This is a genomic window from Pantoea sp. B65 (assembly GCF_047308185.1).
Classification (GTDB): Bacteria; Pseudomonadota; Gammaproteobacteria; order Enterobacterales; family Enterobacteriaceae; genus Erwinia.
On sequence record NZ_JAHXPU010000036.1, the window covers coordinates 251,069 to 308,739 of the forward strand.

A 57,671-nucleotide genomic window follows, 5' to 3' on the forward strand; every position below is an offset into this window, starting at 1 on the left:
CCGCCGTGCTGACCCGCCAGTAGAAAGAACCAGGCCAGGGTATTCAGCTTGTCGCCATTGATGCTGGCGCTGTTGGTAAAGCCGCCGAAAATCTTATTGACCCATTTGCCCTCAAACCAGGGTTTTGACGAAGCATCTGCAAATTTTTTGAACTGCCAGCTGGGTCCCCCCATATAAGTTGGCGAACCGAACAGAATAACATCTGCTGCGTCGAGTTTTTCCCATGCGTCCGCAGTAATATTTCCTTCGGCGTCGATAGCCAGCAACGTGGCACACGCGCCTTCAGCCACTGCGGCTGCCATCCGCGCCGTATGCCCGCAACCAGAGTGATAAACGACGACGGAGTTAATCATTAACAGGGGGTGAGTCATGATAATGGCCTTCAGATAAGATTATGCGGGATACGCGGTATGAAAACAGTCTATTAACTATTAGCATGGGTATAAATAACCGAAAAAATAACGCACTGTTACCCGGAAAGTGAACAATGAAAAACCTGGAGTCGCTGATTATTTTCGCGCGCGTGGCAGAAATGAAGAGCTTTACCCGGGCAGCAGAAAGCCTGGGCATTAAGAAAGGACGCGCCTCAATGGTGGTGCGTGAGCTGGAAAATGACGTAGGCGCTACCCTGTTACACCGGACCACGCGGACCGTGCAACTGACGGAAGATGGCCGGAGTTTTTATGCACGAGCACGCGATCTGTTGTCAGAAGCCGAGGAACTGCAGTCAATGTTCTCTCATAGCGGTATGTCACTGCGGGGACGTTTACGTGTTGATATGCCGGCGGTTCTGGCACAGAGCGTAGTGGTTCCCGCACTGCCGCAGCTGCTGGAAGCACACCCGGAACTCGAACTCGAGCTTTCAAGTACTGACCGCCGTGTCGATCTGGTTCTTGAAGGATTTGATTGCGTGGTTCGTCTGGGACCCATTGTTGATGAGACTCTGATTGCCCGCCCGCTGGGGAAACTACGCATGATCAATGCGGCAAGTCCAGGCTATCTGGAGCGCTTCGGTGTGCCGCAGACGATCGATGATCTGGTTAACCAGGGGCACAGGATGGTTCATTACACGCAGAATTTTGGTTCGAAAGCGGATGGGTGGCAATATCCAACAGACGATGGCTACAAGTCGCTGATGTTACCCGGCACGATGAGCTTCAATAGCGTACCGGCCTGTCATGAGGCAGGACTGGCCGGTTTGGGATTAATTCAGGGAGGTTATTCCGCACTGATACCTCATATCAAACGCGGAACGCTGGTTGAAGTCCTGCCCAATCTGCGACCCGAGCCGCTAACTGCCTCTTTTGTCGTTGCGCACCGGCGCAATTTTTCGCAACGCGTGAGAGCTTTTATGAACTGGACCGAAGAAGTTTTAAAACCTTATTTTGACTAATTTCGCTGTGCATTGCTGGTACGGACAAGGTGGCGCAGTAAGAATTGTTCCAACACCGGGGCACCCTCCTGGCCATCTGTCGGTTGTAGTTGATGCCGGCGACACCGGATGTTGATTGCCGGCGATGCTACCAGCAAAGCTATAGGCTGGAAGATCGAATGTAAGCCTGTCTGGCCTGACAGGCGAAGAAGCAAGCTGCGATGTTGAACCCAAAGCAGGCAAGCCGATCGATTGCGGGCAGGTAAAGTAATACGATGCTTCCACTCGGATTATGCATCAATAATGCACCAGCCCGCCGTCTACAGCATACTGGCTTCCGGTCACGTAAGACGCATCATCTGACAGCAGGAAAAGTGCGACGGCGGCAGCCTCATCAGCTGTGCCGGCTCGCCTGAGCGGCACCTGGTTTAGCACAAAATCTTCAAACTGTTGCCGCGACGCCTCGGGCATAAAGTGTCTGAAATTAGTCTCGATTGGTCCTGGTACCAGCGTGTTGGCGCGAATGTTGCGCGTAGCAAGTGAGGCGGCCCAGCTTTTTACCATGGCGACAACGGCGCCTTTGGTTGCAGCATACAGACTCGTCATTGCCGCGCCTTCATAGACCGAAGACGATGCGGTGACCAGCACTGATGCGCCGGGGTTTAAAGTTGTGGAAAGTGAGGCAAGCTGGAGCATCGGCCCGCGGACATTGGCGTTCATCATGCGGTTAAACGCGTCGGCCGTAACGGATTCCGGCTCGCCAACTTCTGCATAACCGGCATTCAACCACAACCCGTCGAGGGTCCCCCAGTGGCTGACCGCTGTTGCGAGCGCATTAATATCCGCCTCACTTGCTGAATCACTTTTCAGGATCAATGCGCTGCGCGGCAACAGCTTGCGGGCTTGTGCCAGACGTTCCTCACTGAGCCCCGTGATGGCAACCTGCCCTCCCTCTTGTACAATGCGCCGCGCACCTGCCAGTCCTATGCCGCTGGTGCCACCGGTTATCAGTACACGTTTGCCATGAAATCTGCTCATGATTACTCCCTCTGCGCCCTTAAAATCGCCATTTACCTTACGAGAGATATACACAGTCGACATCTTTTTCATTACGCAATGGTGACAGTAATGGCTGACCTGCCACCAGGATTGGATACCATCGGCAGTCCATATATCGCCGTCATGAATTTTCCGGTCGGTTTAAAAGTCCGCTCTGACACGAAGCTGCCCATAGAACGCCTGACAGCTGCGAGCGAAAAGCGGGAGTACCGCTGTCCAGATACTGATGCAGCACGCTTATCGTATCTGTACGTTCCACTGTGTATTTTCAGAAAAAATGAGAGCGATTAACTACTGCCCCCCCGGACGATCACACACCGGAATCAGTCAGGGTCGCCCTAACCTGAGGCAGGCTCTGCGGATAATTTTGCTGAATAAACTCAATCATTTTTTCCCGTACGTGGCAGCGTAAATCCCAGGCCGTAGGGGAATTCTGTGCAGTCATCAATAATCTGACAGTCATGGTTTTGTCATTAGCATCGGTAACCTGCAGCACCTGCGTCTGTTGATCCCAGAGTTTTGTTTCACTGAGTACTTTTTCAAAATGCTTACGGAGAGGATCTAATGGCATGGAATAATCAAGGTAAAGAAAAACCGAACCTAATATTTGTGCGTTATTACGCGTCCAGTTCTGGAAGGCATTTTCTGTAAAGTATGTAATGGGCAGCACCAGTCGGCGTAGGTCCCAGATACGCACCACAACATAAGTCAGGTTTATCTCCTCAATCCAGCCCCATTCATTTTCAACCACCACCGCGTCATCAATTTTTATAGGTTGCGTAAAGGCTATCTGAATTCCGGCAAACAGGTTAACAAGCGATTTCTGAAGGGCAAAGCCAATTATTATTCCGGCAACCCCGGCACCGGCGAGGATTGTCGTGCCGAACTTCCGAACCCCAGGAATACTGAGTAGAATCAGAGAAATACAGAACAATACCAGTAGTACGATAGCGACTTTTTTTACATATATTATCTGAGTGCGAATTTTACGGGCGCGAAGATTATTCGAAAGGTTAATGTCATAGCGTATAAAAAGCATATCCTGCGCAACATTAGTCAATCGAATTAAAATGGAACAAAATGATAATATAATAAACACATTAACAATTGATGTTATCAGATCAAGGAAGCCTGATTGAATATTTATATAATTAACCCCTACATTTATTAACAGTAAGGGAATGAAAAGAAACATTGACCCACGAAGATGCTTTTCAAGTGATTTGAATAGCTTTCTGTCACGACTCTGCCAGTAGCGGATGAACCTGAGAAGTATAAATCGGGCCAAAAAACCCAGTGCGAATGAGAGAGTGACGAGCAATACAGCAGGTACCCATGATGGAGCACCAGATAACTCACCGAATATCATTGGCATTCTTTTCCCTTATATTCAGCCAACAACCCTTTAGTTGTCAGATCAGTAATAAAAATTCAGTAACCGCTGTCTTCCCGGTTATCTGCGGATCAAATAGTGAACGCATATAAGCTTATCAAAATTTGGTCACCTGACTTTCTTAACACAAAAAAACCTCGAAAAGAAACCGATTTTTATTGAGGACATAAACGCAATTCACTGAAATTTATGATGACGTTTAGTTTACTCAGAATAATTTGTCGCCACCTGGTGCATTCTGCAGCATACCTGCAGATGTCGCAGCCACCTTACGCACCGCAGCGCGTGGCCCGCTACGCACCGGGCGTCGCAAATCATGAAGCATTCATAAATCAGACAACGCTAAGTACAAACCGCCACAACCGGTTAAATAAACGAATAATTCAGGAAATTTAATCCCAATTGAACACGATAAATCGCCTGGCCATCAGCCAGGTAGCAGTACGGAATGTTAACCGCTCATTATCAGGGGGATTAAAACCGGGATCCCCTGCCCGCCTGGCCATGCGGCGCTCCTTGCTTGCAGCCAAAATGATATTTTCCGGTTGAGTCGCGGTCTTATGCCGCCGTTGATATTGATACCGGAGTTTTCCCTTTTGTACGCAGATTATGCTGCCCCGATATCACTACCGCGATGCCACCATTGTTAATCTTAATGGAATTATTATATCAAATTTGCCCTCTTTATCCTTCTGATAGAAACACTAATATAGGTATCGCATCCAGCAGCACCGAGAGTGCCCCAACAACATATCAGGAGAAACAATGAACACATTAAACAAAACAGCTCTGGTTACCGGTGCATCCCGGGGTATTGGCCGCGCGATTGCTGAACGTCTGGCAAAAGATGGTTTTAACGTTATCGTTAACTATGCAGGCAATGCCGCCAGCGCAGCAGAAACCGTGCAGGCGATTAGCGCACAGGGCGGGAACGCCGTTGCTATTCAGGCCGATGTGGCCAGCGCAGCCGATGTAAGCCGTCTGTTTGCTGAAGCAAAAGCCATCAACGGCCAACTCGATGTGGTCGTACACAGCGCCGGTATTATGCCGATGGCGAAAATTACCCCCGCGGGTCTGGCCGATTTCGATAAAGTGATCCACACCAACCTACGTGGGGCCTTCCTGGTTCTGGCGAATGCGGCGGAGTCCATCTGTGATGGCGGTCGTATTATCGCCCTTTCCACCAGCGTTATTGCGAAATCCTTCCCCGCCTATGGCCCGTATATCGCCTCTAAAGCCGGTGTCGAAGGCCTGGTGCATGTTCTGGCGAATGAACTGCGCGGACGTAACATCACGGTAAATGCCGTGGCGCCGGGGCCAACAGGTACCGATCTGTTCTTTAACGGCAAGAGCGAAGAACAAATTAATAGCATCGCAAAACTGGCGCCGCTGGAGCGTATCGGGACCCCGGACGAAATCGCCGCCGTTGTCGCTACGCTGGCAGGCCCTGACGGTAGCTGGGTGAACTCCCAGATTATTCGCGTTAACGGTGGCTTTGCTTAATTTCCCTCGCCAGGGGATAGCCGGCCGGTAACCGTTCCTGCAATTTACCGGTCTGAATGACTTATTAACGCCGCGCAGTTCGCTATAGGGTTGTTATAGATTAGAGGCGGTTACGATAACGGTCAAAAGTAAAAAGTTTAATGGCAACGAGGTTATTCAGTTTTATTTGCCGGGAGACCGCATCCGCGAGATTATTATCGCACCCTAAACAAATCTTACCGCGCGCTGTCTGATGAGATTGGTCAGCTGTTCACCGGGCAGCAATAAGTGCTCAGCTGGCGCCTCAATCGTTTTATCGCCGGCTGTTTCCACTGAGCTACATTATCCCCCAGATATGGCTGCCGGTACTGTCTGTGCGATAGTACGTCTTTTCACTCACCGTCCCACCAGTGATGAACAACCCGTGACAGCGAGATTCCCTGCATGTCCGGAAACTGTATGGCGCCGTTAACAATCCCGGCACTGGCTGAAGCCAGCAGTAACAAGAAAGTTAATCCTCAACTTTCAGCCTGATAGTATTTAGCTTATTCTGATAATTCACGCAAACCTGTTAAGAAACATCAGCAGTGATCAAAATCACGATACAATTAAATGGTAAATTGCTTAACTGATGAAGACGAATATCCCGGGCAAGTGGCACAATTGCGGTTCAGGTAACGGAACTAAACCTAAAAAGACACGATTCTCTAATCTGCCTTTTCTGAACGTCATCAGATTTCCTTCTTCATGCCCGAAAAATTCTGGCGCAAGCATAAGGATCTAAAATGATTGGTAAAGTAGCCGTTATCGGTGCGGGTGTGATGGGTACTGGCATCAGTCAGGTATTAGCAGAACATCAGATTGATGTCATTCTGGTAGATCTTGCACCAGCGATCCTGGAAGATGCCCTGGCAGCCATTCGGCAAAATCTGCGGCTGAGCATGCTTATGGGCAAAACCAGCAAGGAGCTGGATCTCAGTGCGCTGCTTGCCCATATTTCAGTCACAACCTCACTTAAAGAAATTAAACACGCTGATTTTGTTATAGAAAACATTACAGAAAAATGGATCGCCAAGGCAGAGATCTACCCTGAGATGGATAGTATCTGCCAGCCGGATTGTATTTTCGCTGCCAATACTTCGGCAATTTCGATTACCCGCCTGGCCGGGTTAACCCGGCGGGCAGATAAAGTGCTGGGTATGCATTTTATGAACCCTGTGCCGCAAAAAGCGATGGTGGAAACCGTGCGGGGACGTTATACCAGCAATCTAACCCTTGAGCGCGCAGAAGCATTGCTGGCCCGGATCAACAAACACCATATTATAGTGAATGATACGCCGGGTTTTGTCGCCAACCGTATTTCACATTTATTTATTAATGAGGCTATCTGGGTGGTACAAGAAAAAACGGGTAGCGCCGAACAAGTCGACGCCATTTTTCAGCATTGCTATAACCATGAGACTGGCCCGTTGGCGACGGCTGATTTAATCGGGCTGGATACAGTGTTGCTGACACTGGAAGAGTTATATCAAAGTTTAGCAAATGACAAATTCCGGCCAGCACCGCTTTTACAACAAATGGTTGCCTCCGGCCTGTATGGCAGAAAGTCCGGGCAGGGTTTCTATAAATATTAGTGCAAAATAATTAAGAAATGCATGTTTTGTTTTGCACTGAGACTCAGGTGGACAGAACTGACGCTATCACCAATACTGATTAGGCAGAATCAACCTCCCGCCCGCATCGCACAGATAAAGGAGATTGCTATGGCTATTGACGCCTGGTTTCCGCTGGCTATTTACTATGAAGATCTTCCGGAACATGAGCGATATAAAGCAGCACATATTGAACGAATTCGGCAATTGCAGGCAGGTTCCGGCGAAAAACGCACCGCAGAAACATCCAGCTGGACCGGGGATGTGCATAAAGTCGATCAGCTGCATAATGACCCCGTTTTTGCCTGGTTAACGCAGCAGATTGAACGCCATGCGCTACTTTATCTAAAAGCATTAGGTCATGATTTGGACAAAATTGATCTGTATATACAGCGCTCATGGCCGGTTATCGCGCATAAAGGTCAGTGGGTTTCACGCCATGCTCATCATAATGCTAATTTAAGCGCAGTTTATTATATCTCGATCCCGAAGCAGGGCGACGCCGGGCAAACTCGCTTTTTTAATGATAAAAAGAGTAACGCGTTGTCTGACGGTATTGATTCAAATATGACGTCAGGCTATCGGGAATACAATGCATTTAATTATACCCACGTGGATTATTTTCCTATTGAAGGACGTCTGCTGCTGTTCCCGGCCAAACAACCTCACGATGTGGTTGCCAATCAGACAGATGAAGAACGAATCTCCATCTCTTATGACATCATTATTACCGCCAGACAACATGCCGGCCAGGCTACCCCGGAGTTTTTAATGCCGTCTCCGGAAAACTGGAAAAAATTTGATCATCACATTACCTGAATGGACGCAATGACGACGTTGCAGGTTCGCAGTGTTTGTCCCCTGAACCTGTTGAGCGCCAGCGCCCCGGCACCGGCGTTCAAGCCGCCAGTAAGCATTATCGGTCACACTCCCCTGGCTTATCCATTTTCCGGGGAATATCCTAACTGCCGGATAATGGCGGAGAGTTCGGCGATATTAGGGTATTGGTAAAATGTCACCACGGGAATATCGATATCCAGCCGTTTTTTTATCATGTTGGTGATTTGCACAATAATAAACGAGTCTACATTCAACTGGAATAAGTTGTCATTGATGCCAATGTTATCCACCCCTAACCGCTCTTGCATGATGTCGCACAATATCTGTTGTAAGGCGTCTTCCGCCGGAGCGTATGGCGTATCAAGCTCGGGGCGGGGGAAGCCAGAACGGGTTTGTTCGCACAGACTGCTCAGGGTGACCCACTGGCTGATCCTCGCATCAAGATCGGCCGTGGAATGTACCAGCAAATCCGTTTCGTTTTGCGCCAGTGCCCACTCAAATGCGGTAATCCCCTGCGCAGGCGACATCGCGAACTTATCCTGCGTAATGGTCACACTCGCTCGCTGCTCCTGAGTTCGATCCGTTTGCCAGCCATCCCAGTTGACGCTCAGCCAGCGGCAATCAGAGGTGAGGTTTTGTACAAAGCGATCCATGTATAGATTGGCAGCAATATAGGCTGCGTGTCCCAATCCGCCCAACACGCTGGAAATCGACGACATGCACAAACAAAAATCCGATCCCTTGCCTTCCAGCAATGCTGCAAGTACCTGAACCCCTTTTATTTTGGCGGCAAAAAACGCCTCACAGTCCGCCGGCGTCAAACTCGCGATCGGCTTCAACCAACTCTGACCAACCAGACCGGCACAGTGTATAACGCCATTAACCGTACCGAGCCGCTCTTCGGCCAAAGCCAGCCCCTTTGCCATCGCCGGGTAGTCTGCTATGTCTGCGCAAATAACCTCAATATGCGCCCCGGATGCTTGCAGCGTTTGCAGCCATTGTTGTTTCTCACGTCCGCTCGCCGTGTTTTCATCCATACTCCGGGTACTCAGGATCACTTTGGCCCGATAGCGGTTTATCAGGTGAACGGCCAGTAAGCGACCAATACCGCCAAAACCGCCGGTAATCAGGTAGACGCCTTGTTTGCGTATCGCTGTTGCAGCCGTCAGATCTGGATTGACGGTTAACCGTTCGTAACCTTGCCCCCAAACCTCGTTGCCACGCAATGCCACCGCCGCTGGGCGCTGATTTTTTGCTAACAGCAAGCAGCATAGCTGCTGGATTAGCCGTGCTCGCGCGCTCTGTTGGCCAGGGATCACGACATCAATGCTGCGGCACTGAATGTGCGGGTGCTCTTGTGGGATCACCAGGCAGGCTGCCAGTAATGCCCCCTTCGCCTCATTTGCGCACTGCCCGTCGACAATCTGATGCAAATCATTGCTAATAACGTTCAGTGTTATCTGCCGAAGGCCGCTGGTGTCTGCCAACGCACGGGCAATATGCAACAGGCTGTAAAAACCAGCGGATATCGCGGCTTCGGTATCAACCTCATCGATAGCGCCTGCAGGTTTGTCCAGACTAAAAAAATGATACAGGTCCAGCGACTCACTTAACTGTCCCTGCAGAGAAGAAAGTAAATCGAGGTAATCCTGCAGACACGCAGGATTAATAGTAAAACTGTTCTCACTTAACCGGCAAAAACCCGTTGATTTAGCTATGGTAATCGGCGTATATCCCCACGAGGAAAGTACGCTACACGCTTCGCTGCCGATACCGTTATCATCGATAAACAGCAGAATACAATCCAGCGCACGCCGCTCAGCGGCATTCGCTGCGTCAGGAGGTAGCGGCTGCCACCGCTGGCGATAAAACCATTGCGACAGTTCTGGCGTTTTATGGATCCCGGCAGTGACACTCTTCGCCGCCATTTCGGGTAACAGAGCATGTTCAGGCGGGAGAAAGTGTTTTTCAAATACCTGCCCCGGCAGCGGAATACGTTTTCCCGTCCCTGAATCTAATACCTGCCAGCTATCAATGCCTCCATGCAACCACAGCTTGCCAAGACTGGTTAGAAAATAGCCATAACTATCAGCGGGTTCATACTTATTCGCCACCAGATTGATGGCAACCAGCCGGGCGGCTGCCGGCCCTTTCGAACGCAGGAATACACTCAAATCGTGCCCCGGGCCAAGCTCAAGCGCCACCCCATGCGCCTGTTCGAGCATACAATCCAACCCCTGGCTGAACTTCACTGTTTGCGTAAGATGCCGGCACCAGAAGTCCGGATCTGTCGCCTGTTCCGCCGTAACCCGCTCACCGGTCACATTGGAAATATAGGGTATCTGCGGCGCATGAAAGCGGACTTTGGCCAACGCCGACCTGAACGCGGGCAATATCTTTTGTAGCAGGGGCGAGTGCGCCAGGTGATGGATATCCAGTGGAAAGCAAAAGCAGCGTTTTGTTTTAAGTACGCTTTCCAGTTTTAGCACCTCCGGTTCAAGACCGCTGACGATCACACCTGATGGATTCTCAATAGCAATAGCCAGAGAACCGGTCAACAGCGGGATAAGCTGCTCCTTTTCCAGCGTGGTGCTGATCATTTTTCCTGCCGGCATGGCTTGCATCAGTTGCCCACGGATAACGATCAGATCCAGTGCATCCTGGTAACTGAATACGCCGGCAATACAGGCCGCCGCGTATTCGCCAAAACTGTAGCCAATCAGCAATGAAGGCCGGATGGCTCTGCTGATCAACAGCCGGGCAAGTGCATACTCAAAGATAAACAGCAATGGCTGGCTCAATGCCGTATTGGTCAACTCCGCAATATCATGATGTGGCGGATAAAGCACGCCGGAGATATCCTCGCCGGTTACCGTTTGGTAATAGCCAAAGCAGTCATCCATCACCCGGCGGAATACCGGTTCGCGGTCGTACAGTCCCCGGCCCATATTGATATATTGCGCACTCTGGCCCGGCAGTAAAAAAACCATATCCTGTGGACGCTGCCGGTTATGGCCGACCAGCACCTTCCCTGCCCCGGCCGGGTTAAACGCCTGAATCGCTTCCACTACAGACTGACACACCACCGTGCTGCGATGCGCAAAATGCGGACGACCAACCTGCAGCGTATAAGCCACATCGGCCAGGTTTACCGTCGGGTTTTGTAGCAGATATTCAGCTAAACTGGCACTGCTGGCTGCCAGCGCCGCAGATGATTTTGCCGACAAAGGCAGTAGCCAGGGGCCGGGTTGATCCCTTCTGACCGCGGGTTCATCATATCCCTGCAAAACCACATGGGCGTTGGTGCCGCCAATGCCGAAGGCGCTCACGCCAGCAAAATATGAGCTGGCGACCCCCGGTAAGCGTTGCAGCTCTGAATTAATCCGTAACCGGCTGCCTGATAAATTAATATTGGGATTCAGCTTATGGAAGTTAAGCATTGGTGGGATCTGGCGGTGTTTCAGCACCAGCGCGGTTTTAATTAAACCGGCCATCCCGGCGGCGCTATTGGTATGGCCGATATTGCTTTTCACCGCGCCCAATATACAGTCAGCGCCAGCGTTTTCATCTGCGGCAAAAACCTTTTTCAGCGCCTCAATCTCCACCACATCCCCTAATGATGTGGCGCTGCCATGTGTTTCGATATAACTCAGCTGCGCAGGAGTAATGCGTGCTTTGGCTAACGCCCCCTTGATCACCTCTACCTGACCTTCCACACTCGGCGCCGTATATCCCGGCTTACGGTTGCCATCATTATTGATTGCCGTGCCTTTGATCACGCCGTGGATTGAATCACCGTCGGCAATGGCTCTGGTCAGTTTTTTTAATAGCACAATGCCGGCACCATCACTGAATACCGAGCCAGAAGCCTGTGCGTCAAACGCCCGGTGATGTCCATCGGCAGACAAGATCATACCCTGCTCGTGTAAATAGCCCGCCGTCTGCGGCAACCACACTGAAACACCCCCGGCCAGCGCCATGTCGCACTCCCCTTGCAGCAGGCTACTGGTTGCCAGATGCACCGCTACCAGCCCTGTCGAGCAGGCGGTAAACAGGCTGAGGGTATTGCCTTTCAGACCCAGCTTGTAAGCAATGCGGCTGGCGGCGAAGTCTTTGTCATAAAGCTGCACTTTCGCATATTGTTCAGAAGGTCTATCTGACATGGCAACCGCTGATGAATGAATGGCTGTCCAATAGGGATGGGGGCCGCCCCCGGCATACAAACCAATTTTCCCTGGATAGACATGCGGATCATAACCAGCGTGCTCCAGAGCGCGCCAGGCGCATTCATGCATAATGCGGCTCTGCGGATCCATCGCTTGCGCCTCTTTAAGGCTGTAACCAAAAAATGCCGCATCGAACGATTGAGACTCTGGCAGTATGCCTCTGGCCGCAACATAGTCCGGGTGGTCGATCAACTGCGCGGGCACACCGGCGCCAGATAACGCTTCCCGGCTGAAATGACTGACAGATTCACTGCCAGCCAGCAGATTTTGCCAGAATACATCGATATCCGGCGCGCCGGGAAATTGGGCGGCCATACCGATGATGGCGATATCCGTGTCATCTGCCGCAGGTAGAGCGGCGCAGTCTGCCAGACAGGCGCTTTCATCTGCTTGCGGGGCGTTGCCGGGAGGTTGACCCGCGTCATTTTCTACCGAACCTGCAATAAACTGCGCCAGCGTAAAAATGCTGTGATAGTTGAAAAAATTGGCAATCGTGAGTGGCGTCGCCACCAGCTTATTAAGCTTCAGATGCAGTTGCACCAGATCCACGGAGGAGGCACCCAAGTCAAAAAAATTATCGTGGATACTGATGCCGCTAAAACCAAAATGCGCTTCGAATACCTCGCTGATTAGCCGCTGCAACGGGCTGTCGGCGGCGACAAAATGGCTATTGAGATGGCTCCGATCCTTTACCGGTAAACTGCGGTTGATCCGCGCTAGCGGAGTTGCCGATAAGCCGGAGCCCGCGGGCTGATTATTCAGTTGTGCGATCACGTCCTTGCCGGAAACCAGTAGCTGACAGCACGCAGTACTGCACAGCATACGTTCGATGGAGTCCAGCCCCTGTTCAACCGCGATTAGCCGGTCACCCAGCACCCGTTTCAGCCCTGCGTGATTCGCGCCGCGGGTACCTTGCCACTGATCCCAGTTGACGCTGATCCATCGGCGGCCATGATCTGACTGATAACGGGCCATACAATCCAGATAGTGGTTAACACCCCCATACACCGCCATGCCTATCCCCCCCAGCTGCGAGGAGATCGACGACATCAGCAGGCAAAAATCCAACGGTTTATCCGCAAATACCTGAGCCAGCGCCTGCGTTCCTTCAACTTTCGCGTTGCAGTGCCGGTGGATAAACGCCTCATCAAGATTTTCAATAGCGCAGGCCGACGCTTCGCCAGCCCAGCCGGCGGCATGAACAACGCCATCAATCGGGCCAAAAACCTGTTCCGCAGACGCGACGGCCTGCTGTAAATCTGCCTGGCTGGCACAGGACCCCTGGCAGATCAGCCAGCGGTCCCGTTTATCTGCCAGCTTCCGTTGCTGATGGTCACTGAGCCTGGTGGAACGGGTAATAATGACGACTTTCGCCTGGAATTTATCGAGTAGACGCAACGTCAAAGCAAAACCAATATTGCCTAACCCCCCGGTGATCAAATAGACGCCCCCGTGTCGAAAACCAGCGGACCGGCCAGCTAACCTGCCGGCCTGCCAATGCGCTAACCAGCGTTGCTTCGCATAATAACGGGTAACAATCTGCCCGCATGGATTGGCCAGTTCATACAACAGGCCGGAGGCGATCTCGGCCACCTGTTCAGCCGCAAAATCGACTAGCTGACAATGAATATTCGGGTATTCCTGATTAATCACCCGCGCGAAACCGACCCTGACTGCCTGAACGGCAGTCTCACTGTCACCGTTATCACTGTAAAGATCGTGGGTGATAATCAGCAATTTCAGCGTGGTATCAGCGTCTGCTGCTTTGTATGCTCTGATGATATTGGCCAGTTCCAGCATTTGTTTCTGAGCAGTTGCACGATTTTCACCGCTGGCGTAATGAACCACTATCCCCGGCAGCCGCGATGCCTGTTTCAGTTTGCGGAAACAGTCGGTTAACTGTGCCACGTCGCTAAAACATGCGGTAAAACTGTTATCCGTATTCGGTTCGGAGCGATCGCTATCAACCACCAGCAACGACTGTAAACCATTCCTCAGCAGCTGCTGCTGTAAAATTTCTCCCGTTTGCCATTGCTGACATAGCAGTAAACAATTCCCGCTCACTTCACAGGGGGTCACGGTTCCCGCCGCCAGCCAAACCGGCGTGTAACAGTAGGGCTGCTCATCGGGTGCTGCCGCCGGATTCCCGGCGGCAGGCTGTTCTCCTAACCCGTGACTGATACGAGCAAACGGATAAGCAGGTAAGGACAGGATCTGGCGACCGCCGCCTGAAGTCTGCCCGACATAAAATGTTGCACCACTCTGCTGCCTGAAGGTCTGCAAACACCGCTGCAGGCGAGAAATCTGCCCGCACTCCGACGGAAGATTACGGCGGTATAACATAAGATTATTGCTGGCTGCTGTGGCTTCAGTGCTGCCAGTAGCAGAGAAATAAAATCTCTCCTCACCCTGTTTGATCAACAGCAAGGTGCTGAGCTCACTTTGCAGATGCGAAATGGCATCCTGCTGATCATGGCAAATAACCATGCGGCACCACGGCATTGGCGATCTGGCCACTTGCAGGCTATAGGCCACGTCCGCCAGGCAAACCGATTGCTGTTGCAAAAAGCGACTAAGTTCTACACTCATTTGTTGTAACGCTGACAGGTTTTTTGCCTGCAGCAGCAACAGATGCAGGCTGCCGGTCTCCGGCGGCGTGGCCATGACGGTCCGTGACGGCGCCTCTTCAAGTAGCAGATGTGCATTCGTGCCGCCAATACCGAACGAGCTGATACCGGCTCGCCTTGGACCGGGAATCGCTGGCCACCGGGCGCGCCGGGTGCAGATTTCCAGACTACTGCTGGCAAAATCAAATCTGGAAGTTGGCTGCGTCAAATGCAGGCTCGGGGGAATTTCTCCTGCCTGAACTATCCTTGCGGTTTTGATCAGCGCGGCGATGCCGGAGGCAGTATTCAAATGGCCGATATTGCTTTTTACACTACCGATATAGCAAGGCGGCTGGTTAGCGGAGCGCCGTTGGATAACGGAATGTAACGCTGTCAGCTCGATGGGATCGCCGACAGGAGTACCGCTGCCATGCGTTTCGATATAGCCGATGCTCTGCGGGGAAATACCGGCGTTTTGCTGTGCTCTGGCAATAACCGCCGCCTGCCCCTGGGCGCTGGGGGCGGAATAGCCCACTTTCATTGCGCCATCGTTATTAATCGCCGATCCTTTGATTACCGCCGTGATAGTATCACCATCGGCAATCGCCTGTTGTAGCGGCTTGAGCACCACAATGCCGACGCCGTCGCCAAAGCAGGAACCGGAAGCCTGTTCATCAAAAGAGCGACAATGGCCATCCGGCGAGAAAATCATCCCCGGCTGGTAGAGATAGCCGGCGGTAACAGGAAACTCCACTGATACCCCACCGGCAACCGCGATATCACATTCACCCGCCAGCAGGCTTTGGCAGGCCTGATGCACCGTAACCGCAGATGTAGAACAGCCGGTAAACAGGTTGATGGCCGGACCGTTCAGGTCAAGCTTATGGGCGATGCGCGTCGCCATAAACTCTTTGTGGCTGAGTAATGTGCTGACAAACTCCCCCAGAGCAGCCCCCTCGGCTGAGTGCTTTACCTGTTCTTCCCACCAGGTATTATGGGATGCCCCCAAAAAGCAGCCGACTGACAGCGGGTGACTGCCCGGCGGATACCCGGCATTCTCTAACGCATGCCAGACGCACTCATAAGTTATCCTCACCTGCGGCGACAGAACCTGCGCTTCCCGTGGTGAAAAGCCAAAGAAGTCGTTATCAAAGCAGTCGGTATCTGCCAGGTAGCCCCTGGCGCGGACATAATTTGCATCGTCCAGCAACCGGGCGTCGATACCTGCGGCCAGCAACTCTTCCGGCGAGAAAAAGCGCACAGACTCCACACCATTGAGCAGGTTGTTCCAGTATTCCGCCACATTGCTTGCGCCGGGAAAGCGCCCGGCCATACCGATGATCGCGATGCCATCACGGACCGCCGGCTGACCCGGCTGCTGCTGACGGGCTGGCTGAACACCGGGTACCTCTTTGCTGGTCAGAAAACGAGTATAAAGACGTATTGTCGGGTAGGTATAAAACGCGGCAATGGGCAACTCTCTGCCCAATTGTAGTATCAGGTTTTGGTTGATCTGGAAAATATCCAGCGAGGTCAGCCCCAGGTCAAAATAATTATCATCGATACCAACCCGTTGCAACCCGGTAAACTGCTGGATAATCGTCACCAGCCGCTGTTCTTCGGCAGTATCTGGCGCTACATAATTGACATTCAGTGTCGGTCTCGGCCTGCTATTAAGCAGCGTATGGTTCGTTACGGCGTCGATAACCTGGCGGATTTGCCTTTCTCTCTCAGCAAAAGGAGCGGCACAGATAATAATCTGTGCCTGTTCTGTTACCAGAGCCCGTAATAATGCCTGCCCTGCCTGCGCCACGCTTAAACCCGCCCGCAGCTGTTCACCAGTGCGGCTAAAAATATCATGCTGATTGAAAGTGGAATATTCAGCATCGCGCCAGTGGTCCCAATTAACGGCGACGACTTTACTGGCGATGCGCGCAGAGAAATAGCGACAGAAATCATCTATGAAGTTGTTAGCCGAGATATAGGCGGCCTGCCCCGGCAAATTTAAAACGGCAGCGATGGAAGAACAGAATAGTAAGAAATCCGGTGGTGCGGATTGCAGGATCTGCGACAAGGCCAGCGTACCCCTGACCTTGCTGGCGAAAAATGCGCGGTCGTTCTCCATATTACGGTTAACGATCAGCGCGCCGTCTGCCACGCCAGCCGCATGAATGACGCCCTGAAGCCGGGGATAACGCATCTGGATCTGATTAAATACGCCGGTTATCTGCTGCGGTTCTGCCAGATCGGCATCCAGTGTCCATACGCTGGCACCCAGCTGTTGCAGCTGTTGCGCCTGGCGAATTTTAACGCAGATGCGATCGTCAGCGTGGTGGCTGGCTAACCATGACGCCCATTCATCCGCTGGCGGCAACGGTGTTTTACCGATCAGTATCAGGGTGCCTTGCCATTGCTGCGCCAGATATTGCGCTAATGCATAGCCAAGCCCGCCGAACCCGCCGAGAATGACGTAAACCCCCTGCTTTTTCAGCCCGGGAATAACGGCATGATGATCCGGCGTGGCAACCTCACGCAGTTGTGGCAACCAGCATTGTTGGTTACGCAACAGGATCTTCTGCCCGCTGCTGCGCTGCGGGCAGAAGATTTCGGCCAGCAACTGCTGTTTTAGCTGTTCGGCAACGCTGGCGGTTGGCTGCGGCCAGTCAATTTCCACCATGCTGGTATGTATATTCCCGGTTTCCGCGTGAATAGCCTGTAGCGGCCCGGATATCGCAGCCAGTTCAGGAGCAAACTCAAATTCATCCGCCAGGCTGTTACTGAGCACCACGACCCGTATCGGATGCTCATGGCACAAGCGTTGTAACACTTTAAATAGCAGGCAAAGCTGCTGATACGCGCCGATAAACCGTAACCAGCTATCCGGCTGTAACGCAGGATTTTCAACGATATTGGCCTGATGTACGATTAGCTGAGGTAACTGACCCTGCCCGGCAATAATGCGCGTGAAAGCGCTGTCGTAATCTGCCTCGGTTGCCAGACTGTCCTGTTCCAGAACCACACTTTTCACCCCGGCATCCGCCAGACCATTCTCCAGCATCCTGGCCAGCGTCGTTGGCCGGGTAATAAGTATCACCCCATCCGCAAACAGAGAGGTATCTGGCAACAGTGCGGCCGGCTCCGTCGGTTGCCATTCCTGATGATAACAATAGATTTCCTGTTGCCGCGGCGTGGGTTGCCAATCCGTTGCGCCAGCGGTCAGCGGATAAAATTCGCGGCTGAAGGGATAGGTTGGCAAAGGCAGACGCCGATGATGCTGAGTTGGGTACAATAATGGCCAGTCAATGCTGGCACCGGCCAGCCATAACGTGGCCAGTTGCTGCAGTTGCCCGGCAAAAGCCGGGGCAGACGCCGGGGCCAATGCCGCAAGGATAGCCTGCACCTGTTGGCTTTGGGGTGGGTTGGTTTCAGCATCCGCTATCTGCTGCTGGCCGCTAAGAGACTGGCCCGACAACCAGGCCTGTGCCTGCTGCCGGGTTTCACAAATAAAGCAGTTTCTGTAGCGAAAATGATGTCTGCCGGTCTGCAGAGTCCAGGCGATATCGGCAAGTGACGCTTCGGGTTGCTGGTTGATATATTGCAGCAGGCGCGCGTTGACGACCTCCAGCTCCTGCGCCGTCCGCGCCGTCAGCAATAGCAACAGCGGTTGGGTGGGTTTACTCTGACTGGCTATCGTCGGGGCCTGCTCCAGAATGGCGTGGACATTGGTTCCGCCGATGCCGAAAGAGCTGACGCCCGCCCGCAGCAGCGCACCCTGCCACGGACACCGTTGCTGATTGATATAGAAGCGGCTTCTTTCCAGCTGCAATCGTGGATTGACCTGACCGATATGTAGATTCGCCGGGATCTGCCGGTGCTGCAGCATCAGAACCACTTTAATCAAACCACCGATACCGGCGGCGGTATTCATATGCCCGACGTGGCTTTTCACCGAACCTATAGCACAGCGGGGCAACGGGGCGTTTTCTGAGCGATCTAACGCCTGTTTCAGCGCATCAATTTCAATGCTGTCGCCCAACGGGGTGGCACTGCCATGCGTCTCGACGTAGCTGATGGTCTCTGCGTCCACGGCCGAAATTTGCAGCGCTGCGGCAATCACCTTCGCCTGCCCGTGCATTGATGGTGCGGTATAACCGGCCCTGGCCTGCCCGTCATTATTGACAGCGATGCCTTTGATCACCGCCAGAATGTTATCATGGTCCTGTAATGCACGATCCAGTCTCTTCAGCAGCACCAGGCCAACACCATCACTGAACACGCTGCCGCTGGCTTCGGCGTCGAAACTGCGGTTGATGCCATCAGCGGCAAATAGCATGCCTGGCTGATAAAAATATCCGCGCCTGATCGGCAGCAATACCGAAGCTGCGCCGGCAAGCGCCATATCGCAACTCCCCGACCGCAGCCCCTGACAGGCCATCTCTACCGCCGCCAGTCCGGTGGAACAGGCGGTATAGACGGCAACGCTGGGGCCGGTAAGGTTTAATTTGTAGGAGAGCCTGGTAGCAGAAAAATCCTTGTCGGCAGATTGAATATCCACAAAATGCCGGGCATCCTCCCCCCCGTCGGATTGCCATTTAGCCTGCCAGACAGGATTGGGCGAGGCGCCGACATAGACACCGATCGGGCCGGCATAACTGATGGGATCATAGCCGGCATGCTCAAAAGTTTCCCAGGCACATTCATGCAAAAGACGCATTTGCGGGTCCAGTTTCTCCGCTTCGGCAGGCGGATAGTGGAAAAAACTGGCGGCAAAATAGTCACAGTTGTCGATAATTCCCTTTGCCCGAATGTAGTTTTCTCTCTCCAGCCATCTTTCCGGGATGCCACTGGCCGCAAGTTCCTGTTTGCTAAAATAGCTGACGCCATCTATCCCCTGGCTCAGATTATGCCAGAATGCCTCAATGTTCCCGGCGCCGGGGAAACGGCAAGCCATGCCGATGATAGCGATATCATGATCGCTGCCATGCGTGGTGTTATTCGCCGCCGGTAGTCCATTTTCCGCTACCGCCGCCAGCCGTTGCCAGATAACCTGACTGAGTGTCCGGATAGTTGGGTATTTGAATAATACCGTGTCCTCCAGTTCGAGGGAAAACTGTTGGCTGAGGCGGGTTTTTAAGCGTAACGCGAGAGCTGAGTCCCCCCCCATATCTAAAAAATTATCATCCAGAGTTATTGTTTGCTCACACAGAAAAGTGTTGAATAACGATAAAATCTTCGCTGCAATCTGTTGTTGTGTATATTTATTATCCGTTTCTTCGCCCGCCATATGCGCTATTTTGATTATATCGGCGAACTGTCCGCTCAGGTATCGCTGTTGCAACAGTGTGCGTTTTATTTTTCCGCTGGTAGTTTTTGGCAGTTTTTTTATTGGCAAAATATGGGTCATTTCGATTTGAAAACCGGACGCTATGGCGCTCGCTATTTCCCGGCGTAAAGGGACAAATTCCGCCAGAGCCTGCTTAAAACGCACAAAACAAATAACTTCATCCTGGCCCTGGGGGTTTATTACTCCCAGCACGGCGATATCGCTGCATCCTGTTATATTTAATGACTCAACATACTGTTCAATATCGGTTGGGTAATAATTACGCCCATTAACTGAAAATAACTCTTTAAGTCGTCCGGTAATATATAAGTTCCCCTGGTAAAATAAGCCGATGTCTCCGGTATTCAAACCGTAGTTGTTGCTCAGGGGGGATGCGACAATCTCTGTCTGATGGTAATAACCGCGGGTTACATTATTGCCTTTGATGGTAATGTAGCCCACCTCGCCCGCGGCGCAAATCTGTTCCTGTGGTGAAATAATATTCACCTTGCAACCAGCCACTGCAGTGCCTACCGCCACCAGAGTAATCGTATCCTGGCGCTCGCTGGCCGCGGCCTCAGACAGCGCGATGGCCTGTTGTCCCGGCGCCAGACTTTCCCGCAGAAAGGTCGTGACCGTCAGGCTGGCCCCCGGCTCGGGAAAGGTGACCGCCAGAGTGGCCTCAGCCAACCCGTAGACGGGAAACAGACAATTGTCATTTAATCCATATGGCCGGTATGCAGCAAGGAAATCGTGACAAACCTGATAAGAGATCGATTCAGCACCGTTAAAAATCAGTCGTAAAGACGTCAGCTGCAACGGCGCTATTTTCTCCAACGGCACCTGTTTGAGCAGGTGTTTCAGGCCAAAGTTTGGGGAAGCTGTAACAGTGGCGTGAGTCTGGCTGACCAGCTCAAGCCAGCAGGCCGGACGGCGGATAAAACTGGCCGTCTCAATGATGACCTGGTCACAGCCAAATATCAGTGGCACCAGATGAAATCCGATCAATCCCATATCGTGGCTCAGCGGCAGCCAGCTCAGCGTCTTGTCGCACCCGGTAATGCGCATACCCGCACCGATAGCCCTGATATTGCTGAGCACATTTTCATGGCTTAATACCACGCCTTTCGCTTTGCCGGTGGAGCCGGAAGAGTACTGTATAAACGCGATTTTCTGCCGGTAACCGGCTGCCGGGATAGCGATGATGTCATCTGAAGCGCCATCGGCATACAATTCATCAAATATCAGCGCCGTTTCGCGGATGCATTCAATCTGTTGTGACTCCTGCTGATCGGCCGCAAAGCTGGCGATATTGTCCAGGTGCGGCAGCGCGGTAAGCAGGATCGGGTGTTGACTCTGCCGATAAACCTGCAGTAGTTTCTTCGCGCTTTCATTGCTGGTTACACAGTGCAGTGGCACCGGAATATACCCCCCCAGCTGGCAGGCCCAAAACGAGGTAAGAAATTGCAGGTTATCATTTAACTGAATAATGACCTGTGCATGGCGGGTGACCCCCTGCTGCTCAAGACCACGGCATACTGCCCTGGCATCCTGTAATAGCTGCGCATATGAAATAAAGCGGGGCTGTAAGAAGCGGTCATAAAATAACACTCCTCTTTCACTTTTTGCGTTTGCCAGCAGGTTATCAATAAGATGGCCAGCGTGAGTTTTACCCATGTAATGCCCCTGTTAACAGAATAGCGCATTGAATGAAATACCGGACTCACCCACCATAACCATTCACCTTTGCAATGAGTGAAACGAATCTGCATGTCGCTAATTTTATTGTTACGCCCTTGCAATTCATTCATTCCGGGCTAACATGAAAACCATAGATTGATATTGTGGTATCGCCCATATGACCGAGATGATTAAATCCCAGCTAAAAGAGTTTCTTACCCGGCATATACCGGACATTGACATTGGTGATGACGATAATATTTTCACCCAGGGTTGGGTTAACTCCATTTTTGCCCTGCAACTGGTCAATTTCGTCGAGAAAAATTTTGCCATCACCGTCCAGAACCAGGAACTGGATATAGACAACTTCAATACGATAAACAATTTGCTCCGTTATATTAGTCATAAACTGGCTTAAGCTGTTTCATATTCTCAAATACGCAGCCTGGTCGGCCTGGCTGCCCCGCTTCCCCCGCCATACCCGGCTGACCACTATTGCCACCGGGCAACCCACCTTTGCCAGCGGCGCCTCCTTTGCCCATCCGGCCAGGGGTTTGTGGCGATGGCAGCAGAAAGAAACGGCTGTTTTCAGCATATCGCCAGCAGCTAATATAAATATTGCGGCCATCGCCAACATTGCCGCCGCTGCCGCCATTGCCGCCATTTCCACCCGCGCCACCCAGCCCAACGGTGCCTGCAGGGCAATACCGCGAGCGGGCGCCACCGCTTCCGCCATCGCCGCCATCGCCGCCGGAGCCACCTTCTGCGCCGTCGCTACCGTTTCCACCGTAGTTACCTAGCGCTATTCTGGCGTGGAGGTAACCCACTTTCAGCGTCAGATAGAATGCATCTTCGCCCCGCGAGCCATTGCCACCGTGTTTACCGGGAAAACCGTGGCTCCCCTGGCCGCCAGCCACGGCGGGCACGGCGCAGCACATATTGCCATCCAGTGCCGGTTGTCCGGCCACACCATCCTGCCCGCGTGCGCCCGCTTCTCCTGACTTTGCCGGTTTCCCGTCATTCCCTATACTCTGGATCCGCACCTGCCGGGCCGTGTCCAAATCAGCCCCGCTGACAACATTATCGATCTCGTCGGCAAACTGAATCAGTTCACGCACGTAGATCGAGGTGTCTGATAAACAGTTAATCTCCGCCCCTGATTCAACAAACAGTTGATCAAAAAACAAAACCACAGGTTCACCGTCATAGCGGGCCCGGGTAACCAGCGGGTGACCCCGACGCACAATTAGCTGGCGACCAGAAAAGATCGCGAGGTGACACGGATAATGCACCAGATTAATGATTTGTTCGTAGCTGGCGACATGCTGACTGTCGCCAAACAGAAAGGCTGAATGCGCCTGGCAAATGGCATGCTTTTGTGCCGGAGTTAATGCTGCGGTAGCGGTGAAGCTGTTGTGGCCCGCATCCCAGCGGGGAGGCGTGATCACATGATCCACCAGCATACCCTGCTGATAGGCAGTATCGCTGATGCCGCCAAGGTGCTTTTGGAATGCCACGTTTTCCACCCGGAAATATTCCGCCCTGACCCGGCTCGGGAAGTGAATATCCCTTGAGAGGTAGGTGACGCCGTCATTTTCCCCCGTATCGACCACACCGGCGGGAAAGGTTGCCGCTGGCCAGCCGAGCAGTGCAAAATAGTGCTGGCAAAAGTCGTCAAAACCAGAAAAAGCTGGCCATTGCTGCTGAAAATGAGTTTGCAACATGATGATTTGCCTATCCCTGTGGTAACCATTTGCTGATGGAGGGCTGTACGCGTTTATCCGGTCCGCTAATGGCTTCAAAGTTCAGCGTGTAGACAACGCACTGTGAATCGACCACCAGACGCGCCCCGTTGACACCGATGGTGCGGCTGAGGAAAGCGCCATCAGGCTGATAAATCTCCAGCAGATAGTCCGTAACCGATGCACCCGCGCCGAGATACAGCAACAGATAAATGCAGCCGTTTGCGGCCACGGCAATATCCTGGTATGTTGCTTCACCAGCGGCCTGCAAAGACAACCAGACAGAACCATTGAAGAGGGGGGCCGGATTGAAATAGCGATCAAAGGCCTGAACCCGTTTGCCCCCGTTCTCCAGTACCAGAATAAACCCGGCGGGAGTGACCGCCGTCGCCACCGGACCGGTTAATAATCCAGGCTGTGTCCCCGGCCCGCTAAGCACCTGCGCCTGCGGCGCATCTTGTTCGCTGACGGCTTCAGCGGCCAGCGTCACCTGTTCCAGTTTCGCGTTCCCCCAGTTAACCGCTAACGCAAAACCGTCGGGATGAAGCGAGAACCCGGCCAGATTATTTCCGCCGAATTGCGCTGCCGCCAGATGCGTACCCAGATCAAAGTTGCCCGCAGCAGAAAGATCGACCGGCCTTAAATAGCAACCGTTACGTGGGTCCAGGTAGAAGCTGCCTGGCCCGGGAATAAGCGGTGAATCGGCGTACACCAGCGCTGGTTTTTGCACAAAGCCGCAGTTGATTGTTTTCAGGCCGGATTGCGCCTCGGCAACGCCGATATTCTGGATGTAATAGGGATTACTCACCATGCCCCCGCCATTGCAATCTTTCACCCCCTGCTCCATGGTGCGCCAGCAATAGCCAAGACTGGAGCGCGACTGCTGTAAAGTAATATCGATCAATTGCGATAGCTGAGAACTGACGGTTAAATCAGCCAGCGTCGCCGTGGGTGCGGCGCCATTTATCCAGCTGAATTCGCCGTCATTACAGGCTAGTTTGCATTTGTGATAATAGCGAGTCGCCGTGCCAATACTGACTGCCGTATCCAGCACATGCACAGACAGCGCAGCCTGCCTTGTCGTCGTATTCAATGGCCCATTGATGAGGCAGCCGGACACCGGGGTTCCGGCGCTGTCATTCACCGTCACCCGGCCATTCAGCTGGCATTGATTAATGACGCTACCGAAGGCGAGACTGACGGCGCCGGCCAGATTGCTCCGGGGAATATCGGCCTGCCGTTGCTGGCTATAACCGCCGCTGTAGTTCAGCGTGATATTCACTTTTTCTGCCTGTAGCGGCCACTGACCATACCCGGCATCGGGTTGCACGGTCACCAGTAAATCCACCACGCTGTCGGGTGACAGGGAGAGGGAAAACTGTGGTGGTAACGCCAGCAGACGGCTGGTAGTGGCGATGGCATAGCCCCCGCCCGGATTATGCAAATCCTCCAGCAGGGACAATAAAATTTGTGCCGGCCAGCCCAGACAGGCAGCAGCATTTTCCACCGTGGCAGCACCAAATTTTTTATCGATCTCTGTTCTCAATGAGGCCAGCGCATTACCCAGCATCAGCTCGCTGGTATTGTCCGACAGCCACTGTAATACGCTGTTCACCGACGGAAAATCAGCCGTTGCCAGCAGACTCTGACCCGCATTCAGGACATCCGCCAGAATTGACTGGCTGGCCAACAGGGTTTGAAACCAACTGGCCACATCCACTCCGGAGGTACTGGCCCGGCTCAAAATCAATGGCACGGTATAATCATAAATAAACGAAGCGATGGTCCCGGCGCTATCCTGGATATTTTGCCAGCTACCGTTGCCCATGCCGCCGAAGGATAGCCGGATAGCATCGGCATTGCCGGGCAATGTCAGGTTAAAAGTCTGCGCAGCTGTGGCAACCGCAATTCCGGCAGTGGCGGTATTGGGAAGCAACAGACCGAGGTATTTAAGGGTTGCCGTTTCAAACGCCGGCGTCACGCCCCCAGGTAATCGCGACTGCCAGTTCGCAGGCGCCACGCAATCACCGCCGCGGAGAAATTCTATATATACGCCAAGGTGCCTGGCAATCTGGTTGGTTAATGCCAGTGAAAATGCATTGTGATTGCCGCTAAATTTTATCCCGGAGAATATCACCCCGTTCTGCGGGGCTAATGAGGTGAGTTGCCAATCAGGAATGGAGGAAGGTCCCGGCACCGGCGCGGGTAAACTGCCTTGTTGCACCGTCCATACCCAGTTCTCCAGCTCGGGGGTATTCATCGCCTGGTTCAGGATCGGTTGCATAAACGCCGGGAGGGCGGCACAGGTTTGCGGCGAGAGTTCCAGGCGGTAAAGGGCCGGTTGTGCGGCCAGGGTTCGGGTGTAAGCCCAGCCGCTGCTGTCGCCAGGAGCGCCTTGTTGCTCAATGAGTTGCAGAAACGATTGCTGACCAGCACTGTTGCTGATAATGCCGGAAATCAGTGTCCGGATACTGGGGGTCAGCATCAGCAGTTCGGGAAAAGATGCTGCAATAGCCCCGGGGACCTGAAACGGAGGTAAAACGTCCATGACGCACTCCTCTGATGAGGACAAGGAAAGGCTGGCAGGCAAACGCCAGCCAGCCTGGTGTTCAGGCGCTACGCTGTCGGTTTACCCGATGTAGACGGGATCCAGGCACTGATACCTGGCTCTGTCCGTTGCCCAGGCCCGGAGAACGAGTCGTAGTTCAGGGTAAACAGGGTGCGCCACTGATCCACCGTCAGTTTCGCCGCATTTACCCCTTGCTGCGGTTCTGTCAACAGCACCGAACCATCCGGATTGTAGATATCCAGCATAAACGCCGGCGTGCTGCTGTCGACTGCCATCAATACGTAGACATAGCCTTTGTTTTCCACCGCAAGATCCAGATAGCGGATATTCTGCTGCCCCATATCACGCAGAGGCATCAAAGCCACCAACTGCGTGACCTGCAAGTCGCCGTTGAGCGGTTTAACCACCTGAAAATTCATTGCGTTCATCGTGTCGTTAATTTCCCAACGTAATCCACGCGCATTAACGGTGATGCTCAGACTAAAGGCGCGGAACACGTAGAGATGATCGATGTCCAGATCGTCAGACATCACACGGACATCAAACTCAGCGCCGGAATCGCTATCGGTAACCAACCACAGCTTGTCTTTTTCCGTCACGACAACCGTGAAATTGGGCTGCGCGTCTGCTGCGGATGAATAGCCGTTATTGACGAAGTCGAGGCTTAACAGGCTGTCAACCTGGCCATTATTCAATGCATCAACAGAACTCATTTCACCGGAAAAACACGGCGCGCGGGCTGGGATAACGTTCTGCTGGAACAACTGCTCCATATCAGTTTGCGGCGAGTTATCATCCAGCTGCGAAATAAAGCCGGTACTCATCGCCCAGCTGACCTGGCCAACGGTGAAACAAGGTACGGCATTCCCCTTGATATCGAAGGCCTGAATGCGTTTATTGCCCTCTTCCAGCACCAGGATCCGCCCTGTAGAGGTGATGGTGAGCGCCACCGGCTGATGCAGTAACCCTTCACGCATCCCCTCGCCCGAAAGCGGCATCGCCACCGGCGCCTGATCATTGTCCACCGCCTCGCCAGGCAAGCGCAGCGTCAGCAGTTTATGATTGTCATAATCGGCACCCACCACATAACCTTCCGGGTGTACCGCCAGTCCCTTGATGGTGACATTCTGGAAAGAGCCCCAGCTTTTGGTTTGATCGTAGTTGAATGTGCTTTGCCCCAGCGCGAACTGCACGCCGCGCAAATAATAGAGCGGATTTGTCTGGGTGTAGGTTCTGGAATCCAGATAGAAATTATCCAGCTTCGGCACCGGGTATGAGAACACGCTGATAATGTTGGCCCATTCACCAGCGATCACCACGCGTTCGGTAGCCAACTCATACACCGGCGTTGCGCCGCTGACCCCTATCGTCCAATCCTGGTTCGCCGTCACCACCGTGACAGTCGCTCCTTCGGGCAACGCCAGGCTGAAACCGGCAAACTCCTTGCTTATCCCGTCAGGCACAGGCCCCCCCTGGTTAAGCTCAGCGACGCAGGCCTGGTAATCCAGATCAAACAGTGCGGTAAGTCCGAACTGATCATAAGCAATAAAGGTTGGCGATGAGAAACCACGACTGGGCTCAATGATCGCATCCTGTGGGCTGGCCAGCGTAGAGATGCTCTGGAAAGTATACATCTGGCCGTTACTGACCGTATCGCCATAATCCAGAGGCATATTCTGACCGGAAGCACGCCAGGCATAACCCAGTTGATACTCTTTGTTGTTGATGGTGATATTCATACGGTCACACATACGGTGTCCGTCTGAACCGCAGTCATTGAGTACCGCCGGTAAACCCGGTGCCGGATGCGTGGTATTTTGCACGCTAAGCTCATACAGCGTTTGCCCGTCTCCGCTGTAAATCGACGCCCTGACGACAGCATAGGTCACCCCGGTCCCCGGATCATTCAGCGTCCAGGCGCTACCGGCCGTATCGATGGTGATCTGACTGGATGCCGACAGATCATTACCATTGGCGGCAAACGCGTCGCGAATCGACTGCGCGGGGTTACCGCCTTTATCAAAATCAGGGATCAGTAGCGCACTGAGCGTAAATTGGGTTACTTGCCAGTAGTGTTTACGCGCATCGGACCAGGCCAGAGCCTGTTTCTGGCTATAGGCGGTGTCGGCGGTCAATGGCACCAGGTTTTCAACGATCGCACCGGATATCGACTGCCGGGCATTGGCATCCGGGTCAGCGTTGATCCAGCCGCTGTTATACACCCCTGCCAGCCAGTCATTGCTGGAGTAAATACTGGCGACCACCTCGATCTTACCGCCGGCTGGAATGCCGGTAAAGGTTACCTGAATCGGCTGATCCTGTTTACCCGGCATTGGGCCTGCCATGGTATAGGTTGTACCGCCATCCTGCCCGTTGCCTTTCGGATATTTCACCTGGATGACATAATGATCACTCACCATCGGCCAAATCGGCGCCTGCTGTTCGGTGCCATGCCGGGGGTCTGGTTTAACGGTCACAGCCAGATCCATGGTGTGCAGTATTTGCAGATCGTAGGTTGCCGGTGACAGAACGCACTCCACCGTGGTGGCCGTGATTGCCGCAAGATCGGCTGCGATGCTGGCCACCTTCAGTGCCCAGCCGGCGATCGGAATCTGCCCTAACGCTTCTTCGGTGGTGATCTCACCTACGGTTTCCGCAATGATGACGGCGATCGCCTCTTTATACACTTGCTGCACAATTTTTTCGGCCACCACGCCAAAAATAATGCCGCTGGCGATATTGGCCAGGTTAGCCAGAATGGCTTTCCCGATATTGGTTTTATTTTCAAGCCCACCAAGGATTGCGGCGACGGAGCCGCCAAAACCGCAAATGATATAAAAGGCGATTTTGGCATCGCCTTTCAGACCGTTAATAAACGGGTTAACCACATACACGGTGAGCAGCATACTCAGCACCGAAATGCCGTAGTTGACCACCCCGGTTCCCAGCACGCCAATGATGTCAACGTCAGAATCCCAGTCTTTAAAGCCGTTAGCCGCCCCCAGCCCGCCCAGCAGGACACGTGCGGAACTCGCCTCTTCTGGCCAGAGAAACTCAACGTCGGTCTTGCCGGTCAATGGCGGCACCGGCACGCCAAATACCGCATTGCCCGAACTCAGCCAGTTGAGGTAATTTTTGGTCGGGCTGGCTTCAAACGTCCCTTGTAAAAATGCCGGCAGCCCATCCTGCCAGCCGGAAATATCCACCCGTTTAATTGGCGTACCGTCCTGCTTCAAAAACTCTACATAACAACTCAGGTAGCGGCTTGGCCAGTTCTTCACCGGGAATTTTAATGTTCTGGTCGCCGTGTCGAAGCTCATGTCCTGGTCGTACAGATACAGGCCATAGCTGGAGGTGGTATTTTTGATGCCGAAACCTTTGGCACTGTCGGTCTGTTCAACCGCGGCAAATGACAACGGTTTATCCACTGCGAAAGCTGACGCCTGACCGATCGCTTTGGCTAACGGCGTCTGGCTGGCCGGCACATCGGTCTGGGATTTTTCTGTCACGCCATTCTGGCTGGTCCACAACTGACCGTTCAGGGTATCATCCTGCTTGGTCAGCAACAGGGCTTTCTGCACTGCCGGCGTAGCGGCGCCGATAACACCGGGATCGGCCGAGCTTCCGCTATCATCCGTCAAGTCATAATTAGGAATGCCGGGCTTGCCGGTATCCGGGTTCAACGGCCAGTCGGTTTTACCACCGTCTTTGTATTGCAGATCCATATTGGCCGGGATCGGTTCCCACTGTTGCGTATCCGGGTTGGTCCACATCACCCAGCCTTTCTTATACCAACAGCTATCTGAACCTGGCGGGTTGTTCTGGATGTAAGTAATCAGTTCCTGAAAATCCTGAGTATTATTAAGATAGTTATCAAAGATGTATTTGCTTACCGCCGGGTTTACCGATCCCAGCTCCGGGTGTTGCAGGATAATTGCCCGTGCGGTTTCATAAGGGGGCTTGATGGCACTGGCACTACTGAGCAACTCCTCATGATCCACCTGACTGGTCGCCGCGAGGTTGATGCCGTAATAGCTGAAAAGCGCATGCTGGTTGATCGTGCTCTTTTTCGCTTTGGGATGCAGTGAGGCTTTATGTGCCTTTAGCGGAATATGGATAAACGCCAGGGCAATTTCTGGCAGCGGATGTTCGTCCAGCGAGGCATAAACAATCCGCCGCAAAGAGGCCTGATGCTGCGGCATTGGTACGTCTTCAATAAAATGAGTGATCAGGTGCTGATGACTTTTAGGGATCATCGACAGCGCCTTGTTACGCTGCCTGTGCTCTTCAAATTTCTGTGGGTGATCCGCGTAGGAGCGGACTTCATGGTTCTTGCCATCCCCACCGATGAGGGTGAACGTCTTATCCTGCGGGCAGTGGCTCAAATCAAAATGCAGTAACGTATTTTCATTGGCTCTCATAGCGATATCCTTTGTAGATAGCTCTGACAAACAACAGCAAATACCGGGCAGCGGGAAACGGTTGCCCGACGGAGAGATCACTCCAGGCTGAGCGGACTGGATGGCGGTTTTTGCGGACAATAATAGGTACCGTCTGCGGAAGGTACGCAGAAAGGCGCTTTCGGCATTTCCTGCGCCCTCATCCAGTTAATAAACGGGGTGCCGGCCGCATTATTCACATCGGTACGGGCGCTGTTTGGGCAGACCGTCGAGGATTGCAACATATTTTTGTCAAGCAACGTAAGATCGCAGCGCAGATTCTCAAACTCCTGCTGCCCCTGGGCAGAGAGCCGCACGACGCGCATCATCTGGCCATAAGCGCTCAGGTTGCCGGTGGCAAGATCGGAGATCAGTGTGAACTTGATATAATTAATCACCGGGTTAAACGGATTGTCGGCATCATTGTCCAGTAGCCAGCCGCCGCTGGCATTGCTGCTAACCAGCGCGCGTGAGCTGAGCGGCAGCGAATGGATGTTAAATACCGCCAGTAAGTTAGGTATGGCGGCCCTTGCCGTCAGCGTCAGCTCACAGAATTTATTCAGTCCGCGCCAAAGGTTGTACGAGACAGCAACATCGGTAACCAGCCAGTCGGTGGCCTGCTGACAGGCAGCAACCTGAGAGCCGGCACTCAGAGTAAGCTGGCCGTTTTGCCTGAATGCGGCGATCACGTCAGGCGTAACGGTGCCGGTTTTCAATTGGGATTCAAGATAGAGTGGAATAAAAAACTGTGGCGTCACCGTATCATTGGCGCCTGGCGCCACCCCAAGAGCCGGCTGATACTGCGCGGAATCGCAGCTTTGAAAAATCACATAGCTGGTTGCCGCGTCGGTAAGGGTCCAGTAAGGGCCAAATTGCTGAATCGTCACCAGCGCACTATCGCTGATGGTAATCCCCTGTTGCCTGAAACCAGCCTGCAGCTGTTTGCTGATCTTCCCCTGCTGAATGTAGGGCAGGATCGCCATGGCCAGTTCGACGCTGTTGACGGCGGCTGATATTTCACCAGATAACTCCGCACTGTCGGGGGTATCGAACAGCCAGACCCCCCAGGTGACACTGGCATTAAGCGGATCGGCCACCGACACCGCCGCATCAGTAAAAATGGCATCAGCCAGTTTGCTGTCGGAAAAGTTGGCACCCTGCAAATTGGCCCGGGTCAGACTCACCGCCCCGCCGGTTGCCGCGACCGTCAGTTCAGCGCCCTGAAACTGGGCTCCGGTCAGGGTGGCATAATCAAAGTTGACGCCGTAAAGCTGCGCCTGTTTCAGATTGATACCGCCCATATTGGCATTATCAAATTGCGCGCCTTCCAGAATGGCGTTGCCATCCAGTTTGGCGCTGCCATAAATCTGCGCACCGGGAGCCCTGACGTTAAACAGGTTGGCAGACGTCAGGATGATATCTTTCATAAAAGCGTTCGCCAGAATGGCGGCCACGGCGGTTTGGTAAACCGCAAGGCTGGCCCCTGAGTCCTGGCCTTCTTTACGTACGGTATAACTTGCGCTATAGGTCTGTACCGTCCACACGCGATCGGCAGCGTAGGGGGAGGTGGTAATCACAATATCTCCCGTCAGTGGGTAACCGTTTTGCCTGAAGACAGTTTGTACGGTGGTGATATCATCCTGAGTCAGGGCGGTTTGAAACACGATCACATTAGCGCTCCCGCTAACCCGGAAACGTAAGCTGATGGACCCCATCTGCGCGCCGGTCATATCGGCGCCGGTCAGGGTGGCATTGCTAAAATTTGCGCCCACCATGGAAACATTGCCGGTGACGGAAGTACCGCTCAGGTTGCAGTACGACATATCGGCACAATCAAGAGTGGTCTTGTCTAACCGGCAACCGGTCAGATCGGCATGATTAAATACCATGCCGGTAAAATCACAGTGTCTCAGATCGTTATAACGCATCTGGCAAAGCGTAAAGCAGGTCTTGTTGCTGAACGTCATTTGCGTCAGATCGATACTGCCGCCAAAACCGCCGCCGGTACTGGGGTTACTCATTTTCACCCCGGTCAGATTGGCATCGGTGAAGTTGGGCTGGCTCAGGCTGGCATCGGTCATATCGACATGGGACAAATTAGCGCCGGTAAAATCCACTGCCAGTAACTGTGCCGAGTTCAGTCGGGTACCGGTAAAATCGGCGTTGATCAGTCTGGCGTTGGTTAGCGCGGTGGAAAAACCGGACAGATTGGCATTGGTGACGATGGCGTGGGTAAAATTGCCGGAGTTCATCGGGACACCGGACAAATTCGCGCCAGATAAGTTGGCCTGGGTAAAATTGGCCTGAATAAAACCGATGCAGCTGCTGAGATCCTGCCCTGCCAGATAAACCCAGGTTAAATCCGGCTGTGGCTGCGGAAAACCAAAATTAAGAAATTGCTCCATGCCGACAGTAATAACATCCTGCATCAAAAGTGCTGAATCCGGTGCGATTGCCGATTTGGCCACTCTTTCCAGACTGGTGCCATTGACGGTCCACCAATACTGTTCAGAACCGGCACCCTGAATGCCCAAATCAATAATATTGCAATTCTGCCCTGCGGTTATCACCAGAGAGAAATAACTCATGGCATCGTCCCGGCCAAGGCTGGCCAGATAGACGTTGTCATGATAGAAAACATATTTCCCGTTCGGAGCCTGTAAAATAAATTGCTCCGGCGTGCCATAGGCATTCCATTTTTGTGCGTTGCCTTCAGCCGTTCCTGACAGGGTGAGCTGCTGAGAATTTTCATCCAACGTCAGATAATGGTTATTTTGCTGAAATGACCACTTACCGATAAAGTTCATTGTCTGTCCCACCGTTTATTTTTCAATATTGCAATGACCGGCGGCCTGATTTCAGACAATCACGACTTTCATCTGCGCGTCTGGCCGATAAACCCAAAAAGCTGTGTTCCGCTATCCGACATTAATTAATCCACCAACTGAAGACCACGCGCAGTCAGCTATGCTGCGCGCTGAAGGCAACAGAGAAAAACCGGCAATAATGTCGGTGAAGATAAATAACGGCGCACAGCCATTGCGCTGATAACGGCATTAGCTAATGGTGAGCAGCAACTGGAAGTCGCTGGTCTCTGCTGGCTGACATAAGAAAGAGCCACTGTTACCGCTGCTGCCGACGGAGCCTGCGTTCCCGAGCGCGCCCAGGCCCCCGTTTGACGCAGAGGTTTTGCCGTCACCATTCAGCCCGCCGTTGCCGCCGGCGCCACCCGAGCCAATCGTCCCTACGTTACCGGCAGTGCCGCCCTGATTACTGACGTTCCCCAGCGGGTTGGCAATTTTGCTGCTATAAGTTGCATCAATATTGCCGCCCCGGGCGCCATTGCCCGCATTGCCCGCATTGCCGCCGGAACCACCGGGACCACCGGGACCGCCGAGGCTATCGCCATAAGCATTAAGACAACTTTCAGGCTGGGAACCGCCAGCGCCGCCATCAGATCCCGCACCCCCAGTGCCGCCGTTGGCGCCAGTGCCGCCGTTACCGCCATACGTCTGAATATTTAGTGTGCCGCTGAATTGTCCACATTTAAGCGTCAGCAAAGGTGGCGGATCTCCATCCTGCCCATGACCTGCGGGCGGAGCGATACCGCCAGGATTGCCAGGGCTGCCATTACCCGCCTTCAGCGAGCAGGTTTTCTTGCTGCCCTTTCCGCCGGTTTGCTGACCAGCCGCACCATTGCCAGAAGGGCCAAGCGGATCGGCATTTTTCCCGTTCCCCTGAGGAAGGCCATCGCTGCCCCTGACGCCATTAATGATAATGTTGTAGGAAGTCACAGGTTATCCTCCGCTGGTCGCAATCGCTTTACCGTTGACGTACACCTGACCATTTGCGCCGTTAGAGGCCGTGGCGCCGGGATCCCCGACCAGCCCCGTTCCCCCGTTGGTGCTCCCCTGCCCCCCGATCCCCCCCGCACCACCGTTGCCGCTGGTGCCGCCGCTGCCCGCCGTCACGGTAGCGGTAATGGAAGGCACCGGGGAACCAGGCCCGTTTTGGTAAGTAATGTAAATTTCCGCCGCATCACCACCATTGCCGCCAATGCCGCCGGGCCCACCTTTACCACCGGGACCGCCAGCGCCCTGGCCGCCTGCTCCGCAGTGACTGGAAGAACTGCCGCCCGGGCCACCGATTTGTCCCGGCCCCCCCTGTCCCCCCTGACTGGCATTACCGCCGTTTCCGCCTTGCACAGTAAATGTGCACTCCCCGGTCATATTGGCGATGGTGAATGTGATAGTATTAGCACTGCCTCCCACCCCACCATTGTTGCCGGGGGCGCCAGTGACACCGGTGGCGCCCGTGTCGCCGACTCCCGCCTGCGTTCCACAACTTTTACCGCTGTCCTGTCCTGCGCTACCTTGTGCCGCCACTGCGGGATTAACCGCACCCTGCACTGGCGGCGGCGTAGTATTATTCGCGCCTGGCAGACCGATATTATTAATATTAGCCATATAATTCCTCTCAATAACTTATGTGGATTACAGTCAGCAGGGTCTTATTCAAGAATCATATTCTGCACATTCCAGGATGAATTTGTTTCAAACTGAATGGTCCCTCCTGCCTCTACGGTAACCGTAGCGAAAACCATTGAGGCATCGCTGCCATCGACAATTAATGTCTGCCCTGCAGTCACGGTCAAATTTTCCGCTGCAAAAGTCGATAGCGTCATTGGAAAGTAATGTTGATGAATAATATCCTTATAGCTTTTTACTTTTTCAGAATGGCCATAAATATAGGTTTTAAAAGCTTTAACGATATTCTTATTCTCTTCAACAGAGAGTTCTTCCGGAGCATAGCCGTTTTTATTTTCTTGCCATGCTGGCAAATCCTCATGTAAATGCACCTGCATCAGTCCGGAGGTATAATGCTCATCGGCATTTCCCGCCAGCGCTTTCAGTTCGTCTAAGCTATGTACCGCTAGTTTGTTAGCCGGAATAAGCGAATGTACGCCAGGTCTGTCGCTCAGATAACTTTTGGGGGCACTGGTCACTACATCGGTAATAACCTTTGACAGCGGAATACCCTGTTTCTCCAGATTGTCCAAAAAACGCTGTCTCAACTCCGGGGTTAGTTGATTCTTCACTGACATTTTTTATCTCCACTCAGGATTATAATGATAACATCATCATTTTCGTCAACAGCACGCGATTGAAACCTCCCTGTATTCAGGCCCCGGCATCGTTGCCAGCGGCTCATCTTATATCGTCGAGTTCTGGTGTACTGACTTTAATAAATGCAGGAAGGATCGGTAGTTGTTTTAGAGGGTGTTCAAAGAGTGTGTATTCATTCTGTTCCTGTAACACACTGAACCCGTTAAATCGGTAAGTGATATACATCAGGCGATTGTGCGGATTGGCAATAAATTCGGCGCGTAAACTTACGCCGACTTTTTTCGCCATCCTCATGACAATACCAAGCAGCACATTGCCGATCCCCCGACTGACTACCCGACAGGACATAAGGAACAGATTGAGTTGCCAGAAATCAGCTTTTTTTTCAATCAGCACCAGACCAATGGTCCCGTAGCGGCCAAAGTCATCTGACAAACTGGCCAGTAGCAGCAGATAGTTGTCAGATTCACAGAATGCCTGCAACTGCGACTGGCTGTAGGTATAGCCGGTGGTGTTAAGCTGGTGGGTGCGCCGGGTCAGTTCCCCGGCACGCTGCAAATCCTGCGCGCCAGCGCGGCAAACATCGATGGACATGTTCAGCGACGCTAAAAATGCCTCATTCGGGCCATCAAATGCCTCCTCCGCCAGACTTCGGCACTGTTCAGCGCGATAGTAATCGCGCCGCTCTGCGCTTTCCCTGGTGACAGATTCGGGATTAAAACTGGCTAACTGTAAAAGCGCTGGCAATGACTGGCTGTTAATCAGCAACACTTGCGGCAGTGCAAAGCCCACTTCCCGCAGTTCAAATTCCTGATCGTCAATAAAAGCAAAAGTATCAAGGCTTATATTCAGTGCGCGAGCAATTTCGCGGATAGCCGCTGATTTCGGCTCCCAGGACACCTGGGGATAAAGAAAATATTCCCAAAGGCCAAATTCCTGCAGCTGTTTTTTTACACAGGCGTAATCATTCTTGCTGGCTATCGATTGCAAAATCCCCCGATTATCCAACTGCCTGATAATATTTATCACGTCGTCAGACACGCTCAGTAAATCGTTCTCTAATAAGGTGCCGCACCACACTGTATTATCAAGATCCCATACCACGCACTTTATCTGTCGGTTAGTTTCTGCCTGAGGCAGGCATACCGTTGTGGCAGATGAGCCGCTATTGCTCTGGAGCAGTCTGGCGGTCATTTTCTCTTCCCTAATTTAAGCTGCAGCATTTCGTTGCTGCCTTCAATGATCTCCATGATCTTGGCGTCGCGATAGAATCGCTCCACCAGCGTGCCTTCACGGCAACCATTGGCGCCAAAAATTTGTACTGCATCCCGCAGCACGTCATTCACCATACCGCCGGCAAAATATTTGGCTATGATGATCTGCTCATCAATGGTCGGTACATTGTGGTCCAGCGCATCCGCGGCATAAAAGCAGAGAGCCCGGGCGGCGGCGACCCTGGTTTTCATCTCCGCCAGCAGACGATTTATCAATTGAAACTCGATCAGCTTTTGACCAAACTGGCGCCGCTGTAAAGCATAATCGAACGCCGCCTCCATCGCCGCCTGCGCCATCCCTACGCAACCTGAGGCAACACTCAGTCGCCCGACCAGTAAACCCGACATAGCGACCGCCGGGATACCCAGACCCACACCGCCGACCAGATTACTTTTGGCGATGGCGCAATCCTGAAACTGAATTTCCGCCAGCATACTGGCCCGGCAACCCATCATGTGATTAATCGGCGTCACGCTAACCCCGGGGTGATGACTCTCTACCAGACAGGCTACCGATTTTCCTTCCAACTGCCCGAATACCAGAAAAACATCCGCTATCTGACCGAACGATATCCATTTTTTGCTGCCATTAAGGATAAAACAATCGCCACTTGCGGTGACAGTCAATGCCACCGCGCTCGCCTGACAGCCAATATCAGGTTCACTTAACGCATAGGCGCCAATAAATTCACCGCTGGCAAGGCCGGGTAACCATTTTATTTGGAGTTCTTTACTACCCCATCTGGCAATGGCATAGCACACCATTGACGTTACGGTAATTAAACTTCTGGCGTTCGAGCAGGCTTTATTCATTTCTGTAGAAATTAAATTAAAGCCCATAGCATCACAACCAAGCCCATTGAATTCACTCGATAATAAAGGCGCAAGAAAACCCTGTTTACCCATTAAATAAATAAATTCTCTGGGGAAACTCCCGGTAATATCAATTTGCGCTGCCATTTTCGCAAGATGATGATCTACAAAGTTTTTACAATTATCTCGTAATTCTCTTTGTGTGTCAGTCAGCCTTGATTCCACAGTACACCCCCGCCTTTTCAAACGGTTAATGTTGAGTACAGGATATTTAACAATTAAATAGCAAGATAATTAATTTAATTTATGGAATTTTTTAAGACTTAAAATCTGTTAATCCGGTAAGACCAAAAACAGTACCAGTTAGATATTTAGGATATGTCCTATTTTTTGTCAAGAGTTGATAATGTAAATGCAGCAGAAAAAAAAACCTAAAAACATGTTTATCCTTCATCTTTTTCGTCATAATTCCCTATCAAATCAATGGAGAATTCAAAGCTCCGGATTAAGCTATAAATTTTAAAATAAAAATAAAGGGTGACATTTTAAGCACATTAAAACTGGTCACATGAGAAGTGTTGATATGTCATAGCGCCAAATGCTGGCTTATATTTTCCTGAATGACTATCACGCAGGGTTAATTCCACCTGATCATACTATTCGTCATCAGGGATATTTAGCTTAACAGCACTTAACTGGCAGATATCCTTACATTAACTCCCCCGCCTGCGGATAGATGGCAGATAAAAGCCACGTCCGGGATACGGAGCCAGCAGACTTAGCTGATTTTGCGACCGCCCGCATCAGGGCCAGCCTCAGATGATGTGCTGACAACAATACTGCCCACTCTGTTAGCGCAATACATTAGTCTGTTTATCTTAGTCTATGATTATGCATGGCATGCCGAGCGGGCCAGCTCAACCACAATCCGTTCCCAGCTTATTTTCCTGCGGACCGTCGGTTTATGACTGGCAGCCAGCTGGCGCTGATAAATTTATGCTATTGAGACGCGCATCGCCGGACAACAACCGGCGGGTGCCGTCCATTGCTCACTTGCGGATTACAAGAGGCAATTGAATGGAGTCCAAATCATTTCAAAAAAGTTGGGGAGCCGAATACGTTTCCGCCGACACCGTTCGTTTTCGTCTTTGGGCGTCCGGCCAGCAGCAGGTTATCCTCAGGCTTTCCGGCGAAGACACCGGGATGAGCCGCAGCGACGATGGCTGGTTTGAGCTGCTGGCAACCGGCGTATCACCCGGCGCGGAGTATAATTTTGTCCTCGCCGACGGCACCGTGGTGCCGGACCCCGCCTCCCGCGCGCAAAAGGCGGATGTTAACGGCCCTTCGCAGGTGATCGATCCGGCCAGCTACCGCTGGCAGAATACCGGATGGCAAGGTCGCCGCTGGGAAGAAACGGTGGTCTACGAGATGCATATCGGCACCTTTACGCCGCAAGGCACCTTCCAGGCGGCGATAGCAAAGCTACCCTGGCTGGCAGAGCTTGGTATCACCATGATCGAAGTCCTGCCGGTTGCGCAGTTTGGCGGCAACCGTGGCTGGGGCTATGACGGCGTACTGCTTTACGCGCCGCACTCTGCCTATGGCGCGCCGGAAGACTTCAAAGCCTTCGTCGATGCAGCGCATGGCTATGGCCTCTCGGTGGTGCTCGATATCGTGCTTAACCACTTCGGCCCGGAGGGCAATTATCTGCCGCTTCTGGCGCCGGAGTTCTTTCATCCGGAACGGATGACGCCATGGGGCGCCGGCATTGCCTATGACGTGGATGCGGCCCGCCGTTATATCGTTGAAGCCCCGCTCTACTGGCTGGAGGAGTTCCAGCTTGACGGCCTGCGTTTCGATGCCATCGACCAGATCGAGGATATTTCCAACCAGCACGTGCTGATCGAGATTGCCGAACGTATCCGCGCGCAGATCACCAGCCGGCCAATCCATCTGTCGACCGAGGACAGCCGCAATGTGATTTTCCTGCATCCACGCCAGCAGGATGGTTCCGTGCCGCTATTTACCGGCGAATGGAACGATGACTTTCACAATGCCGTCCATGTATTCGCCACCGGCGAGACGCAGGCTTATTACCAGGACTTTGCCAGGCAGCCAGAAAAGCTCGTTGCCCGGGTGCTGACAGAAGGCTTCGCCTATCAGGGTGAAGTCTCGCCGCAAAGCGGCAAGAAGCGCGGCGTGAAAAGCACCGGCCAGCCGCCAACCGCCTTTGTGGATTTTATTCAGAATCACGACCAGGTAGGTAACCGCGCCAGGGGCGAGAGGCTGATCGAGCTGGCCGGCATCGAGCGCACCAGGCTGCTGCTCGCGATGCTGCTGCTCTCGCCGCATATCCCGCTGCTGTTTATGGGCGAGGAGTATGGCGAAACGAATCCCTTTCTGTTCTTCACCGATTTTCATGGCGATCTCGCCAGGGCGGTGCGCGAGGGTCGTGCGCAGGAGTTCGCCGGCCACGCCGGACATATGGGCGAGAAGGTGCCCGATCCCAACGCCAAAAAGACCTGCGAAATGTCGAAACTGGACTGGAAGAAACCGGACAGCAAGGATGGCAAGGAGTGGCTGGCGCTGACCCGCAAGTTACTGGCGCTGCGCCAGCAATATATCGTGCCGTTGCTGGCCGAGGCTGGCGGCGATGCGGGCAGCGTGGTGAAAACCGCGGAAGGCTTCCTCGCCGTCAGCTGGACGTTCCCGCAAGGCAGGCTGTCGATGGCGCTGAATATCAGCGCTGAGCCACAGCCGCTTCCCGACGCGCCAGGCGAGATAATCTTCGCCTGGCCGAAAGCAACTCATGAACTGCAACCCAATTCCATTATCGTACACTTAGCTTCGGGAGCCGCAGAATGAAGATCCCCGGCGCGACCTACCGTATTCAGTTTCGCAATGGCATGACTTTCGACCGCGCCGCCAGCCTGGTGCCCTATCTGCAACGGCTTGGCATCAGTCATCTCTATGCTTCGCCAATTTTCACCGCGACATCAGGCTCGACTCATGGCTACGACATAACCGACGTTAATCAGATCGATGCTTCGATCGGCGGCCGTGAAGGCTTCGACCGCATGGTAGCGGCACTGAAACGCGCCGGACTCGGTCTGATCCTCGATATCGTGCCGAACCACATGGCCGCCTCGCTGGAAAATCCCTGGTGGTACGACGTCGTCAGCCATGGGGAACACAGCCGCTATGCCCGCCATTTCGACATCAACTGGGCCCGTCGCCTGACGTTACCTTTCCTTGCGGATGACTTCGAAACCCTGCTGGAAAATGGCGAAATTGCGGTGAAGCCTGAGCCGAAAACCGGCCGACCTGCGTTAGTCTGTCACGACTGCTTCTACCCGCTCGCCCGCGATACCTGGCAGGGCCGCGAGGCCGAAGTGCTGCAACTGACCGACAAAGCGGCGATCGCCAGTTTGCACCATCGCCAGCCCTGGCGGCTGATGTCATGGCGTGATGCGTCCCACGACCTTTCCTACCGTCGCTTCTTTGAAGTCACCGGGCTGGTTGGCGTGCGGGTCGAGGACCCGGCGGTGTTTGCTGACACCCATCAATTGATCCTTGAACTGGTCCATTCCGGTGCGGTCGACGGCTTGCGGGTGGACCATGTGGACGGGCTCGCCGATCCGAAAGCGTATCTCGACCGTCTGCGCCAGCAGACCGGGCCTGACTGCTATATAACCGTCGAAAAGATCCTTGGCGAAGGCGAGCATCTTCCGCCGGACTGGCCGATTTCCGGCACCACCGGCTACGAATTTATGGCTTCGCTCGCCGATGCGCTGGTGGATGGCGCGAAGATTAATACCCTGCGCAGGGCCTGGGAGGAGATGGCAGGCAAACCGGTGGATATGAAAGCCGAACTACGGGCGGCCAAACTGTTGATGGTGGATAAGAATTTTGCCGGTGAATTTACCACGCTACTGACGCTGGGAATGGCGATCGCCGCTACCGACAGCGTCATGCTGGAGGAAAAAGCCGTCCGTGCGGCGCTGCGCGAACTGCTGATCGCCTTCCCGGTCTATCGCACCTATGGCACGGCGGAAGGGCTGCCGCCAGCAGACTACGCATTGCTGCAAAAAGTAGCCGAAAAAGTGAGAACCGGCGCTAACGCGCCAGATCCTGCGGCACTCGATTTTCTGATCCACATTCTGACCGGCGAGGTGTCGGAAACGGCTGGCGCCGAAGCCGCCACTTTCCGCACGCGATTCCAGCAACTGACCGGCCCGCTGATGGCAAAATCGGTGGAGGACACGTTGTTCTACCGGCAGAATATGGCGCTGGCGCTAAACGAAGTGGGTGCCGAACCGGTGTCGCTCACCTTTTCGCTTGATCGCTTTCACGCGGAGATGAAAACGCGACGCCAACGGCAACCGGATGCGCTTTCAGGCACCTCAACCCACGATACCAAACGCGGCGAAGACGCGCGGGCACGGCTCTGTACCCTCACCGAAGCGCCGGATCTCTGGGCCGGATGCGTTGCCCGCTGGCGTCAGATGAACCATGCCAAAGTCGTGGTGCTTGACGATGGTCCGGCGCCAAAACCGACGGTTGAATGGATGCTCTACCAGGCCCTGGCCGGTGTCTGGCCGACAAAACTCCAGCCGACAGATGAGGCAGGCCTGAAGGCGCTCGAAGAGCGGTTCCTGCTATATGTGGAAAAAGCGCTGCGGGAAGCGAAGCAACGCACCAACTGGGGCGACAATAATGACCGCTATGAGCAAGCCGTGCTCGACTATGCCCGCCACCTGCTGTCACCGCACAACCAGACTTTTCTGCAGGATTTTTGTGGCGCGCTGCAGCCCTTTATCCGCGCGGGTCTGGTCAACAGCCTCACCCAGACCATCGTCAAACTGACGGCGCCGGGCGTACCAGATATTTACCAGGGTAGCGAGGCGCTGGATTTTAGCCTTGTCGATCCTGACAACCGGCGTGAGCCGGATTTCGCCGCGCTCGAACGGCAGCTGGCTGACGATGAAATACCTGATTTCAGCGCAGCGGAGAATTGGCTAAGCGGTCGGCTGAATCAATATGTTATCACCAGGCTTCTGCACTGCCGCAGGCAGATGCCGACGCTGTTTCGCAAAGGTGACTACCTGCCGCTCGTCGCCACAGGTAAGCGAGCGGGCAATGTCATGGCCTTCGCCCGGCAGGAAAACAACGATGCCCTGATCGTCATCGCCCCGCGTCTGGTGTTTGAGCTATTGCGTGACAACCCTGATCACCGCCGGACAATCCGCTGGGCAGAGACAGAGATTCCCCTGCCCGCCCGGCTTAGTCACCGCCGCTATCGCGACATGCTTAATGGCGGCGAGATTTTCCTGAACGACCGTATCGACTTAGCATCATTCAATTGTTGTGCGGCCATCATACTGCTGAGTGAATGATTTTGTTGAAATACAAATCTCATGAATCGCTGTATTCCGTGAAGTTCTGTTCATTTAATGAAGAGGGATGAATGTCAAACGGTAAGATTTTTGAAATCACTACGGGATTTAGCCACCCTCTGGGCGCTAATTTCGATGGCGAGGGCGTCAATTTCGCCATTTTCTCGGCACACGCGCAGCGCATTGAGCTCTGCCTCTACGACCCGAGCGGCAAGATTGAGATCGCAAAACTTGAGCTGCCGGAATATACCCATGAGATCTGGCATGGCTATGTGCCGGGACTTAAACCCGGCGCGCTGTACGGCTATCGCGTCCATGGCCCTTATGACCCCGAGAATGGTCATCGTTTTAACCCTAACAAATTACTTATCGATCCCTATGCACGCGAAATCGCCGGCGACATCAGCTGGGATGAAGCGCATTTCGCCTATGACCTGCAACACCAGGATAAGGACCTGAGCTTCAATACCCGCGACAGCGCGCCATTTATGCCAAAGTGCCGGGTTATCGATCCTGACGAGTTCGACTGGCAGGACCAGAACCGCCCGAATATTGCGTGGCCGAAAACGGTTATCTACGAAACCCATGTAAAGGGTTTTACCCAGCTCAACTCCGCCCTGCCGCAGGAACTGCGTGGCACCTACGAAGGTATGGCCCACAAAGCGTCGGTTGACTACATTAAAAGCCTCGGCATCACTTCGGTCGAGCTTCTGCCGATCCACTGGTTCCCGGACGATCAGCATCTGCTCGACAGAGGACTGAAGAATTTCTGGGGTTATAACACCCTCGGCTTTTTCGCGCCGGCCTCGCGCTATTTCGGGCCAAGGGGTATTCAGGGCTTCCGTGATATGGTGCGGTCGTTCCACGATGCCGGTATCGAGGTGATCCTCGACGTGGTCTACAATCACACCGCGGAAGGCAATGAGCTCGGCCCGACATTGTCATTTAAGGGCATTGATAACTTTTCCTATTACCGCACGCTGCCGGATCAGCACCGTTATTATATTAACGACACCGGCACCGGTAACACCGTAAATACCTCGCATCCACGGGTGTTGCAGATGGTCATGGCGTCGCTGCGTTACTGGGCGGAATCCATGCATATCGACGGTTTCCGCTTCGATCTCGGCACCATTCTCGGTCGCGAGCCGGAAGGCTTCGACCAGCGCGGCGGTTTCTTCGATGCGATAATGCAGGATCCGCTGCTTTCCAGACTAAAGCTGATTGGCGAGCCCTGGGACATCGGCCCGGGTGGTTATCAGGTTGGCGGCTTCCCGCCAGGCTGGGCCGAGTGGAACGACAAGTATCGCGACACGGTGCGGGAGTACTGGAAGGGAGATAATGTCTCGACCGATTTTGCCGCCCGCCTGCTCGGTTCCGGCGATCTCTACGATCAGCGCGGCCGTCGTCCCTGGGCGAGCGTCAACTTTATCACCGCCCATGACGGCTTCACGCTTAACGATCTGGTCTCGTACAACGAAAAACATAACGAGGAGAATGGCGAGGACAATAACGACGGTCATAACGACAACCGTTCTTATAATTACGGTGCCGAAGGTCCAACCGACGATAAAGAGATCAACGCGGTACGCGAGCGCCAGAAACGCAATTTTCTCGCCACCTTATTCTTTTCCCACGGCACGCCGATGCTGCTGGCCGGTGACGAGTTCGGCCGCAGCCAAATGGGCAACAATAACGGTTATTGCCAGGACAGCGAGATCTCCTGGGTCCATTGGGACTCTCTGCCGGAATCCAGTGAATCGCTGCGCGAGTTCACGCGTCAGGTTATCCGGCTTCGGGCCGAACAACCGCTGCTCCGCCGCGAAAACTGGCGTGATGGCATGGATATCAAGTGGTTTAATGCTGGCGGCGGTTTCCAGCAGTCTGAACATTGGGATGAGGGGTCGACGCTCGGCGTCTATATCGGCCGCTCGGATCTCCAGGCAGAGGAAGGCATCTGGCACGACGTGCTGATACTGTTCAATCCGTTCGAAGGGAATGTGCCATTCCGTATCCCCCAGTTTGGTGAGGGGGGCTGGGTGCTGGAACTGACCACCTGCGATAGCGCCAGGCACGGTATGGTGATCACCAGGGAAAAAGATTTCGAACTTAAAGGCCGCAGCATCGCACTGTTCAGAAGACCGTGACCCGGGAGAGAGCCGTGGACAGGCGCAGCGACCGCCGGTCGATGCGGCGAATAACGCCATCGTCCCGACGCTACTGACTGACGCCGGACCAAAATCCACGCTATGGCGTGGATTTTTCTTTGGTCCGACATTGCAGCGGAAGTTGGCGCAAACCGGGCTGCTCGCGTATCGCGCCGCACGCTACCGGGTCACCGTATTAATGACGAATCTTTTTCAACTCGTCTTCCGTCAGCCCCGTTATCTTCATCACCGCTACAGGTTCCAGCCCCTCAGACAGCATTATGCGGGCAATTTGCCGTTTTTCTTCCCGCCGCCCTTGTTGCCAGCCTTCCTGTCGCCCTTCCTGCCGCCCTGCCAGTCGTCCTTTCTGTTCCAGCATTTCTGCAATGGTCATCAGTAAATCCTCATATTTCACCGCCCGCTGCGCCAGCGTGCGGATAAATAATTCCGCGTCGGAAGTTTCCCCCACCAGCAGCATATACTCCATCGCCGCCGCCCGCTGTTCATCGGTAATATAATCGCTCTGCAACAGGGTTTCCAGTGGCTCCAGCATCAGCATCAGGTCGCGCAGACGGATATGTTTCTGCAAATATTCCAGCAGCGCCACCCCCCGGTGCCGCCTGATTTCCGCATCGGGGATCACCGTAATATCCACCAGCGGAAAATCCTCGCTATACAGCCGGCTGGCCAGCGCCGGATCGCCAAATGCCTGCAGCCAGTTCATCGGACAACGGTACGGGCTAATCAGTCCGTGATAAAAAAGGATCGGAATAACCAGCGGCAGTTTATCGTGGCCCTGGTCAAGGTGCCGCTGCATTGCCGCGATGGCGTAGCGCATCAGCCGGAAGGCCATATTTTTATCCGGTGAACTCTGGTGTTCAATCAGACAGTAAATATAGCCGTCGCCGCTGGCGGTTTTCAGTGAGTACAGCACATCTGAACACAGCCCGCGCAGCTCCTTGTCAATAAAGCTGCCCGAGGTCAGTTGCAGGGTCTGCAAATTACAGTGCTGCAGCAGTGCCGCCGGCAGATGTATCTGCAGAAAGTCGCGGGCCGTTTCCGGGCGGGTGAGAAATTTTTTAAATACCGCATCATGCGGTGTGGGCGTGGTCCCCATAGCCATGGCTCCTGTCATCCGAATTGACATCCGGGGACTTTAACACACGCGACAGATGGTTAAAATATAATCACTTTATGCCGTCAATTTTTATCGATAAACACCCGTAAACTTGCCAGTCTGCCATCCCGGATGGTGAAGATATCTTCTCCGCGTACCCGATTAGGATTATCCGGCGGACCATAGCCCCAGGTGACGCGACCGAGACCATGGTTCCAGGCAATCGGATCGGGGGTGAATAAAAACCCCAGGTGTTCGGCGCGGACCCGGGCAATAAACGCCGCAACATCCGCATAGCCGGTGGCCATACTACGGTAATCAGCGACGAAAAAGTCAGCGGTATAAATTTGTGAAAACTTACCGACCCGTTTTCCGGCATCCGGGTCGTTCCAGATAGCAAAATGACCGTCAATCAGTCGCTGACTGATGGCAATTTCTTCAGTTAGTGTCGCCATTTTATCTTTGTCCTGTGAACGGGCTTCCGGCTGCGCTATAAGCGCAACCGGCACCCACCCTGTCAGCCATCATTGGGTTTTGCCGCCTGTCGACAGCGCTAATGTTTTCACACCTGTGCCATACCACCGTCAACAAACAGCTCAATACCATTGATAAAGCTGGCCGCGTCGGAGGCGAGGAAAGCGACCGCCTTGCCGATCTCATCCGGTTCGCCGAGACGACCCAGCGGGACCTGCGCGGCCAGAGTATCGAACAATCCCTGGCGGTGTTCATCCGGCACCAGCCCGGCCAGACCAGGTGTCCGCACCGGGCCAGGACTGACGACATTGACGCGGATACCCCGATCCTTGAGGTCCAGCGCCCAGGATCGTGCAAAGTTGCGAACCGCCGCCTTGCTGGCGCTGTAAACACTGAAACCAGCCGTCCCCTGGATGGATACCGTCGATGCAGTCAGGATCACCGATGCGCCATCCGTTAACAGCGGCAATGCCTTCTGCACGGTGAACAGGACGCCCCTGACATTGGTCGCGAAGATACGGTCAAAATGCTCTTCCGTAATGGCGCCCAGCGGCAGCATATCGCCGCCCCCGGCATTGGCGAGCAGTATATCCAGCCGACCCGCACTGCCGGCGATTTGCGCATAGACGGTATCAAGATCCGCCATCTGCGAGACGTCGGCGCGAATGCCGGTAGCCATAGCACCCACAGCCGCAACAGCCGCGTCAAGCTCTGCCTGGCGACGACCGGTGATAAACACTTTCGCCCCTTGCTCTGCCAGTTCCTTCGCGCTGGCCAAACCGATGCCGCTGCTGCCGCCGGTGACCAGAGCGACTTTGCCATTTAATTGCTGGTTCATCATTGAATCCTCAAAATCAGATACGGGTGGATTGGAAGTGCCCTCTGCCAGCGCGCCATCTGATGGCGCCGGTTTATCGCGTCAGGCATGGATGAACTGTAACGCCTGTTCTTTTATTGAAAAATAGAGAAAATGGAAATGACTATTCATGGACATGTATAATCTGGTGAACTGACAGCGGGGAGCAAAGCAGAATGGATCAATTGATGGCAATGCGCGGCTTTGCCCGTATTGTGGAGGCAGGTAATTTCACCCGCGCCGCGGATTCGCTGGATATGCCAAACGCGACACTCAGCAAGCTGGTGCAGGAACTGGAGATGCATCTGGGTATCAGGCTGTTACAGCGGACCACCAGACGCGTCACGGTGACCGCTGAAGGGCGTGATTACTATGAAAAGACCACACGTATTCTGCGCGATCTTGAGGATATCGATAGCTCGTTTAATGTTGCACATAATCAGCCACAGGGTCAGTTGCGTATCGACATTGGCGGTTCTGCCGCGCGCGATGTGTTGATCCCGGCGCTGGCGGACTTCGTTGCCCGCTATCCGGGTATCCGTATTGATCTGGGGGTATCGGATCGTTCGGTGGATTTAATCAGCGATAATGTTGATTGTGTGATCCGCGGCGGCCCGCTGGAAAACTCATCGCTGATCGCGCGCCATATCGGCTACGCGAAACTGATCACCTGCGCAACGCCGGGATATCTTAAATCCTTTGGCATCCCGGCCTATCCGGCCGAACTGAAGAATGGCCATCAGTTGGTGAGTTATCTCTCGCCGCAGAATGGCAGAGCGTTCCCTTTTCGTTTTGAACACCATGGTGAAAAGACAGAAATAAAAGTCGATCACCATATTGGAGTGAACGAAAGTAATGCGCATTTAGCCGCGGGTCTCGCGGGTCTTGGCCTTATCCAGACATTTAGTTACTCAGCAGGCGCGGCGATCAGGGAGGGGGCGCTGGTGGAAGTCCTGCAACAGTGGCGCCCGGCAGCCTACCCCTTCCATGTGGTTTATCCGCAAAACCGCCACCTAACCCAGCGCCTGCGCGTGTTTATTGACTGGTTGCTGAGCTGGTTTCCGCAAAAAGTCGGCGGTAGTGATTAATCCCCTTTAGCGATTGGCCCCGGCCACCGCTTCAGCGGCCAGCGCGCTGATACGGGCGAAATCACCGCTTTCCAGCGCGTCGGCGGGTACCAGCCAGGAACCGCCGATACACAGCACACTTTTCAGCGCCAGATAATCGCGGTAGTTAGCGAGCGAAATCCCGCCGGTGGGGCAAAACCGCACTTGTGGGAATGGGCCGCTAATCGCCTGCAGGGCTTTCACGCCGCCGTTGGCTTCCGCCGGGAAAAACTTGAATTCACGCAGGCCATACTCCATGCCGAGCATCAATTCGGAGACGGTGCTGATGCCGGGGATCAACGGAATCGCGCCCGCGTCGGCGGCGTTTAACAGCTCAGCGGTCAGCCCCGGACTAATGGCGAACTGCGCACCGGCGTCAGTGACCTCCTGCAACTGTCGTGCATTCAGCACGGTACCGGCACCAATAATCGCTTCCGGCACCTCGCGGGCAATCGCACGGATGGCCTCAACTGCGCAGGCGGTGCGCAACGTGACTTCCAGTACCCGAACCCCACCCGCAACCAGTGCCCTGGCTAACGGAATAGCCTGCTCCAGTTTATTGATGACAATCACCGGCACTACCGGACCTGCCGTCAGGATTTGTTCAGCGCTTGTTTTCCAGTTTTTCATTAATCATGTCTCTTTAGTTATTATCAGGGCTGCGGGATTAAAATCGGATGCAGCAGGCACCCTGTTCAGCGCCGGAAAGCTGGTTGCGTAAAGCGCTGAATAGCTCGCGGCCACAGCCAGTATGCTCGGCGCTGAGATCGGGCCGGCAGGGCTGACGCTTTGCCAGCTCGGATGGGTCGACCAGCAGTTCAAGTTCGCCGCTACGACCGTTAACACGGATCATGTCGCCGTTCTGTACCTTAGCCAGCATGCCGCCACTACAGGCCTCAGGCGTGACGTGAATCGCAGAAGGCACTTTGCCGGAAGCTCCCGATAAGCGACCATCCGTTACCAGCGCCACTTTAAAACCGCGATCCATTAACACCCCCAATGGCGGCATTAGTTTATGCAACTCTGGCATGCCATTCGCCTGGGGTCCCTGGAAACGGACCACCACCACACAATCGTGATTTAGCTTTCCGGCTTCGAATGCCGGCACAATGTCATGCTGGCTTTCGAAAACCACCGCCGGCGCTTCGATAATCTGGTTACCTTCAGGTACCGCCGAGGTTTTCATTACCGCGCGGCCCAGATTACCCGACAGCACTTTGGTGCCGCCGTGATGTTCGAATGGCTGAGCGACACTGGCGATAACCTTGCTATCGAGTGAGCTTTCACCCCCTTCCCGCCAGGCCAGTTGCCCCTCATCGAGCCAGGGTTCCCGGGTATAACGATCGAGGCCGAAACCGGCCACGGTATCTACGTCCTGATGTAACAGCCCATTGTTGAGCAGTTCACGTACCACCAGTGGTACACCGCCAGCAGCCTGGAATTGATTAATATCCGCCGGACCATTCGGGTAGATGCGGCATAACAACGGCACCGCATCAGACAGTTCGGAGAAATCATCCCAGTTAATAATAATGCCCGCCGCCCGCGCCATTGCCACCATATGCATGGTCAGATTGGTCGAGCCCCCGGTGGCCAGCAATGAAACCATACCGTTTACCAACGTTTTTTCATTTACCAACTGACCGATCGGCAGATAGTTCCCGCTGGTTTCGGTCAGACGCGTCACCTGACGCGCCGCAGCGTCAGTTAGCGCGTCGCGCAAGGCGGTATCCGGCGGCACAAAGGACGCGCCCGGCAGATGCAACCCCATCACTTCCATCACCATCTGATTGGTATTGGCGGTGCCATAAAAGGTGCAGGTACCGATGCCATGATACGAAGCCGCTTCCGCCTCCAGCAATGCCTGACGGTCAGCCTTGCCTTCGCTGTACAACTGGCGCACACGCACTTTTTCTTTATTCGGCAGGCCACTACTCATCGGTCCGGCGGGAACAAACAGCGCGGGCAGATGACCGAAAGAGAGCGCAGCCATCACTAATCCGGGGACAATCTTGTCGCAAATACCGAGGTACAGTGCCCCGTCGAACATATTGTGCGACAAACCAATCGCCGCAGACATGGCGATAATGTCGCGGCTCATCAGCGATAACTCCATACCGTCCTGTCCCTGAGTCACCCCGTCGCACATGGCAGGTACGCCACCGGCAACCTGACCGACAGCGCCAACGGCTTTCAGTGCGGCCTTCAGACGCTGCGGATAATGCTCATAGGGCTGATGCGCGGAAAGCATATCGTTGTATGCGGTGATAATCGCGATATCGCTGCGCACCATATTTTTCAGTGCGCTTTTGTCGTCAGGCTGGCAGGCGGCAAAACCGTGAGCCAGATTACCGCAAGCCAGCTGGGCACGATGCACCGTTTGCGAACGGGCAGACTCGATGCGTGCCAGATAGGCGGCGCGGCTTGCGGCAGAACGTTCGGTAATGCGTTGTGTTACACGGGATAAGGTTTCGTTAACCATATCGTCCTCACAGGTTTTTTAAAACAGCGTAAAAAATCATGCCGCTGATCGCACCGCAGCAGCGGTTCTCGTCACGGTATTCAGGCACAGTCCTGCTGCGGCTAAACACCCTGAATATGCTGCAGAGTTTCGGCGATCACCGCGGCAAGTGGTTGACTGATATCGATCGCCATCACATCGCGTTCTTCAGCGCCAGGTTGTTCCAGCGCGGCAAACTGCGAGATCAACATTTGCGGCTTAAAGAAATGACCGCGACGCGCAACCATGCGCTGTTCAATCAGCGGGAAATCCCCCTGCAGATAGATAAACGACAGATTGCTATGGCCGGCGCGCAACCGATCGCGATAATTTTTTTTCAGCGCGGAGCAAACAATGATCGATACGGAATGGGTACGTTGCATGGCGAAAGCCGCGTCGTTAAGGGCTGCCAGCCAGGGCGCGCGATCGCTATCATCCAGTGCCTCCCCGCTGGCCATTTTCAAAATATTACTGCGCGGATGCAAAAAATCGCCATCAAGAAAACCGGCAGACAACTGGCGAGCAACGGCACTGGCAACCGCCGATTTTCCGCTACCGGAAACCCCCATCAGGATGTAAATGCGATTTTGATTATGGGTCACGACTGACCTCCAGGAGTGAATACCTAGCGCTATGGCGGGGTAAAGCTACCAACAGTGTTAGCTTCGCCGTTGTTACCGGCAGATCACACCGCGACAGAATTAGCGTGAAAGTTACCGGTAACATGTTATCGGTAACATTATCAGTGGAATGCGCCACGGTTACAATCCGCTGACCAGCATGAAATTAATAATTGTGATCTGCTTCAAAATTATTGATTGGGGAAGAAACAATCTGCGCCGCAGGCTTAACAGATGCATAACAAACCCGCGGATAACCGTTTCCCCTGAGTTTTATCAGCAGAGGTGGTAGCGCAATGATACCAGGATTTATTTGCCTCAGGATAGCGCTGGCAGGGAATAACCATAGCAGGTGCGCTTGCTGGCCAGTTGATAATTATCAACTATCATCTGTGTTTTATTAAGGAAAAATGTCACGGCATTTGATAGATGTCACCACGAAGATAATCAGGAGATTTTCTTTTTACGGTGGCGTAGATGTCCCTCTGCCACCACAGAATTAATCTGTCTGCTAATAATACTAATTTATCATGCGGTTGACCGTTTGAAATGCTCCCTGGCGGGAGCATCGGCAATTATTCGGTGATAAAACGCGCGACAGAACCCGCCAGATGCTTCGCCTGATCATGTAAGGCGTGAGCAGCAGCAGATGATTGCTCCACCAGCGCGGCATTTTGCTGGGTTACGCTGTCCATTTCGACAATTGCGACGCCCACCTGTGAAATACCCCGATTTTGTTCATCAGATGCCTGCGAAATTTCGTTAAGAATCTCAGTAACATTGCCGATAGAGCTGACAATATCATGCATAGTGGATCCTGCCTGTTCGACCAGTGCCGATCCGGCGCTGATGCGTCCGACAGATTCGCCAATCAGCTGCTCGATCTCTTTTGCCGCCTGCGCGCTTCGCTGGGCAAGGTTTCTCACCTCACTGGCCACCACCGCGAAACCGCGCCCCTGCTCGCCGGCACGTGCTGCTTCCACGGCGGCATTAAGCGCCAGAATATTCGTCTGGAAAGCAATGCTATTGATGACCGTAGTAATTTCGGCGATTTTCCCCGAACTGGTAGTGATCTCATTCATGGTTTTCACCACATGGCTGACCAGCTGCCCCCCTTTGTTGGCCGTTTCGGAGGTGGTTTGCGCCAGCTGGCTGGAATGATGAATATTGTCGACGTTCTGTTTCACCGTTGCGGTAAGCTGTTCCATGCTGGCAGCGGTTTCTTCCAGCGCCGCCGCCTGCTCTTCCGTCCGTGCCGACAAATCATTATTCCCCGCCGCTATCTCTGCCGAAGCGTGACTCACCTGCGACACGCCACTGCGAATATCACCAATAATGCGGCGCAGATCGGTGCTCATCTCGCCGACTGCCTGCATCAGTTCTCCCAGTTCATCGCGGCGTGAGGTTTTAAGATCTGCCCGCAGATCGCCGCCGGCGATCTCTCTGGCCACGCGTAAAGTGGCTGATAATGGCTGGGTGATTTGACGGCTGATAATCGATGCGATTACCACACCTGATACCACCGATACCGCCAGAATTAATGACATCCACAGCATCGCCTGGTTAATATCGGAATGCATCGCCTCCAGCTCTTCAGCAAAAAGGGCATTACTTCCCGTGGTTAATTCTGCCCCGGCCTTAGCAAGCAATTTCGTCGCTTGTTGTTCGGCAAGATACGAAGCAAGATAAGCCTGTGCACCCTCCTGCTTCGCCGATATGGCGCGCGCAATGCCGCTCAGCGTTTGCGCATCTTCAGCACTGACCTGTGATTGCACCGCTGCAATAAGTTGAACCGATTCAGCTATAAACTGCCCTAAAGCCTGCTGCGCTTCAGCCGAATTTTGCAATTCCAGCAGAGTGACACGTATCGCCACCTCATTCAGGTGTTTGCTGAGATCATTCAGCGCATTAGCGGTAACGGAATGCGCCGGATAGGATTGCGCCAGGCGATTAATCTCCGCCAGCTCTTTGGTCATCACAAAGTCGCTGGCGATGCTCTTACGCTTACGGGTTTCACTGACGGTTTCCGTGCGCTTATCACGGTAAGCTTTGATCGCATCGGGTAAGGTGCGCAGCATGGCTTGCTGTTCAGCGTGCCAGTGAAACGCTTGCAGTGTGGCTATTTTTTCATCGACACGCTGGATATTTTCTTCATTGATGGCAACAAACTGCTCGTCATGGGTTTTGACATATTGCAGTCTGGCATCCTTTGCCAGCGCGAAGTGGTCAGTAATCATCTTTAACTGACTGACTTTTCCGGCACGTTCTGCAATATCTTGCAGATTTTTTATGCCACAGAGTGCCACCGCTACGCTAAGTAGCAAAACCAGCCCAAAACCCAGCGCCAGTTTTCTGCCAACTTTCAGGTTCTCGAAACAAATCATTATCCTCTTCATAAATCGCAATTCTCCATTCTTATTTCAAAATATGCAGGTTCTACGCGGATCACCTCGTACATCGGCAAAGAAGGAGAATTAATTACGATAACTTTAGTTACTAAAGCACCGTGAATGAATAATTGAAATATTTAAAAAAGGCAGCCAGCAATAGTAATAAATATAAAAACAGAAAGGCACGACGTAATTATGATGAAGATCACTCTGCAGAGGTATATTTGTAACCCGAAGGTGAAGACAGCAGGAAATAAAATAGCATTTTATAAACATAAAACTAACATTATAATAACCTGCAAACTGGCGAATATTTATACCCTATACCCTCACTCGCACAACAATAATGCTCCCCGACGGGAGCATTTTCCGGTTGCCGATAAGCAAGTCGCTTATCGCGCAGCGGCATTGCGACGGGAAACATAGTCGCGCGGCTGTTCACCCACATACACCTGGCGCGGACGATAGATTTTTAGCGGCTCGCTGTGCATTTCATTCCAGTGTGCAATCCAGCCCAGCGTGCGGCCAACTGCCGTGACGACGACAAACATCGACGAAGGCAGCCCCATTGCCTTGAGGATCACCGCAGTATAGAAATCAACACTTGGGTAGAGACCGTTATTAATGAAATAGGGATCGCTCATTGATACGTTTTCCAGCGCCATTGCCACCTGCAACAGGCTGTCAGCCATACCTAACTCACTGAGCACCGTGCGGCACGTTTCGCGCATAATCGCGGCGCGCGGATCAAAATTGCGATAACGCGAGTTACCAAAACCCAAACGCCGGAAGGCATCGGGCTGTGCTTTCGCCCGGCTGAGGAATGCCGGGATCTGATCCACCGTTTGGATCTCTTCCAGCATGCGCATACAGGCTTCATTCGCGCCGCCGTGCATCGGCCCCCAGAGTGATGCCAGACCCGCAGCGATACAGGCAAACGGGTTCGCCCCCGAAGAGCCGGCGGCGCGCACTGTTGTGGTCGACGCACACTGACCGTGATCGGCATGCAGAACGAGGATCTGATTCATCGCCCGCTCAATAACCGGATTGACCACATATTTCTCGGCCGGTACCGCAAACAACATATGGAGAAAATTACCGGCATAAGAGAGCGAGTTGCGCGGATAATTAGCCGGTTGCTCAATCGAATATTTGTAGCTCATTGCCGCCAGCGTTGGCATTTTTGACAGCAGGCGGGTGGCCGCCAGCTCGCGGTGTGCGGTATTATCAATATCCAGTACATCATGATAGAACGCCGCCAGCGCCCCCACCAGCGCGCACATCAGCGCCATCGGATGTGAGTCTCGGCGAAAACCACTACACATCCGCGCCATTTGTTCGTTAATCAGCGTATGACGGGTGATCGATTCCCTGAATGTCTGGTACTGCGCCTCATCAGGGGCGTCGCCATATAGCAGGATGTAGCCGACCTCAAGAAAATCGCACTGTTCGGCCAGTTGCCCCACCGGAAAGCCGCGGTGCAACAAAATACTGTTATCGGTATCGATATACGAGATGGCTGATTTGCAGCCGGCGGTATTCGTGAACCCGGCATCAAAACTGCACAACCCCTGCTGTTCAAAGGGAGTGATATCCACACCACTGCGCCCCAGCGTCCCGGCCACAAGGTCCAGCGGAATGGCATCCTGTCCATCCAGCGAAAGTATTGCCTGTTTATTTGTCATAAATTTGACCTTCCCACCAGCAGGATAATTAAGCGATTAACCTGGAAGGTTTTTCCAGGGCGAAACTTCACCATAGCGACGACCCGATCGCTATTCTTTGATGTAAATAAATAAAACCAGAATAAATTGCTGCGGGAACGGCTTCTCTGGCGCCAGCCAGGCGCCCCGCCAGCGACGGTTAACGCTGGCAGAGTGCCATCAACCACGCTCTTTCGCCGGTTGGGAAACATTGCTGCCCGCCGCCGGCGCCAGCCTGACGATATCACAGAGTGCGATTGCGGTTATCAGCGCAATCACGACAAACCCCAGTCTGAAGGCCATCCCCTCGCCCGCGGGGAGAGCCAGCCAGTCGGTTAACCAGCCGCCGAGGCGAATACTTAGCGCTCCCAGCGTCACCCCAAGACCGTTGGCCAGCTGAAGCGAGGTACTGAATAGCGTGTTGGCGGAACTCATCTCCTGGGGCGGGACTTCAGCAAACGCCAGCGAACTGATGCCGGTAAATTGCATTGAACGACTGAGTCCGCCCCAGAACAGCAGCAGCAGAGTCAGGATGCGCGGCGATTGCGGCGTTAAACAGGCACAAAACAGCAGCGACAACACGCAGAGGATGCCGTTGCCCACCAGCAATTTTTTAAAACCAAAGTAGCGAATCAATGGCGTCGTGGCCGGCTTCATCGCCAGATTGCCGGCAAATACCGCCAGCACCAGCGATCCGGCGTGAAACGCGTCCATACCAAATCCGACCTGAAACATCAGCGGCAACATAAAAGGCGCAGAGCTGATGGTGGCGCGCAGCACAAAGCCACCGCGCATAGTAATGCGAAATGAGGGCACCGCCAGCGAACGCAGGCGGATCAGCGGTGTGCTGGCTCGCAACAGATGTCTTGTTGCCCAGACCAGCGCCAGCAGACCCGCCACCATCAGCAGCAGGCCATTCACCAGATTGATATTTTGCTGGCTGAACATCTCCAGACCTGCCACCAGGCAGAGCATGGTGATCCCGATGGAAACAAAACCGATAAGGTCAAAAGGTCGCCGCTGCTCCGTAGACTGATTGGGCATCATGCGCAACGCCAGGATGATGGCGATAACGCCAAGGGGGACATTGAGAAAGAAAATCCAGTGCCAGCTGACGTAGGTAGTAATAAACCCCCCCAGCGGCGGGCCGAGAATCGGCGCCACCAGCGCCGGCCATGTCAGGGTGGCAATGGCTTTGATCAGCTGATCTTTTGGCGTGGTACGTAGCACCACCAGCCGCCCTACCGGCACCATCATGGCGCCGCCGATCCCCTGCAAAATACGCATCAGGACAAATTCCGTAACGTTATGCGTCAGTCCACAGAACAGGGATGAGAGGGTAAAAATAAACAACGCGAGGCTAAAGATCGTTCGGGCGCCGAAGCGCTCCGCCAGCCAGCCGCTGGCGGGGATTAATACCGCCAGCGTCAACAGATAGGCGCTAATCCCGATATTAAGATCAATGGCTGAAACGCCAAACGCCCGGGCCATATCCGGCAGCGCGGTCGCAATAACGGTTCCGTCGAGAAACTCCATAAAAAACGCGCTGGCAACCAATAGCGCCAGCCCGGAGATCCGGCCCGACGTGGCATCCTGCCGTGGGTTATCTCCAGCGGGCGAGTCAGATAAAGCCATGGCACATCCTCTGCATTGACAGACAGCACGCTGCCAAAGGAGGTATAATAACGCCAGAAAAGATGTTACACCAATAATACTCTGATCTGCGCTGCTGACGCAGGCAGAGAAAATACAACGCCCGGCACGGA

General features: G+C 53.6%; 32 protein-coding genes. 10 read left to right on the top strand and 22 right to left on the bottom strand.

The genetic code is table 11. The features are described from left to right. Positions 1-353, bottom strand: a 353-nt coding sequence (locus tag JWF83_RS15465) for a flavodoxin family protein (protein ID WP_413651497.1), incomplete at its 3' end; no start/stop codon positions are given. Between the two features lie 134 nt (positions 354-487). Between JWF83_RS15465 and JWF83_RS15470 the strand changes: the two genes are divergently transcribed. Continuing rightward, the gene (locus JWF83_RS15470; RefSeq protein WP_413651227.1) at positions 488-1,393 is read left to right on the top strand and encodes a LysR family transcriptional regulator; all 906 of its coding nucleotides are present in this window, start codon (positions 488-490) and stop codon (positions 1,391-1,393) included. A gap of 276 nt (positions 1,394-1,669) precedes the next feature. Here the strand turns inward: JWF83_RS15470 and JWF83_RS15475 are convergent, their stop codons facing one another. Beyond that, entirely contained in the window at positions 1,670-2,410 is a 741-nt protein-coding gene (locus tag JWF83_RS15475) for an SDR family oxidoreductase (protein WP_413651228.1), read from the bottom strand. Positions 2,411-2,500: 90 nt separating this feature from the next. On the opposite strand from JWF83_RS15475, the gene JWF83_RS15480 reads away from it, so the two are divergent. Beyond that, complete coding sequence (locus JWF83_RS15480; RefSeq protein ID WP_413651229.1) at positions 2,501-2,722, top strand: hypothetical protein; 222 nt, start codon at positions 2,501-2,503, stop codon at positions 2,720-2,722. 19 nt (positions 2,723-2,741) lie between these two features. Here the strand turns inward: JWF83_RS15480 and JWF83_RS15485 are convergent, their stop codons facing one another. Next, positions 2,742-3,806 carry a mechanosensitive ion channel family protein gene (locus JWF83_RS15485; RefSeq protein ID WP_413651230.1) on the bottom strand — a complete coding sequence of 355 codons (1,065 nt, stop codon included), beginning with the start codon at positions 3,804-3,806 and terminating at the stop codon, positions 2,742-2,744. Positions 3,807-4,589: 783 nt separating this feature from the next. Here JWF83_RS15485 and JWF83_RS15490 point away from each other — a divergent pair. The 3 genes from JWF83_RS15490 to JWF83_RS15500 all read left to right on the top strand — a co-directional run bounded on the left by JWF83_RS15490 (position 4,590) and on the right by JWF83_RS15500 (position 7,777). After that, on the top strand, positions 4,590-5,327 hold the full coding sequence (locus tag JWF83_RS15490; RefSeq protein ID WP_413651231.1) for an SDR family oxidoreductase: 738 nt from the start codon (positions 4,590-4,592) through the stop codon (positions 5,325-5,327). A gap of 764 nt (positions 5,328-6,091) precedes the next feature. Next, positions 6,092-6,940: a 3-hydroxyacyl-CoA dehydrogenase family protein gene (locus tag JWF83_RS15495; RefSeq protein ID WP_413651232.1), complete on the top strand. Its 849-nt coding sequence runs from the start codon at positions 6,092-6,094 to the stop codon at positions 6,938-6,940. A 21-nt stretch (positions 6,941-6,961) separates the two neighbouring features. Then, the gene (locus tag JWF83_RS15500) at positions 6,962-7,777 is read left to right on the top strand and encodes a TIGR02466 family protein (protein WP_413651233.1); all 816 of its coding nucleotides are present in this window, start codon (positions 6,962-6,964) and stop codon (positions 7,775-7,777) included. 119 nt (positions 7,778-7,896) lie between these two features. Here the strand turns inward: JWF83_RS15500 and JWF83_RS15505 are convergent, their stop codons facing one another. After that, positions 7,897-21,630, bottom strand: coding sequence for an SDR family NAD(P)-dependent oxidoreductase (locus JWF83_RS15505; RefSeq protein ID WP_413651235.1), 13,734 nt, complete (start codon positions 21,628-21,630; stop codon positions 7,897-7,899). 190 nt (positions 21,631-21,820) lie between these two features. Here JWF83_RS15505 and JWF83_RS15510 point away from each other — a divergent pair, with 190 nt between their 5' ends. Then, on the top strand, positions 21,821-22,051 hold the full coding sequence (locus tag JWF83_RS15510; protein WP_413651498.1) for a phosphopantetheine-binding protein: 231 nt from the start codon (positions 21,821-21,823) through the stop codon (positions 22,049-22,051). On the opposite strand, the gene JWF83_RS15515 is transcribed toward JWF83_RS15510, so the two are convergent. The 9 genes from JWF83_RS15515 to JWF83_RS15555 form a co-directional block, all read right to left on the bottom strand. Continuing rightward, complete coding sequence (locus JWF83_RS15515) at positions 22,032-23,357, bottom strand: hypothetical protein (protein WP_413651236.1); 1,326 nt, start codon at positions 23,355-23,357, stop codon at positions 22,032-22,034. The genes JWF83_RS15510 and JWF83_RS15515 overlap by 20 nt on opposite strands. Positions 23,358-23,367: 10 nt before the next feature. After that, positions 23,368-25,923, bottom strand: a complete 2,556-nt coding sequence (locus tag JWF83_RS15520) for a hypothetical protein (protein WP_413651237.1) — start codon at positions 25,921-25,923, stop codon at positions 23,368-23,370. 68 nt (positions 25,924-25,991) lie between these two features. Beyond that, on the bottom strand, positions 25,992-30,365 hold the full coding sequence (locus tag JWF83_RS15525; RefSeq protein WP_413651238.1) for a hypothetical protein: 4,374 nt from the start codon (positions 30,363-30,365) through the stop codon (positions 25,992-25,994). A gap of 77 nt (positions 30,366-30,442) precedes the next feature. Further along, positions 30,443-33,190 (bottom strand): pentapeptide repeat-containing protein, encoded by a 2,748-nt coding sequence (locus JWF83_RS15530; RefSeq protein WP_413651239.1) that lies wholly within the window; start codon positions 33,188-33,190, stop codon positions 30,443-30,445. 249 nt (positions 33,191-33,439) lie between these two features. Continuing rightward, a complete protein-coding gene (locus JWF83_RS15535) occupies positions 33,440-34,177 on the bottom strand; it encodes a hypothetical protein (protein WP_413651240.1) in 738 nt (245 codons plus the stop codon). Between the two features lie 3 nt (positions 34,178-34,180). Further along, a complete protein-coding gene (locus tag JWF83_RS15540) occupies positions 34,181-34,849 on the bottom strand; it encodes a hypothetical protein (protein ID WP_413651241.1) in 669 nt (222 codons plus the stop codon). 44 nt (positions 34,850-34,893) lie between these two features. Further along, positions 34,894-35,487, bottom strand: coding sequence for a hypothetical protein (locus JWF83_RS15545; RefSeq protein ID WP_413651243.1), 594 nt, complete (start codon positions 35,485-35,487; stop codon positions 34,894-34,896). A 103-nt stretch (positions 35,488-35,590) separates the two neighbouring features. Next, on the bottom strand, positions 35,591-36,703 hold the full coding sequence (locus JWF83_RS15550) for an HAD-IIIC family phosphatase (protein ID WP_413651244.1): 1,113 nt from the start codon (positions 36,701-36,703) through the stop codon (positions 35,591-35,593). Further along, positions 36,700-37,821, bottom strand: coding sequence for an acyl-CoA dehydrogenase family protein (locus tag JWF83_RS15555; protein WP_413651245.1), 1,122 nt, complete (start codon positions 37,819-37,821; stop codon positions 36,700-36,702). Before JWF83_RS15555 ends, JWF83_RS15550 begins: the two co-directional genes overlap by 4 nt. A gap of 852 nt (positions 37,822-38,673) precedes the next feature. Here JWF83_RS15555 and treZ point away from each other — a divergent pair. The 3 genes from treZ to glgX all read left to right on the top strand — a co-directional run bounded on the left by treZ (position 38,674) and on the right by glgX (position 45,139). Next, entirely contained in the window at positions 38,674-40,461 is a 1,788-nt protein-coding gene (treZ, locus tag JWF83_RS15560) for a malto-oligosyltrehalose trehalohydrolase (RefSeq protein WP_413651246.1), read from the top strand. After that, the gene (treY, locus tag JWF83_RS15565) at positions 40,458-42,992 is read left to right on the top strand and encodes a malto-oligosyltrehalose synthase (RefSeq protein ID WP_413651247.1); all 2,535 of its coding nucleotides are present in this window, start codon (positions 40,458-40,460) and stop codon (positions 42,990-42,992) included. The genes treZ and treY overlap by 4 nt, the downstream gene beginning before the upstream one ends. A gap of 71 nt (positions 42,993-43,063) precedes the next feature. Next, positions 43,064-45,139: a glycogen debranching protein GlgX gene (gene glgX / locus JWF83_RS15570; RefSeq protein ID WP_413651249.1), complete on the top strand. Its 2,076-nt coding sequence runs from the start codon at positions 43,064-43,066 to the stop codon at positions 45,137-45,139. Positions 45,140-45,335: 196 nt separating this feature from the next. On the opposite strand, the gene JWF83_RS15575 is transcribed toward glgX, so the two are convergent. The 3 genes from JWF83_RS15575 to JWF83_RS15585 form a co-directional block, all read right to left on the bottom strand. After that, positions 45,336-46,262: an Rpn family recombination-promoting nuclease/putative transposase gene (locus tag JWF83_RS15575; RefSeq protein WP_413651250.1), complete on the bottom strand. Its 927-nt coding sequence runs from the start codon at positions 46,260-46,262 to the stop codon at positions 45,336-45,338. Between the two features lie 77 nt (positions 46,263-46,339). Beyond that, entirely contained in the window at positions 46,340-46,711 is a 372-nt protein-coding gene (locus JWF83_RS15580) for a nuclear transport factor 2 family protein (protein ID WP_413651251.1), read from the bottom strand. A 107-nt stretch (positions 46,712-46,818) separates the two neighbouring features. Then, entirely contained in the window at positions 46,819-47,568 is a 750-nt protein-coding gene (locus tag JWF83_RS15585; RefSeq protein WP_413651252.1) for an SDR family NAD(P)-dependent oxidoreductase, read from the bottom strand. A gap of 194 nt (positions 47,569-47,762) precedes the next feature. Here JWF83_RS15585 and JWF83_RS15590 point away from each other — a divergent pair, with 194 nt between their 5' ends. Then, positions 47,763-48,674 carry a LysR family transcriptional regulator gene (locus JWF83_RS15590; protein ID WP_413651253.1) on the top strand — a complete coding sequence of 304 codons (912 nt, stop codon included), beginning with the start codon at positions 47,763-47,765 and terminating at the stop codon, positions 48,672-48,674. A 6-nt stretch (positions 48,675-48,680) separates the two neighbouring features. Here the strand turns inward: JWF83_RS15590 and JWF83_RS15595 are convergent, their stop codons facing one another. The 6 genes from JWF83_RS15595 to JWF83_RS15620 all read right to left on the bottom strand — a co-directional run bounded on the left by JWF83_RS15595 (position 48,681) and on the right by JWF83_RS15620 (position 57,540). Then, positions 48,681-49,322 carry a bifunctional 4-hydroxy-2-oxoglutarate aldolase/2-dehydro-3-deoxy-phosphogluconate aldolase gene (locus JWF83_RS15595; RefSeq protein ID WP_413651254.1) on the bottom strand — a complete coding sequence of 214 codons (642 nt, stop codon included), beginning with the start codon at positions 49,320-49,322 and terminating at the stop codon, positions 48,681-48,683. 37 nt (positions 49,323-49,359) lie between these two features. Next, entirely contained in the window at positions 49,360-51,174 is a 1,815-nt protein-coding gene (edd, locus tag JWF83_RS15600; protein ID WP_413651255.1) for a phosphogluconate dehydratase, read from the bottom strand. A gap of 101 nt (positions 51,175-51,275) precedes the next feature. After that, positions 51,276-51,794, bottom strand: a complete 519-nt coding sequence (gene gntK, locus JWF83_RS15605) for a gluconokinase (RefSeq protein ID WP_413651256.1) — start codon at positions 51,792-51,794, stop codon at positions 51,276-51,278. A gap of 593 nt (positions 51,795-52,387) precedes the next feature. After that, positions 52,388-54,208 carry a methyl-accepting chemotaxis protein gene (locus tag JWF83_RS15610; protein WP_413651258.1) on the bottom strand — a complete coding sequence of 607 codons (1,821 nt, stop codon included), beginning with the start codon at positions 54,206-54,208 and terminating at the stop codon, positions 52,388-52,390. Between the two features lie 386 nt (positions 54,209-54,594). Next, complete coding sequence (locus JWF83_RS15615; protein WP_413651259.1) at positions 54,595-55,887, bottom strand: citrate synthase; 1,293 nt, start codon at positions 55,885-55,887, stop codon at positions 54,595-54,597. Positions 55,888-56,085: 198 nt separating this feature from the next. Further along, positions 56,086-57,540: an MFS transporter gene (locus tag JWF83_RS15620; RefSeq protein ID WP_413651260.1), complete on the bottom strand. Its 1,455-nt coding sequence runs from the start codon at positions 57,538-57,540 to the stop codon at positions 56,086-56,088. Positions 57,541-57,671: the final 131 nt, after the last annotated feature.

What these genes read in the sequence shown, in the direction of transcription:
- JWF83_RS15620 (WP_413651260.1), bottom strand. Translation starts at nt 57,540, where the DNA reads ATGGCTTTATCTGACTCGCCCGCTGGAGATAACCCACGGCAGGATGCC.
- JWF83_RS15575 (WP_413651250.1), bottom strand. Translation starts at nt 46,262, where the DNA reads ATGGCTATGGGGACCACGCCCACACCGCATGATGCGGTATTTAAAAAA.
- JWF83_RS15470 (WP_413651227.1), top strand. Translation starts at nt 488, where the DNA reads ATGAAAAACCTGGAGTCGCTGATTATTTTCGCGCGCGTGGCAGAAATG.
- JWF83_RS15525 (WP_413651238.1), bottom strand. Translation starts at nt 30,365, where the DNA reads ATGAGAGCCAATGAAAATACGTTACTGCATTTTGATTTGAGCCACTGC.
- JWF83_RS15515 (WP_413651236.1), bottom strand. Translation starts at nt 23,357, where the DNA reads ATGTTGCAAACTCATTTTCAGCAGCAATGGCCAGCTTTTTCTGGTTTT.
- JWF83_RS15490 (WP_413651231.1), top strand. Translation starts at nt 4,590, where the DNA reads ATGAACACATTAAACAAAACAGCTCTGGTTACCGGTGCATCCCGGGGT.
- JWF83_RS15505 (WP_413651235.1), bottom strand. Translation starts at nt 21,630, where the DNA reads ATGGGTAAAACTCACGCTGGCCATCTTATTGATAACCTGCTGGCAAAC.
- JWF83_RS15545 (WP_413651243.1), bottom strand. Translation starts at nt 35,487, where the DNA reads ATGTCAGTGAAGAATCAACTAACCCCGGAGTTGAGACAGCGTTTTTTG.
- JWF83_RS15510 (WP_413651498.1), top strand. Translation starts at nt 21,821, where the DNA reads ATGATTAAATCCCAGCTAAAAGAGTTTCTTACCCGGCATATACCGGAC.
- JWF83_RS15520 (WP_413651237.1), bottom strand. Translation starts at nt 25,923, where the DNA reads ATGGACGTTTTACCTCCGTTTCAGGTCCCCGGGGCTATTGCAGCATCT.
- JWF83_RS15585 (WP_413651252.1), bottom strand. Translation starts at nt 47,568, where the DNA reads ATGAACCAGCAATTAAATGGCAAAGTCGCTCTGGTCACCGGCGGCAGC.
- JWF83_RS15485 (WP_413651230.1), bottom strand. Translation starts at nt 3,806, where the DNA reads ATGCCAATGATATTCGGTGAGTTATCTGGTGCTCCATCATGGGTACCT.
- JWF83_RS15530 (WP_413651239.1), bottom strand. Translation starts at nt 33,190, where the DNA reads ATGAACTTTATCGGTAAGTGGTCATTTCAGCAAAATAACCATTATCTG.
- JWF83_RS15495 (WP_413651232.1), top strand. Translation starts at nt 6,092, where the DNA reads ATGATTGGTAAAGTAGCCGTTATCGGTGCGGGTGTGATGGGTACTGGC.
- JWF83_RS15595 (WP_413651254.1), bottom strand. Translation starts at nt 49,322, where the DNA reads ATGAAAAACTGGAAAACAAGCGCTGAACAAATCCTGACGGCAGGTCCG.
- JWF83_RS15590 (WP_413651253.1), top strand. Translation starts at nt 47,763, where the DNA reads ATGGATCAATTGATGGCAATGCGCGGCTTTGCCCGTATTGTGGAGGCA.
- JWF83_RS15580 (WP_413651251.1), bottom strand. Translation starts at nt 46,711, where the DNA reads ATGGCGACACTAACTGAAGAAATTGCCATCAGTCAGCGACTGATTGAC.
- JWF83_RS15480 (WP_413651229.1), top strand. Translation starts at nt 2,501, where the DNA reads ATGGCTGACCTGCCACCAGGATTGGATACCATCGGCAGTCCATATATC.
- JWF83_RS15610 (WP_413651258.1), bottom strand. Translation starts at nt 54,208, where the DNA reads ATGAAGAGGATAATGATTTGTTTCGAGAACCTGAAAGTTGGCAGAAAA.
- treZ (WP_413651246.1), top strand. Translation starts at nt 38,674, where the DNA reads ATGGAGTCCAAATCATTTCAAAAAAGTTGGGGAGCCGAATACGTTTCC.
- edd (WP_413651255.1), bottom strand. Translation starts at nt 51,174, where the DNA reads ATGGTTAACGAAACCTTATCCCGTGTAACACAACGCATTACCGAACGT.
- JWF83_RS15475 (WP_413651228.1), bottom strand. Translation starts at nt 2,410, where the DNA reads ATGAGCAGATTTCATGGCAAACGTGTACTGATAACCGGTGGCACCAGC.
- JWF83_RS15540 (WP_413651241.1), bottom strand. Translation starts at nt 34,849, where the DNA reads ATGGCTAATATTAATAATATCGGTCTGCCAGGCGCGAATAATACTACG.
- JWF83_RS15550 (WP_413651244.1), bottom strand. Translation starts at nt 36,703, where the DNA reads ATGACCGCCAGACTGCTCCAGAGCAATAGCGGCTCATCTGCCACAACG.
- JWF83_RS15500 (WP_413651233.1), top strand. Translation starts at nt 6,962, where the DNA reads ATGTTTTGTTTTGCACTGAGACTCAGGTGGACAGAACTGACGCTATCA.
- treY (WP_413651247.1), top strand. Translation starts at nt 40,458, where the DNA reads ATGAAGATCCCCGGCGCGACCTACCGTATTCAGTTTCGCAATGGCATG.
- JWF83_RS15615 (WP_413651259.1), bottom strand. Translation starts at nt 55,887, where the DNA reads ATGACAAATAAACAGGCAATACTTTCGCTGGATGGACAGGATGCCATT.
- glgX (WP_413651249.1), top strand. Translation starts at nt 43,064, where the DNA reads ATGTCAAACGGTAAGATTTTTGAAATCACTACGGGATTTAGCCACCCT.